Origin of the sequence: Pseudomonas sp. 32_A (genome assembly GCF_017490905.1) — a bacterium.
Lineage (GTDB): Bacteria > Pseudomonadota > Gammaproteobacteria > Pseudomonadales > Pseudomonadaceae > Aquipseudomonas > Aquipseudomonas inefficax.
In genome coordinates, this window is record NZ_JAFGYI010000017.1 from 63,307 (window position 1) to 114,187 (window position 50,881).

Below are 50,881 nucleotides of genomic sequence, written 5' to 3' on the forward strand. Positions count from 1 at the left end.
CAGGACCGGTCAGGGTGATGGTGTAGGTCACCGCCTGGCCTTCCACTGCCGGGTTCGGCGAGATGCTCAGCTCGGCCTTCACAGTGTCGACGGTATCGCTCACGGTGACGGTCGTGGTAGCGCTGGTATTCAGGTTTTCGAAGTTGTGGTTGCCCGCGTTCGTCACGCTGATGGTCTGGGTTTCGCCGTCCTTGAAGACGTCATCGCTCTGCGCCACGAACGGTGCGGTGGTCGCAGTGGTGGCATCCTTGGCGAAGCTCAGGGTCTGGCCGTTGCTCAGGGTGACGGTGAAGGCCTGGCCCGCTGGGTGACTCAGGGTACCGGTGATGGTTGTGGTGTTGCCTTCCAGCACGGCGTTGCCGGTGAGGGTCAGCGTAACTTCGTCACCTCCATTCGGAGTGCCTGGAGCGCCCGGGTTACCAGGGGTGCCCGGCTCGTCGGTGATCTCCAGTATCACCGGATCGCCTTTGACCAGGTTTTCAAAGACCTGTTTGCCTGTGCCTTGCTCGGTGATGCCGGAGATAGCAATGCTCGCAGCACTGCTGCCCACATAGACGTCGTTCGCCAGGTTGGCGGTTTGCGAAGCGCTGATCTGGCCTGCAGGGATGTTGATCACCTCGCCGTTGCTCAGAGTGATGGACAAACCACCGTGCTGACTCAGGTCGGCACCGGCAGGACCGGTCAGGGTGATGGTGTAGGTCACCGCCTGCCCTTCCACTGCCGGGTTCGGCGAAATGCTCAGCTCGGCCTTCACGGTGTTGATGGTATCGGTGACCGTGAGGGCCGTAGTGGCGCTGGTGTTCAGGTTTTCGAAGTTGTGGTTGCCCGCATTCGTCACGCTGATGGCCTGGGTTTCGCCGTCCTTGAAGACGTCATCGCTCTGCGCCACGAACGGTGCGGTGGTCGCAGTGGTGGCGTCCTTGGCGAAGGTCAAGGTCTGACCGTTGCTCAGGGTGACGGTGAAGGCCTGGCCCGCTGGGTGGCTCAGGGTACCGGTAATAGTGGTCTGCCCCCCTTCCTGCACGGCATTGCCGGTCAGGGTCAGCGTCACTGCATCGCCGCCATTCGGTGTGCCCGGGGCGCCAGGATTGCCGGGGGTGCCCGGCTCGTCGGTGATCTGCAGAGTCACCGGGTCGCCTTTGACCAGATTCTCGAAGACCTGTTTGCCCGTGCCTTGCTCGGTGATCCCGTTGATGGCGATGCTCGGGGCACTGCTGCCCACATAGACGTCGTCCGCCAGGTTAGCGGTTTGCGAAGCGCTGACCTGGCCCGCAGGGATGTTGATCACCTCGCCGTTGCTCAGAGTGATGGACAAACCACCGTGCTGACTCAGGTCGGCACCGGCAGGACCGGTCAGGGTGATGGTGTAGGTCACCGCCTGCCCTTCCACTGCCGGGTTCGGCGAAATGCTCAGCTCGGCCTTCACGGTGTTGATGGTATCGGTGACCGTGAGGGCCGTAGTGGCGCTGGTGTTCAGGTTTTCGAAGTTGTGGTTGCCCGCATTCGTCACGCTGATGGTCTGGGTTTCGCCGTCCTTGAACACGTCATCGCTCTGCGCCACGAACGGTGCGGTGGTCGCGGTGGTGGCGTCCTTGGTGAAGCTCAAGGTCTGGCCGTTGCTCAAGGTGACGGTGAAGGCCTGGCCCGCTGGGTGACTCAGGGTACCGGTGATGGTTGTGGTGTTGCCTTCCAGCACGGCGTTGCCGGTGAGGGTCAGCGTAACTTCGTCACCTCCATTCGGAGTGCCTGGAGCGCCCGGGTTACCAGGGGTGCCCGGCTCGTCGGTGATCTCCAGTATCACCGGATCGCCTTTGACCAGGTTTTCAAAGACCTGTTTGCCTGTGCCTTGCTCGGTGATGCCGGAGATAGCAATGCTCGCAGCACTGCTGCCCACATAGACGTCGTTCGCCAGGTTGGCGGTTTGCGAAGCGCTGATCTGGCCTGCAGGGATGTTGATCACCTCGCCGTTGCTCAGCGCGATGGACAGACCACCGTGCTGACTCAGGTCGGCACCGGCAGGACCGGTCAGGGTGATGGTGTAGGTCACCGCCTGGCCTTCCACTGCCGGGTTCGGCGAGATGCTCAGCTCGGCCTTCACAGTGTCGACGGTATCGCTCACGGTGACGGTCGTGGTAGCGCTGGTGTTCAGGTTTTCGAAGTTGTGGTTGCCCGCATTCGTCACGCTGATGGCCTGGGTTTCGCCGTCCTTGAACACGTCATCGCTCTGCGCCACGAACGGTGCGGTGGTCGCGGTGGTAGCGTCCTTAGCGAAGATCAGGGTCTGGCCGTTGCTCAGGGTGACGGTGAAGGCCTGGCCCGCTGGGTGGCTCAGGGTGCCGGTAATAGTGGTCTGCCCCCCTTCCTGCACGGCATTGCCCGTCAGGGTCAGCGTCACTGCATCGCCGCCATTCGATGTGCCCGGGGCGCCAGGATTGCCGGGGGTGCCCGGCTCGTCGGTGATCTGCAGGGTCACCGGGTCGCCTTTGACCAGGTTTTCAAAGACCTGTTTGCCCGTGCCTTGCTCGGTGATCCCGGAGATGGCGATGCTTGGGGCACTGTTGCCGACATAGACGTTGTCCGCCAGAACACCCGACTGCGAGCCACTGATCTGCCCGGCTGCGATGTGGACCACCTTACCGTTGCTCAGCTCGATATCCAGGCCGCCGTGCTGGGTCAGGTCGGCGCCGGCCGGGCCGGTCAGGGTGATGGTGTAAGTCACTGCCTGGCCTTCCATCGCCGGGTTCGGCGAAATGCTCAGCTCGGCCTTCACGGTGTCGACGGTGTCGCTCACGGTAATCGTCGTGGTGGCGCTGGTGTTCAGGTTTTCGAAGTTGTGGCTACCGGCATCGGTCACGATGATGGTCTGGGTTTCGCCGTCCTTGAACACGTCATCGCTCTGCGCCACGAACGGTGCGGTGGTCGCGGTATGCGCGCCCTCCGCAAAGGTCAGGGTCTGGCCGTTGCTCAGGGTTACGGTGAACGCTGGGCCTGCCGGGTGGCTCAGGGTACCGGTGATGGTCGTGGTGTTGCCTTCCTGCACGGTGTTGCCCGTCAGGGTCAGCGTCACTTCATCGCCGCCATTCGGTGTGCCTGGAGTGCCAGGGTTGCCGGGGGTGCCCGGCTCGTCGGTGATCTGCAGGGTCACCGGGTCGCCTTTGATCAGGTTTTCAAAGACCTGCTTGCCCGTGCCTTGCTCGGTGATCCCGGAGATGGCGATGCCTGGGGCACTGTTGCCGACATAGACGTTGTCCGCCAGGACGCCCGACTGCGAGCCACTGACCTGGCCCGCAGGGATGTTGATCACCTCGCCGTTGCTCAGGGTGATGGACAGACCACCGTGCTGACTCAGGTCGGCACCGGCAGGACCGGTCAGGGTGATGGTGTAGGTCACCGCCTGGCCTTCCACTGCCGGGTTCGGCGAAATGCTCAGCTCGGCCTTCACGGTGTTGATGGTATCGGTGACCGTGAGGGCCGTGGTGGCGCTGGTGTTCAGGTTTTCGAAGTTGTGGTTGCCCGCATTTGTCACGCTGACGGTCTGGGTTTCGCCATCCTTGAACACGTCATCGCTCTGCGCCACAAACGGTGCGGTGGTCGCGATGGTGGCGTCCTTGGCAAAGCTCAGGGTCTGGCCGTTGCTCAGGGTGACGGTGAAGGCTTGGCCGGCCGGGTGGCTTAGAGTACCGGTTATGGTGGTCTGCCCCCCTTCCTGCACCGCGTTGCCGGTCAGGGTCAGCGTCACTGCATCGCCACCATTCGGCGTGCCTGGAGTGCCAGGGTTGCCTGGCGTGCCCGGCTCATCGGTGATCTGCAGGGTCACCGGGTCGCCTTTGATCAGGTTTTCAAAGACCTGCTTGCCTGTACCTTGCTCGGTGATGCTGTTGATGGCGATACTCGGAGCACTACTGCCGATATAGACGTCGTTCGCCAGGTTGGCGGTTTGCGAAGCGCTGATCTGGCCCGCAGGGATGTTGATCACCTCGCCGTTGCTCAGGGTGATGGACAGACCACCGTGTTGAGTCAAATCGGCACCGGCAGGACCGGTCAGGGTAATGGTGTAAGTCACCGCCTGCCCTTCCACTGCCGGATTCGGTGAGATACTCAGCTCGGCCCTCACGGTGTCGACAGTATCGGTCACAGTGAGGATAGAAGTTGCACCGGTATTGAGGCTGCCAAAGCCATGATCGCCGGCATTGGTGACGGTGATGTTCTGGATTTCACCGTCCCGGAACACATCATCGCTCTGGGCAGTGAACTCACCGGTCGTTGCGACCGTTTCACCTGCTTTGAACGACAAGGTCTGGCCATTGCTCAGGGTCACCGTGAAATCCTTGCCTGCCGGCTGGCTCAGGGTACCGGTAATACTGGTCAGGCCCCCTTCCTGCACATTGGTGCTGCTCAGGGTCAGCGTGGCCGCAATGGGCTGAGGCTCGGGTTGTACCTCAGGTACCTGCTGTACCGGTGTCGAATTGCCGACGAATTCCCGAGTCGGTTCAACAGCAACGCCAAGTGGCCCGGTGGGGAAACCAATGGTGGGGGCAACCGACCCGCCCACTGCGTCAAGCATCACAAACGAGTGGCCGCCCCCGATGCCACCAGGGTTCGCACCTGCCCCCGTTGGGCCTGCTGCGGTCGCTTCGAGCGCGGTTGTCGGGTCAGCACCGGCGGCGATGGCTTGTTGCAACTCGTCGACGGAGGGTGCGGCCTGCGCACTGGCTGCGCTCAGGTCGGCCACGCTATCTGGAGCATCGGCGCTCCACTGGGTATCGCGCCCCAGATCGAGGATGCGTCCATCGGCCAGTTCCAAGCTCACCGCGCCACCGGGGCCGGTCTGGATCTGTTCACCCGCGAACACTCGATCCCCTTCCACAAGCACACGCTGGGTGCCCTCTGGGGAAATGGCGATTACCTGGCCAACAACACTTTTGACTATGGCGATGCTCAAGGCGGCTCTCCCGGGTAACGTGTGCGATTGGCTTCCATGTTCGGCCATGCTTCGAGTGTTGTCGGCTGGCTACAAGGATGGTTTATTTTTATTGGTGCTTGTTTTTTTGGCGTCAACTATCAGTCTTTTAAATTCAACTTTTATATAACACCGCTATCGATCCCACTTACTCAATAATATGCAACAAAACAAATAATGGCCTAATGACATTTTGGTATTAAAGGCTACATTTTTTGCTTCTACCTGCACTTTCAAGCATGCTGCTCGAAATTCGGGAAATTGATAGTAGCCGCAAAAATGCGAGTGTTACTCGTTTCCTTTATTCCGGTTGGCCTTACCCGTTCCGTGCCTGTGCAAAGCCTGCACTAAGTGTCAGGTTCTGAAACAGGCCCAAACTTGTTCAGGCCAGCCGATGGTCTGGAATCACGAGGTGTTCAGCAGCGACCCGTTGCTTTTCAGAGCCAGTTCGAGGCTGCTCGGCCATCTACGTAAGTTATACAACCATTATGACGCGACAAGATATTGGCTCGTACCGAGTGCAAAATATTGGCGCATGTAAAATTGCACGCCGGTCATGAGAACCCATCAACAATCCGACGGGAACCGACACGTACAGTTATCGTAATGGGGCAACGGTAGATCACCCGGATAGACTCAGTCGTCTACAGACCGGTTACCGGACAATGAATTTATGCGGGTTGGTGTGGAAGCAAATTTGTCGGGCTATTACAGTCAGACGCGAAAGCCTGTAAACGTGAACGAGCGGCAAGCTTATCGCACTGAACCCATTCTGCGATTGGAACGCTGGTCGAGCGCGCAACTCGCTTCAACCTGCTCGTCCATCTACCTCACGAGGGAGGCCAAAGGCTTGCTCCCGGGTGAAGGAGCAGGCCCAAGAAACAAAAAAGCCCTGAATAAATCAGGGCTTTAATGAGGAATGATGGCGGAAGCGTAGAGATTCGAACTCTAGGATAGTTGCCCATCGACGGTTTTCAAGACCGTTGCCTTAAACCACTCGGCCACGCTTCCAGCTCGTTTTGCGGCCGCCATAATACCGTAATGAAACAAGCTGTCAAACTCTCTGTGTCGCGGGTTGCGGCAGCTCTGATAGACTCCTAGCATCTGAACGTCTGAAAACCACAGGTTTACCAAGGAGTGTCGCCATGCGCGAACAGGATTACGCCGTACACCACGGCCAGCAGGTCGAGCAGCAGGAGATCAGCAAGGTCCTGCGCAACACGTACAGCCTGCTGGCGCTCACCCTCGCCTTCAGCGGTGTCATGGCCTTCGTGGCCCAGCAGATGCGCGTCGGCTACCCGAACGTGTTCGTGGTGCTGATCGGCTTCTACGGGCTGTTCTTCCTTACCAACAAGCTTCGTGATTCGGCCTGGGGACTGGTGTCCACCTTTGCCCTCACCGGTTTCATGGGCTTCATCCTCGGCCCTATCCTCAACCGCTACCTGGGCATGGCCGGTGGCGCCGAGGTGGTCAGCTCGGCATTTGCCATGACTGCTCTGGTCTTCGGTGGCCTGTCGGCTTATGTGCTGATCACTCGCAAGGACATGAGCTTCCTCAGCGGCTTCATCACTGCGGGCTTCTTTGTCCTGCTGGGCGCTGTCGTGGCCAGCTTCTTCTTCCAGATCAGCGGCCTGCAACTGGCGATCAGCGCTGGCTTCGTGCTGTTCTCGTCGGTCTGCATCCTGTTCCAGACCAGCGCGATCATTCACGGTGGCGAGCGTAACTACATCATGGCGACCATCAGCCTGTATGTGTCGATCTACAACCTGTTTGTCAGCCTGCTGCAGCTGTTTGGCATCATGGGTCGTGATGACTGATTGAATGCTGCAATAGAAAGCCCGCTTCGGCGGGCTTTTTTTGTGGGAGCGGGTTTACCCGCGAACACCGGCGCAGCCGGTGCCAGGCACCGCATTGGTTTCTTCGCGGGAGAACCCGCTCCCACAGGGTCCGCGCAGGTTTCAGGCTTGAACAAACAGTACCAATAACTGACCATGAAGTCAGATAAACGGGCAAATGGTCGTCGATCATGCCGCCATCGTGCTTTTCTCTACCCCAATTCGCCATCACCCCGTAGAATGCGCTCCTTTTTTCTCCGGGGCAGCTTTTCGCAATGAGCTCACACGAACACAGCCCAGGCGCGGCGGCGCCTACCAATGAACTGGTGCTTGGTCTGGAGGACAAGCCACGGCTGTTGATCGGCCTGCTGGCAGCGCTGCAGCACCTGCTGGCGATCATCGTGCCGATCGTCACCCCTGGCCTGCTGATTTGCCAGGCGCTGGGTGTTTCGGCACGGGATACCAACCTGATCGTCTCCATGTCGCTGGTCATTTCGGGTATTGCCACCTTCGTCCAGTGCAAACGCTTCGGGCCGTTCGGTGCCGGGCTGCTGATCGTCCAGGGCACCAGCTTCAACTTCGTCGGCCCGCTGATTGCCGGCGGGGCGCTGATGGTCAAGCAAGGTACGCCGGTAGAAGGCGTGATGGCGGCCATCTTTGGCGTGGTAATCGCCGGCTCGTTCGTCGAGATGGGCGTGTCGCGCATCCTGCCCTTCGTCAAACGCCTGATTACCCCGCTGGTAACTGGCATCGTGGTGCTGATGATCGGCCTGACCCTTATCAAGGTCGGGCTGATCAGCATGGGCGGTGGTTTCGGCGCCATGGCCAATGGCACCTTCGCCAATGGCGAGAACCTGCTGCTGTCGGGCGTGGTGCTGGCGATCATCGTCATCCTCAACCGTATCCCGGTGGTGTGGATGCGCAGCTGCGCCATCGTTATCGCCCTGGCGGTCGGCTATGCGCTGGCCGGCTACCTGGGCCGCCTGGATTTCACCGGCATGCATGAAGCCGCGCTGTTCCAGGTGCCCACGCCGCTGCACTTCGGCCTGAGCTTTTCCTGGGCACTGTTCATCCCGATGCTGGTGATCTACCTGGTAACTTCGCTGGAAGCCATCGGTGACGTTACCGCCACCAGCAAAGTGTCGCGCCAGCCGGTCGAGGGGCCTGTGTGGATGCAGCGGATCAAGGGCGGTGTGTTGGTCAATGGGGCCAACTCGCTGCTGGCCGGCTTGTTCAACACCTTCCCAAGCTCGATCTTTGCCCAGAACAATGGCGTAATTCAGCTGACCGGGATCGCCAGCCGCCATATCGGAATGTGGATTGCCGTGATGCTGGTGCTGCTGGGGCTGTTCCCGAGCGTTGCCGGGGTGATTCAAGCGGTGCCGGAACCGGTACTGGGTGGTGCGGCCATGGTCATGTTCGGAGCGGTTGCGGCTTCGGGGATCAATATCCTGGCCAGCACTCGCCTGGACCGTCGTGCCCTGCTGATCATCGCTGTGTCCCTGGCCTTGGGCCTGGGCGTGGCGCAGGTGCCGGAGTTCCTGGCGCATATGCCGGCGGCGATTCGCAATGTGCTGGAGTCGGGCGTGGCTACTGGAGGAATCTGTGCCCTGGTGTTGAACTGGTTCCTGCCGGAGAGCAAGGAACAGGCTTGAGCCTGGAGACAGATGCTTTACAGAAAGCCCGCCCCGCCATGCATAAGCGGGCGCGGGCTTTTTTGCTTTATCATGGCACCATTCCTTTTGCATGAGTTACCCATGAAATTCGCTATCGCGGTGTTCTCCCCGGCCCATGCGCCCTCCTCGCGGCGCGCCCTGCGCTACGCCGAGGCGGTACTGGCCGGCGGGCATGAGATTGCCCGGCTGTTCTTCTATCAGGACGGGGTACACAGTGCCTCGGCCAACGTGGTCGCCCCCCAGGATGAGCTGGATGTGGCCGGCCAATGGCGTGCCTTCATCGAGACCAACCAACTGGACGCAGTGGTGTGCATCGCCGCCGCCCTGCGCCGCGGCGTGCTCGACGAGGCCGAGGCCAACCGCCACCAGCGCCCGGCCGTGAACCTGCCCAAGCCTTGGGAACTGTCGGGGCTTGGCCAGTTGCATGAGGCGGCGCAGGTTGCCGATCGCCTTGTCTGCTTTGGAGGCGACTGAAATGACCAAATCCTTGTTGATCATCAGCCGTCAAGCGCCCTGGAACGGCCCATCGGCCCGCGAAGCATTGGACATCGCCCTGGCGGGCGGCGCGTTCGATCTGCCGCTGGGCATGCTGTTCCTCGACGACGGGGTGTTCCAGCTCGCTGCGGACCAGCAGCCCACCGCTGTGCAACAGAAGAACCTGGCCGCCAACTTGCAGGCGCTACCAATGTTCGGCGTCGAGGAACTGTTCGCCTGCAGCCACAGCCTCACTCGCCGCGGCCTGGCAGCCGACAACCTGGCGCTGCCTGTGCAAGTGCTGGACGATGCGGCCCTGGCCGCACTGATCGCCCGTTTCGACCAGGTGGTAACGCTCTGATGACGACCTTGCATGTAATTGCCCACTCCCCATTTGGCGACGAGCGCCTGGCCAGCTGCCTGCGCCTGCTCGGTGCCGACGATGCCCTGCTGCTGTGCGGCGATGCGGTGTATGCCCTGCGCAGCGGCAGCGAACCGCACCGCCAGCTGCAAGCCGCCGGCCTGGCCCAGCGCCTGTTCGCCCTGGAAGAAGACGTGCAGGCCCGCGCCGCCGACAACGAACTGGCCAAGGCCGTGGACTACTCCGGGTTCGTCGAACTGTCGCTGCATTACGACAAGGTCAACAGCTGGCTATGAATACCCTCAACGTTGGCGATCAGGCGATCGCCCTGGACAAGGACGGCTTCCTGGTCGACCTGCAAGACTGGTCGCATGCCGCCGCCGAGGCTTTGGCCGAGCGCGAGGGCATCCCGCTGACGGCGGACCACTGGGAAATCCTCGAACTGCTGCGCCAGTTCTACCAGGAATACCAGCTGTCCCCGGCCACGCGCCCGCTGATCAAGTACACAGCCCTCAAACTGGGGCCTGACAAGGGCAACAGCCCGCACCTCAACCGCCTGTTCAACGGCACTCCCGCCAAACTGGCCGCCAAGCTGGCAGGCCTGCCCAAGCCGACCAACTGCATATGACAGAACCTCTCCCGCTTACCCTGGAAACCCCAGCCGAACACCCATTCGCCGAGTTCGTGCGCATCCTTGGCAAAGGCAAGCGCGGCGCGCGTGGCCTGACCCGTGAAGAAGCCCGTACGGCCATGACCCTGCTGCTGGAAGGCAAAGTCGAAGATGCCCAGCTTGGTGCCTTTCTCATGCTGCTGCGGCACAAGGAAGAAAGCGCCGAAGAACTGGCCGGCTTCACCGAGGCCGTGCGCGCCCACTTGCAGGCGCCTCACATCGCCGTTGACCTGGACTGGCCCACCTATGCCGGCAAGAAGCGCCACCTGCCGTGGTACCTGCTGGCTGCCAAATGCCTGGCCGACAATGGCGTGCGCACCTTGATGCACGGTGGCGGTGCACACACTGCCGGTCGCATGTACACCGAGCAGCTTCTGTCCTTGCTGGAAATTCCGCTGTGCCGTGACTGGGCTGCGGTCAGCCGCGCCCTGGACGAGCAGCGCCTTGCCTTCTTCCCGCTGCAGGACTGGGCGCCGCAGTTGCAGCGCATGATCGACCTGCGCAATACCCTGGGCCTGCGTTCGCCCATCCATTCGCTGGCCCGGGTACTCAACCCGCTGGCTGCGCGCTGTGGCCTGCAAAGCATCTTCCACCCCGGTTACCAGGCAGTGCACCGCGAGGCCAGCCGCCTGCTGGGCGACCATGCCGTGGTAATCAAGGGTGATGGCGGCGAGATCGAGGTCAACCCCGATGTCATCAGCCATCTGTACGGCACCACCACCGGTGAAACCTGGGACGAGGAATGGCCAGCGCTGAGCGAACGCCGCCACGTGAAACCGCCAAGCCTGGAGCCGCAGCAATTGCTGGCGGTCTGGCGCGGCGAGGCCGAGGACAGCTACGGTGAAATGGCTGTGGTCGCGACCATCGCCCTGGCCCTGCGCGGCCTGGGCCAGGACCGCGAGCAGGCTTTCGCCACGGCACGTGGTTACTGGGGTGCACGCAACCAATCGAATAAGTAGATAGCAAGAGCGCAGTCTTTGCGCTAGTTATTCGAACGTTTTTCCCTAGACTGGGCTCCAACGACAAACAACTTTGTTCCGAGGAGCTCACCATGGGCCTTTTGATCGACGGCCGCTGGCATGACCAGTGGTATGAAAACGGCAAGGACGGCACGTTCAAACGCGAGAATGCCCAACGTCGCAATCAGCTGCCTGCTCCCGAAGCTGGCCGTTACCACCTGTACGTCTCGCTGGCCTGCCCATGGGCGCACCGCACCCTGATCTTCCGCGCCCTCAAGGGCCTGGAGCCATTGATCGACGTGTCGGTGGTCAGCTGGCTGATGCAAGACCATGGCTGGACTTTCGACCAGCAGCAAGGCTCTAGCGGCGACCACCTCGACGCGCTGCAGTACCTGCATCAGCGCTATACCCAGGATGACCCTCACTACACCGGCCGTGTAACCGTACCAGTGCTGTGGGACAAGAAAGAGAAACGCATCGTCAACAACGAGTCGTCGGAGATCATCCGCATCTTCAACAGCGCGTTCAACGAACTGACCGGCAACACGCTGGACCTCTACCCAGAGCCGCTGCGCCCGACCATCGAAGCGCTGAACGGGCGCATCTATCCGGCGGTGAACAACGGCGTGTATCGCGCAGGCTTTGCCACTACGCAGGACGCCTACGAGGCTGCGTTTGACGAAGTGTTCAACGAACTGGACTACTTGGAAGACCTGCTGAGCCGCAATCGCTACCTGGCCGGGGAATACCTGACCGAGGCCGATGTGCGCCTGTTCACCACCCTGGTGCGCTTCGATGCGGTGTACCACGGGCACTTCAAGTGCAACCTGCGTCGCCTGAGCGATTATCACAACCTGTCGAACTGGCTGCGTGAGCTATACCAGTGGCCGGGGGTGGCGGGCACAGTGGACATGGAACATATCCAGAAGCACTACTACATGAGCCACAAGACCATCAACCCGAACGGGATCGTGCCTAAAGGGCCTTTGCAGGACTTTGGCCTGGCACATGATCGGGAGCGGTTGACGGGCAAGGGGATCTGGCAGGTTTGAGACTGCAGGGGCTGCTTTGCAGCCCATCGCGACACAAGGCCGCTCCTACAGGGCATCGCTGTTTCCTGTAGGAGCGGCCTTGTGTCGCGATGGGCCGCAACGCGGCCCCAACGATTTCAGCTGATCTGCGAACCTTCGAACCAGGCCAGCTTGTCACGCAACTGCACCACTTCCCCAACAATCACCAGGGTCGGTGCGTGCACTTCATGCTGGGCCACCAGCTCCGGCAAGTCGGCCAGGGTACCGGTAAACACGCGCTGATTACGCGTCGTCCCCTGTTGCACCAACGCAGCCGGGGTGTTGGCCGCGCGGCCATGGCGAATCAGCTCGGCACAGATGGTCGGCAACCCTACCAGGCCCATGTAGAACACCAAGGTCTGTGCCGGTGCCACCAGGTCATTCCAGGGCAGGTTGCTGGTACCATCCTTAAGGTGCCCGGTCACGAAGCGGACCGACTGGGCATAGTCACGGTGCGTCAGCGGAATCCCACCATAGGCGGAACACCCACTGGCCGCGGTAATGCCCGGCACCACCTGGAAAGGGATGCCCTGCTCGGCCAGCTCTTCGATCTCTTCGCCGCCCCGGCCGAAGATGAACGGGTCGCCGCCTTTCAGGCGCAACACACGCTTGCCCTGCCGGGCCAGATCGACCAGCAGGCGGTTGATCTGGTCCTGAGGCACTGCATGGTCGGCGCGACGCTTGCCCACGTAGATGCGCTCGGCATCGCGACGACACATCTCGATGATCGCCGGTGCTACCAGGCGGTCGTACAGCACCACGTCAGCCTGCTGCATCAGGCGCAAGGCACGGAAGGTCAGCAAGTCCGGATCGCCCGGGCCCGCACCCACCAGGTACACCTCACCACCCTGCTGCACCGGTGCACCGTCGACCATGGCCTGCAACAGGCGCTCGGCCTCGGCGCCTTGCCCGGCCAGCTGGCGCTCGGCAATCGGCCCCTGAAACACGGTTTCCCAGAAGCCACGGCGCTGGTTGACGTCCGGGTACAAGCCCTTGACCTTGTCGCGAAAGCGCGCGGCCAGGCCGGCCAGCTCGCCGTAGGCGGACGGGATCCAGGCCTCCAGCTTGGCGCGAATCAAGCGCGCCAGCACCGGTGCATCACCGCCACTGGACACCGCAACCACCAACGGCGAACGGTCGACGATCGCCGGGAAGATCACCGTGCACAGCGCCGGCGCATCCACCACGTTCACCGGCAGGCTAAGGGCCTGCGCATCCGCCGACACCTGGGCATTGAGCCCAGGGTCGTCAGTGGCGGCGATCACCAGACGACAACCGACCAGGTCGGCAGCCTGATAGCCGCGCACCAGCACCTCGCCGCCACCTTCCCGGGCCAGCGCGGCCAACTGGCCGTCGACATCCGGGGCCACCACGCGCAGCGCGGCGCCGGCATCGGCCAGCAGGCGCGCCTTGCGCAAGGCAATCTCACCGCCGCCAACGACCAGCACGCGGCCGCCCTGCAGCTTGTGGAACAGCGGCAGGTAATCCATTTAGCGGATAACCTCGACGCCGCCCATGTAAGGCTTCAGCACTTCCGGCACACGGATCGAACCGTCGGCCTGCTGGTAGTTTTCCAGTACGGCAACCAAGGTACGGCCTACGGCCAGGCCGGAGCCGTTGAGGGTGTGCACCAGCTCTGGCTTGCCGGTTTCCGGGTTGCGCCAGCGGGCCTGCATGCGACGCGCCTGGAAGTCGCCGCAGTTGGAGCACGAGCTGATTTCGCGGTACTTGTCCTGGCTTGGCACCCACACTTCCAGGTCATAGGTCTTCACGGCACCAAAGCCCATGTCGCCGGTGCACAGGGCCAGCACGCGATACGGCAGCTCCAGCAACTGCAGCACGCGTTCGGCGTTGGCAGTCAGGCCCTCCAGGGCTTCCATCGACTTGGACGGCTCGACTACCTGCACCATCTCGACCTTGTCGAACTGGTGCTGGCGGATCATGCCGCGGGTGTCACGGCCGGAAGCACCGGCTTCGCTGCGGAAGCACGGGGTATGGGCAACCAGCTTCAGAGGCAACTGTTTGGCGTCGAGGATTTCACCGGCCACCAGGTTGGTCAGCGACACTTCGGCGGTCGGGATCAGGTAGAAGTCGGCCTCGCCTTCGCGGCTGATCTTGAACAGGTCTTCCTCGAACTTCGGCAACTGGCCGGTGCCCTGCAGAGCCGGGGCCTGCACCAGGTACGGGGTGTAGTGCTCCTCGTAGCCGTGCTCGCCGGTATGCAGGTTGATCATGAACTGCGCCAGGGCGCGGTGCAGGCGGGCGATCGGGCCACGCAGCACGGCAAAGCGGGCGCCAGACAGCTTGGCGGCCGCTTCGAAGTCCAGGCCACCGCTGACTTCGCCGAGGGCGACATGGTCCTTGATTTCGAAGTCGAAGGCCTTCGGTGTGCCCCAACGGCGCACTTCGACGTTGTCCTCTTCGCTGGCGCCGACCGGTACGCTGGCGTCCGGCAGGTTGGGGATGGTCAGCAGGATGCCATCCAGTTCGGCCTGGATGCCGTCCAGTTCGGCCTTGCCAGCAGCCAGTTCGTTGGCCATGCGCTCAACGTCGGCCATCAGCGGCGCAATGTCCTCGCCCTTGGCCTTGGCCTGGCCGATGGACTTGGAACGGGCGTTACGCTCGGCCTGCAGCTGCTCGGTGCGGGTTTGCACCGCCTTGCGGCGCTCTTCCAGTGATTCGATGCGCGCGACATCCAGGCTGAAGCCACGGGAGGCCAGGCGATCCGCCACTTCCTGAAGTTGGCCGCGTAACAGTTTGGAATCGAGCATATCGTTCTCTCGTTATGTGTAGGTGTTGGTTCAGAATCGGGTCAGGCACAGGCCGGCCCAGGTCGCGAGCAGCCCGCCCACCACGCTGATACCGGTGTAGCCCAAAGCCAGAGGCACTTGCCCGCTTTCCAGCAGGCGTACGGTATCCAGCGAAAAGGAGGAAAAGGTCGTCAGGCCACCGAGGAAGCCGACGATCAGCCCGGCGCGCAGTTCGACCGGCACGACCGGCTTGTGCAGGAACAGGCCATAGAGCAGGCCGATCAGCAGGCAGCCGACCAGGTTGACCGCCAGCGTACCGAGATAGAAGTGCCGTGGCCAGTGGGCAGCCACCCAATTGGTGGTAGCGAAGCGCAACAAGGTACCGGCAATACCACCCGTGCTGACGGCGGCAATCAGTGCAATCACGGTTTTCTCCGCTGGCGGGGGCTGTTGCGGTCAAGGTCGGCCAGGTGGCGCAGCTTCTCGCCAATCTTCAGTTCCAGGCCACGGGGCACCGGCTGGTAGTACTGGCGCGGCTCGAGCTGGTCGGGGAAGTAGTCTTCGCCGGCGGCATAGGCGTCGGGCTCGTCATGGGCATAGCGGTACTCGTCGCCATAGCCCAGCTGCTTCATCAGCTTGGTCGGCGCGTTGCGCAGATGCAGCGGCACTTCCAGCGAGCCGTGTTCGGCAGCCTCGCGCAGGGCGGTCTTGAAGCCCATGTACACCGCATTGCTCTTCGGTGCACAGGCGAGGTAGGTAATGGCCTGAGCGACCGCCAGCTCGCCCTCGGGGCTGCCCAGGCGCTCTTGCACATCCCAGGCCGCCAGGCACAGGCTGAGCGCGCGCGGGTCGGCGTTGCCGATGTCTTCGCTGGCCATGCGCACCACGCGGCGGGCGATGTACAGCGGGTCGCAGCCGCCATCCAGCATGCGCGCGAACCAGTACAGGGCGCCATCGGGGTTGGAGCCGCGTACCGACTTGTGCAGCGCGGAAATCTGGTCGTAGAACGCCTCGCCACCCTTGTCGAAGCGGCGGCGGCTGTCACCGAGCAGGCTCTGCAGCATCTCGACGTCGATCTCGCTGCCGTCTTCAGCCAGGTCCGAGGCGTTTTCCAGGAAGTTGAGCATGCGCCGGCCATCGCCGTCGGCGGCGGCCATCAACATCTTGAAGGCGTCATCGCCAACCCGCAGGTTGCGCTTGCCCAGGCCGCGCTCTTCAGTCAGCGCACGGTTTACCAGTTTGCGCAGCGCCGCCTCGTCCAGGCTCTTGAGCACATACACCCGTGCCCGCGACAGCAGTGCATTGTTCAGCTCGAACGACGGGTTTTCGGTGGTGGCGCCAATGAACAGCAAGGTGCCGTCTTCGACATAGGGCAGGAAGGCATCTTGCTGCGACTTGTTGAAGCGATGCACTTCGTCGACGAACAGGATGGTACGCCGGCCATACTGGCCAGCCTGCTGCTTGGCCACCTCGACCGCCTGGCGAATCTCCTTCACACCAGCCAGCACCGCCGACACCGTTTCGAAGTGCGCATCGCAGAACTGCGCCAGCAGCCGCGCGAGGGTGGTCTTGCCCACCCCCGGCGGCCCCCAGAAGATCATCGAGTGCAGCGCCCCCTGCTCCAGCGCCTCGCGCAGCGGTTTGCCGCGCGCCAGCAGGTGCTCCTGGCCGACGTACTCGTCCAGGTTGGACGGGCGCAGGCGGGCGGCCAGGGGCTGGGCGACGGGTTCGCTTCGAAACAGGTCCATGGCGAGCTCTGGTTACTCCTTGATGACGTCCGCGCCTTTGGGGATGTCGAACTTGAACTTGCTGTCCGGCACCGCCTGGTTGGCTTTCACGCCATTGAACAGGATGTTGGTGCGCTGGCCGACGCTGTCGATCAGCTGCATGTCGTTGATCAGGCCCTTGCGGAACGACACGCGCAGCGAGTCGAACAAGGTGTCCTTGGTCTTCGGCTTGAGGGTGAAGTCCATCACTTCGCCCTGCTCCTTCGAGCTGATGTCGAAGCTCTGGCTGATCTTCGACACGTCACCGGACAGCAACAGCGCCGGGGTCTGGTTCAGGCGCTGGTCGAGCTTCTTGATGGTGGCCTGCTCCAGGTCCGGGTCCCACAGGGTGACGTTCTTGCCGTCGGATACCACCACCTGCTCCTGCGGCGCATCGGTGTGCCAGTAGAACAGGCCTGGGCGCTTGACGGTCATCTTGCCGGATGTTTCCTGCAAGCTGGTGCCGCCGGCGTCCAGGGTCAGCTGGGAAAAGTTGGCCTCGATGGTCTGCGACTTTTCCAGCAATTGGGTCAGTCGTTGTACGTCTTGCTCACCGGCCTGAGCCGATAGGGTGGCCGACACAGAAGCCGCGGCCAGGGCAGAAACCAACAGCATGCGAATCGCGCGCATGGGAGTCCTCATCGAGCATTGAAAAGGCCGGGCGCCACCGTTGGCGCCCGGCAGGGTGTTCGTCAGTCGCGCGGGCCGCCCGGGGCAATCACTTCCCGCGAGCCGTTGCTGTTCATGGGGGTGACCACGCCGGCCATTTCCATGGCTTCGATCATGCGGGCGGCGCGGTTGTAGCCGATCTTCAGTTTGCGCTGCACGGCCGAGATGGACGCACGGCGGCTTTCCAGCACGAACTGCACGGCCTCATCATACAGGGCGTCGCTTTCCGAATCTTCGCCATCGCCACCACCGCCGCCGCCTTCGAAGCCGCTGCCGGCCTCCTCGACGCCGTTGAGGATGTCGTCGTTGTAGTCCGGGGCGCCGCGCAGCTTCCACGCTTCCACCACGCGGTGCACCTCGTCGTCGGAGACGAACGCGCCGTGCACACGAATCGGCAGGCTGGTGCCCGGCGGCATGTACAGCATGTCACCGTGGCCCAGCAACTGCTCGGCACCACCCTGGTCGATGATGGTCCGCGAGTCGATCTTGCTCGACACCTGGAACGCCATGCGGGTCGGGATGTTGGCCTTGATCAGGCCGGTAATCACATCCACCGACGGGCGCTGGGTAGCGAGGATCAGGTGGATACCGGCCGCCCGTGCCTTCTGGGCGATACGGGCGATCAGCTCTTCGACCTTCTTGCCGACGATCATCATCATGTCGGCAAATTCGTCGACCACCACCACGATGGTCGGCAGGGTTTTCAGCGCAGGCGGCTCGTCGTCCATGCTCTCGCGGCGATACAGCGGGTCATGGATGATTTCGCCGGCTTCCTGGGCGTCCTTGACCTTGCGATTGAAGCCGGCCAGGTTACGCACGCCCATGGCCGCCATCAGCTTGTAGCGCCGCTCCATCTCGGCCACGCTCCAGCGCAGGGCGTTGGCAGCGTCCTTCATGTCGGTAACCACCGGGCACAGCAGGTGCGGGATGCCTTCGTAGATCGACAGCTCGAGCATTTTCGGGTCGATCATGATCAGCCGCGCGTCTTCAGGGCTGGACTTGAACAGGATCGACAGGATCATCGCGTTCACGCCCACCGACTTACCGGAACCGGTGGTACCGGCCACCAGCAGGTGCGGCATCTTGGCCAGGTCGGTGATCACCGGCTTGCCGCCGATGTCATGGCCCAGGGCCAGGGTGACCGGCGATTTCTGTTCGTCGTACTGCGGTGTGGCCAGCACTTCGGAGAACCGCACCATCTGCCGGTTTTCGTTGGGGATCTCGATACCCACGGTGGTCTTGCCGGGGATGACTTCGACCACACGTACACTGGTCACCGCCAGCGAACGCGCCAGGTCCTTGGCCAGGTTGGCGATGCGGCTGACCTTCACGCCGGCGGCTGGCTGGATTTCGTAACGGGTAATCACCGGGCCTGGATGGATCGAGTCCACCGTCACTTCCACGCCGAACTCCTTGAGCTTGATTTCCAGCAGCTGGCCAACACCGGCCAGGGATTCGGGCGAGTACTCGATCTTCTTCTGTTCGGCCGGATCGAGGATGGAGATCGATGGCAAGGTGCCTTCCACCGCGCTGTCGACGAACAGCGGCGCCTGTTTCTCCTTCATCACCCGCTTGCTCGGCTCCGGCGCCCTGGCGGGTGTCGGCGGCACGATCATCGGGGCCGCGCCAGGTTGCTCGCGGGAGATAATCGGCTCACGTGCTGCCAGCGACTCGCGCGGCACCACAGGCTCGCGTGACAGGGTCGGCTCACGCGGCTCGACCGGCTGGGCAGGTGCCTCTTCACGTTTGAAGATACGCTCGCGCAGCGCCGGCTTGGCCGGCTCGCGCTTGTCGGCAGCCGTCGGTGCGGCCTTGACCACCACCGGCTCGTCCTCGCGCAGTTGCGCCTCCAGGCGCTTGCGCTCGTTGCGTGCTTCCCACCAGCGGTTGGCAGCGCCCTGCACCAGTTCGAACAGGTCGAGGGTGATCTTGCCGGTCAGGTCCATCACCTTGAACCACGACAGGTCGGTGAACACGGTCAGGCCGAACAGGAACAGGGCAATGAACATCAGCGTGCTGCCCTGCACGTTCAGCAGGTTGCGCGCCAGGTCGCCGAGGCTCTCGCCCAGTGCACCACCGGCGGAGAACGGCATGCTCGCAGCCGGGTGGAAATGGATATGCGCCAGCGCCGCACCCGACAGCACCAGGAACACCAGGCCGATCAGCCGCCAGGAGAACAGCCAGCCGCTCCAGTCCCAGGGCTGGTGCCGTTCGCGGAAGATCTGCCAGGTCTTTATCGCCAGCAGCAGCGGGAAGATGTAGGCAAAATACCCCAGCACCATGAACAGGATGTCGGCGAAGTAGGCGCCGGCACGCCCGGCGGCGTTCTGCACCTGGTCGACGTTGCTGGTGTGGCTGAAGCCCGGGTCCGACGTATCGTAGGTCAGCAGCGCCATCCACAGGTACAGGCACAGGGCGCCGACAGCGATCAACGCACCTTCCTTGAGGCGATAATGCAGCTGCTGCCGCCACAGGGGGACAGGCAAGGGAGCTGGAGTTGCGGTGGATTTCTTCAAAACGCGTCTATTCCTGCGCGTGCTGCGCGTCCAATAGTGATCGGCCGACGGTGCGGCCAATGAACCACTACTTTTAACATTACTGCCCGCCCACTGCCATGACGGCACGCCGTAAGGAGCTTGAGTGGGGGCGACTTTCGTATACCTGCAATTTGAGCACGCATTGTCTTCTGTGACAAAGGCTTATGCTGTGTTTTTGCACAGGTGTGACAGCAAATGTAGCGGATGGTGCCTGCGGTTTCATGAATGTGTAGGAAATTGCCTATTTTGATCGCCTGTGCTGGCCTCTTCGCGGGTGAACCCGCTCCCGCAAGTAGCCCACTCAGCCTTCAGCACCTGTGCAATACCTGTGGGAGCGGGTTCACCCGCGAAGAAGCCAAAGAGATTGACCCTGCTTTTCACCCGCGCCATGCTGACCTCTCCCCTCCCCCACCGCACACTAGACCATGCTCACCTGGCTGACCCGCGACTCGCTCACCTTCCCACCCCTGGAAAAGGCCCTGCACGAACCCAACGGCCTGCTCGCCGCCGGCGGCGACCTGAGCCCCGAGCGCCTGGTGCAGGCCTATCGCCATGGCTGCTTCCCGTGGTACCAGGATGGCCAGCCGATCCTCTGGTGGTCACCCGACCCGCGCACGGTGCTGCTTCCGGACCAGCTGCACGTGTCGCGCTCGCTGGCCAAGCTGATGCGCCAGGGCCGCTACCAGGTCAGCTTCGACACCGACTTCCCGGCGGTAATCGCCGCCTGCGCCGCGCCACGCGACTACGCCGACGGCACCTGGATCACCGACACCATGCGCGCCGCCTATTGCGAACTGCACCGACGCGGCATCGCCCATTCAGTGGAAGTGCGCCAGGACGGCGAACTGGTTGGTGGCCTTTATGGCCTGGCCATAGGCCAGCTGTTCTTCGGCGAATCGATGTTCAGCCGCGCCGACAACGCCTCCAAGGTCGGCTTCGTGACCCTGGTCAACCACCTGCGCGAGGCCGGGTTCGTCCTCATCGACTGCCAGATGCCGACCAACCACCTGCACAGCCTGGGTGCCCACGCCATCAGCCGCGCCGAGTTCGCCGGCTACCTGGCACGCCACCTCGACCAGCCCAACAGCGCCACATGGCTTCCCTAGGCGAGTTCCCATAGCTGGCTTACACTTAAAGCAAAGTCTCACCGAGGGGGTTGATCATGACAGAGTTGGCGCGGTTGAAGTTCTATGCCACTCAGCCCCACTCCTGCAGCTACCTGCCCGACGAACAGGCCACCACGCTGTTCCTCGACCCCAGCCAGCCGATGGACGTGCACGTGTACGCCGACTTGTCGGAAATGGGCTTCCGCCGCAGTGGCGACCACCTGTACCGCCCGCATTGCCAGAACTGCAATGCCTGCGTCCCGGCACGCATCCCGGCGGCGCGCTTCATACCCAACCGCCAGCAACGGCGCATCCTCAAGCGCAACGCCGACCTGACCGTGACCGCGGCACGCCCGGCATTCAAGGAAGAGTACTTCGAGCTGTACCGGCGCTATATCGAAACGCGCCACGCCGACGGTGACATGTACCCGCCCAGCCGCGACCAGTTTTCCACGTTTCTGGTACGCGACCTGCCGTTCTGCTGGTTCTACGAGTTCCGCCTGGAAGGCCGCCTGATGGCGGTAGCGGTGTGCGACCTGCTGCCCAACGGCCTGTCGGCCGTGTATACCTTCTACGAGCCGGACGAAGAACGCCGCAGCCTGGGCCGCTTCGCCATCCTCTGGCAGATCACCGAAGCCCTGCGCCAGGACCTGGAGGCGGTTTACCTGGGTTACTGGATCAAGAACTGCAAGAAAATGAACTACAAGACGCAATACCGGCCTATCGAACTGTTGATAAATCAGCGCTGGGTCACCCTCAACTGAAAGGCATTGGCTTGACACACAATTTTCGGGCATAATCCACGCCACTTTTTTGCCCGGTGCGGTTATGCGTCGGGCCAACACTGGATCCGAGGGCTCTACTGCATGTCGAAAGAAGACAGCTTCGAAATGGAAGGTACTGTCGTCGACACCCTGCCCAACACCATGTTCCGCGTGGAGTTGGAAAACGGGCACGTCGTAACCGCGCACATCTCCGGAAAGATGCGCAAGAACTACATCCGTATTCTCACTGGCGACAAGGTCCGCGTCGAACTGACGCCATACGACCTGAGCAAGGGCCGCATCACCTACCGTGCGCGCTAAGCTCATGCCATGAAAAAGCCCGGCCATGTGCCGGGCTTTTTTGTGCCTTCAGGATTGTAGGGGGCTGCTTTGCAGCCCTGTGGGAGCGGGTTTACCCGCGAAAACCCAACGCGGTGGATGGCACCGGCTGCGCCGGTGTTCGCGGCTAAAGCCGCTCCCACAGGTACAGCCCTACCCCTCCGTCACGCAACCTCAGCCGTGGTCTCGAAGTCGAACACCAGTTCGCCATCGCGCAGGTCGACGTGCACCACGCCACCATGCTCGGCCAGTTCGCCAAACAGGATCTCCTCGGCCAGCGGCCGCTTGATCTTGTCCTGGATCAGCCGCGCCATCGGCCGCGCACCCATCTGCACGTCGTAGCCCGAAGCCGCCAGCCAGCCGCGCGCATCATCGCTGACTTCCAGCAGCACACGCTTGTCTTCCAGCTGCGCCTGCAGTTCGATAAGGAACTTGTCGACGATGCTCTTGATCGTCTCGTGGCTCAGGCGGCCGAACTGGATGATGGTGTCCAGACGGTTGCGGAACTCCGGCGTGAAGCTCTTGCGGATGACTTCCATGGCATCGGACGCATGATCCTGATGGGTGAAGCCGATCGAGGCCCGCGCGGCGGTTTCTGCGCCAGCGTTGGTGGTCATGATCAGGATCACGTTGCGGAAGTCGGCCTTGCGCCCGTTGTTGTCGGTCAGGGTGCCGTGGTCCATCACCTGCAGCAGCAGGTTGAAGACTTCCGGGTGGGCCTTCTCGATTTCGTCGAGCAGCAATACGCAGTGCGGTTGCTTGGTGATCGCCTCGGTCAGCAAGCCACCCTGGTCGAAGCCAACATAGCCAGGAGGCGCACCGATCAGGCGAGACACGGTGTGGCGCTCCATGTACTCGGACATGTCGAAGCGCACCAATTCAACGCCCAGCGCCTTGGCCAGCTGCCGCGCCGCTTCGGTCTTGCCGACGCCAGTCGGGCCGGCGAACAGGAACGAACCGACGGGCTTGTCCGGCGACTTGAGGCCGGCGCGGGACAGCTTGATGGCGGTGGCCAGCGAATCGATCGCCTGGTCCTGACCAAATACGGTCAGCTTCAGGTCACGCTCGAGGTTGCGCAGCAGCTCCTTGTCGGAACTGGTGACATGCTTCGGCGGAATCCGCGCGATCTTGGCGACGATGTCTTCGACCTGCGGTACGTCAATGCGCTTGACGCGGTTGGCCTCCGGCTGTAGCCGCTGGTAGGCCCCGGCTTCGTCGATCACGTCAATGGCCTTGTCCGGCATGTGCCGGTCATTGATGTAGCGCGAGGCCAGTTCAGCTGCGGCGCGCAAGGCTTCGTCGCTGTACTCGATGTTGTGGTGGCTTTCGAAGCGCCCTTTCAGGCCACGCAGGATGCCCACGGTGTCTTCGACCGATGGCTCGCTGACATCGACCTTCTGGAAGCGCCGCGCCAGGGCACGGTCCTTCTCGAAGATGCCGCGAAACTCCTGGAAAGTAGTCGAACCGATGCAACGGATCTCACCGGACGACAGCAGTGGCTTGAGCAGGTTGGACGCATCCATCACCCCGCCAGACGCCGCACCGGCACCAATGATGGTGTGGATTTCGTCGATGAACAGGATCGCCTGCGGGCGCTTGCGCAGCTCGCCGAGCAACGCCTTGAAGCGCTTCTCGAAATCGCCACGGTATTTGGTACCAGCCAGCAGTGCGCCGAGGTCGAGGGAATACACCACGCTCTGCGCCAGCAGATCGGGCACCTGGCCATCGACGATGCGCTTGGCCAGGCCTTCGGCAATGGCGGTCTTGCCCACGCCTGCCTCACCCACCAGCAGCGGGTTGTTCTTGCGCCGGCGGGCAAGGATTTGCGCCACGCGCTCCACTTCCTGCTCGCGACCTACCAGCGGGTCGATACGGCCGGCACGGGCCAGTTCGTTCAGGTTGCTGGCATAGGCATCCAGCGGGTTGCTCGAAGAGGCGGTCTCGCCGCCCTCTTCGTCCTGCATTTCCTGGTCGCTTTCGGAATGCGAACCATGGCCCGGCACCTTGGAGATGCCATGGGCGATATAGTTGACCACATCGATGCGCGCCACGCTCTGCTGCTTGAGCAGGAACACGGCCTGGCTTTCCTGTTCGCTGAAGATCGCCACCAGCACGTTGGCGCCAGTGACTTCACGCTTGCCGGAGCTTTGCACGTGGAACACGGCACGCTGCAGTACACGCTGGAAGCCCAGGGTCGGCTGGGTTTCGCGATCTTCGTCGTTGACCGGGATCAGGGGTGTGGTGGAATCGATGAACTCTTGCAGGTCGTGCTTGAGTTTGTCCAGATTGGCGCCACAGGCGCGCAGAACGGTCGCGGCAGCCTCATTGTCAAGGAGTGCCAGCAGCAGATGTTCGACGGTCATGAACTCATGACGCTTCGAACGGGCCTCCTTGAAGGCAAGATTGAGGGTGACTTCGAGCTCGCGGTTTAACATAGCTTCACCTCATACCCAAGTGGTCGGCGATTAACCGTCCTTCTCGATTTCACAGAGTAGCGGATGCTGGCTTTCCCTGGCGTATTGGTTGACCTGCATAGCCTTTGTTTCGGCGATGTCACGGGTAAACAATCCGCACACTGCCCGCCCTTCGGTATGGACGGTCAGCATGATCTTGGTCGCCAGCTCGCGGTTCAGATTGAAGAACGTCTCGAGCACTTCGACGACGAAATCCATCGGCGTGTAGTCATCGTTGAACAAAACCACCTTGTACATCGGTGGCGCCTGCAGGATCGGCTTGGCTTCCTGAACTGCAAGACCTGAGCCGTCGTCCTCATTCGATTGCGGGCGATCCTGATTGAATGTTAGTCGAATCTCACTAGGTGCATGCATGGAAAGAATTTCATCATGAGCGTCAGGTTAAGGTTGTGGGTTGACTGCGAAGGGCACGGCCAGGGCAGGCGCCGGGCGACCTTGACTATCGGCAAAACGGTGTTACAACCAATAAGAACCCACCGTGGTCGATAAAGATCCGCGCAGTCAACCAGATTTTTCGCAAGGTTCGTATGCGGATGAAGTGGATGATACTCCAGTGATGGAGTCCTTTGCAGAGGGACATAGGGATGGCAAGCGGTAAAGTCAAGTGGTTCAACAATGCCAAGGGCTACGGATTCATCAATGAAGAGGGCAAGGACGAAGACTTGTTCGCTCATTATTCAGCCATCCAGATGGACGGTTACAAGACGCTCAAGGCCGGCCAGGCTGTGAGCTTCGAGATCATCCAGGGCCCCAAAGGCCTGCATGCGGTGAATATCAGCAGCGCGAGCGCTGCCACTGCCGTAAGCCCACAGAAGACCAGCAGCACTGCCGACGCCTGATCGGCCGCGTCGCCTGCCGGCAAACGAAAAACCGGCCGCTTCCTTGACAGAAGCGGCCGGTTTTCATTGCCTTACATGTGCTTGATCATTTCATCGCCAAAGCCTGAACTGCTCACCAGCGTGGCGCCGTCCATCAGGCGCTCGAAGTCGTAGGTCACGGTCTTGGCGGCAATCGCGCCGTTGGTGCCCTTGATGATCAGGTCGGCCGCCTCGGTCCAGCCCATGTGGCGCAGCATCATCTCTGCCGACAGGATCACCGAGCCCGGGTTGACCTTGTCCTGCCCTGCATACTTGGGCGCGGTGCCGTGGGTGGCCTCGAACATGGCCACGGTGTCGGACAGGTTGGCACCCGGCGCGATGCCGATACCGCCCACCTCCGCTGCCAGGGCATCGGACAGGTAGTCACCGTTGAGGTTGAGGGTGGCGATCACATCGTACTCGGCCGGGCGCAGCAGGATCTGCTGCAGCATGGCATCAGCGATGGCGTCCTTGACGATGACCTCGCGCCCGCTTTTCGGGTTCTTGAACTTCATCCATGGCCCGCCGTCGAGCAGTTCGGCACCGAATTCGTCACGCGCCACCTCGTAGCCCCAGTCCTTGAAGGCGCCTTCGGTGAACTTCATGATGTTGCCCTTGTGCACCAGGGTCAGCGATTCGCGGTCGTTGTCCACCACATACTGCAGGGCCTTGCGCACCAGGCGCTTGGTGCCCTCGCGGGACACCGGCTTGACGCCAATGCCACAGTCCTGGTCGAAACGGATCTTGGTGACGCCCATTTCCTCCTTGAGGAACTTGATCACCTTGTTCGCCTCGGGCGAGCCGGCCTTCCACTCGATGCCGGCATAGATATCCTCGGAGTTCTCGCGGAAGATCACCATGTCTACATCGCCCGGTTTTTTCACCGGGCTCGGCACGCCCTGGAACCACAGCACCGGGCGCAGGCACACGTACAGGTCCAGCTGCTGGCGCAGGGCCACGTTGAGCGAACGGATGCCACCGCCCACCGGGGTGGTCAGCGGCCCCTTGATCGACACCACGTAATCCCGCACGGCATCCAGGGTTTCCTGGGGCAACCAGGTGTCCTGGTCGTAGACTTGCGTGGCCTTCTCGCCGGCGTACACCTCCATCCAGGCAATCTTGCGTTTGCCGCCGTAAGCTTTCTGCACGGCGGCGTCGACCACCTTGATCATTACCGGCGAGACATCGACGCCAATCCCGTCGCCCTCGATGTAGGGAATGATCGGGTTGTCAGGCACGTTGAGCGAATGGTCGGCATTGACGGTGATCTTGGCGCCGTCGGTCGGAACCTTGATTTTCTGGTATCCCATGCTTGCACTACTCCGCTTTCGGGTGTGATTGGTCATCGTTCGATCCAATGAGACTAAACCACATCTGCCGAGGTGCAAGGCATGCGACAACCGACCACATTGCGGGTACGTCTTTGGTCTTATAAATGGGCCGATATCACTTGGCCTTGCTGATTAGCCCGAATGGTTTGGTATACTCCGCCGCGACCGAAGGGTCATCGGGGCGATCCCTAGGAAAAATGCGGACCGCCCTTGGCCATGAATGGACACATAGCCTGGCCATAAAGCCTGGGTTGTTACCGCAGCTCAGCACTTGACGCTCGACTGATGCATCCACCATCACCGCTCGCAGCCTCTCGACTTTCCGCTCATGGCGTTGCCAGGGCGATGCGCCTACCCTGCGCACCACGAGACTCGAGCACGCTCAGCACACAGAGAGTTAACCCGCATGCCCACCCGTTCCAAGATCATCTATACCTTCACCGACGAAGCCCCCGCCCTTGCCACTTACTCGCTGCTGCCGATCATCGAAGCCTTCACCGCTTCGGCTGACATCGCCGTCGAAACCCGCGACATCTCCCTGGCTGGCCGTATCCTCGCCGCCTTCCCGGAGCAACTGGGCGCAGAGAAGCAAGTAGGCGATCACCTGGCGGAGCTGGGCCAGCTGGCTACCACCCCGGAAGCCAACATCATCAAGCTGCCGAACATCAGCGCCTCGGTACCGCAGCTGAAAGCCGCGATCAAGGAACTGCAGGGCAAGGGCTTCAACATCCCTGACTACGCCGACGAGCCGGCCACTGCGGAAGAAAAAGAATCCCGCGCCCGCTACGACCGCATCAAGGGTTCCGCCGTGAACCCGGTGCTGCGCGAAGGCAACTCCGACCGCCGCGCGCCGCTGTCGGTCAAGAACTACGCCCGCAAGCACCCGCACAAGATGGGCGCCTGGGCTGCCGATTCCAAGTCGCACGTTGCCCACATGACCCAGGGCGACTTCTACGGCAGCGAGAAAGCCGCACTGATCGAAGCTGACGACAGCCTGCGCATCGAGCTGGTCGGCAAAGACGGCAACACCACCGTACTGAAAGAAAAGACTGCGGTAAAAGCTGCCGAAATCATCGACTGCGCCACCATGAGCCGCAAGGCCCTGAAAGCCTTCATCGCCGAGCAGATCGCCGATGCCAAGGCCTCCGGCGTACTGCTGTCGGTACACCTGAAAGCCACCATGATGAAGGTTTCCGACCCGATCATGTTCGGCGTCATCGTCGAAGAGTTCTATAACGACGTGCTGGCCAAGCATGCCTCCGCCCTGGCTGAAGTTGGCTTCAACGCCAACAACGGCATCGGCGACCTGTACGCCCGCATCAAGGACCTGCCAGCCGAGAAGCAGGCCGAGATCGAAGCCGACATCCAGGCCCTGTACGCCCAGCGTCCGGCCCTGGCCATGGTCAACTCCGACAAAGGCATCACCAACCTGCACGTGCCGAGCGACGTCATCGTCGACGCCTCGATGCCAGCCATGATCCGTGACTCGGGCAAGATGTGGAACGCCGCTGGCGAACTGCAGGATGCCAAGGCGATCATCCCGGACCGCTGCTACGCCGGCATCTACCAGGCCACCATCGAAGACTGCAAGGCCAACGGCGCCTTCGACCCGACCACCATGGGCAGCGTACCGAACGTCGGCCTGATGGCACAAAAGGCCGAAGAATACGGCTCCCACGACAAGACCTTCCAGATCAAGGCAGACGGTGTCGTGCGCGTGGTCGACAGCAAAGGCAAGGTCGTTCTCGAGCAGAACGTCGAAGCCGGTGACATCTTCCGCATGTGCCAGGTCAAGGACGCGCCGATCCAGGACTGGGTCAAGCTGGCCGTCAACCGTGCCCGCCTGAGCGACACTCCTGCAGTGTTCTGGCTGGACCCGGCCCGCGCCCACGACGGCGTGATGATCGAGAAGGTGCAGAAATACCTGAAGGATCACGATACCACCGGCCTGGACATCCGCATCCTGGCACCGGTAGACGCCATCAAGTTCTCCCTGGCCCGCATCCGCGAAGGCAAGGACACCATCTCGGTGACCGGCAACGTGCTGCGTGACTACCTGACCGACCTGTTCCCGATCATGGAACTGGGCACCAGCGCCAAGATGCTGTCGATCGTGCCGCTGATGAACGGCGGTGGCCTGTTCGAAACCGGCGCCGGCGGTTCGGCACCGAAGCACGTACAGCAACTGGTGGAAGAGAACTTCCTGCGTTGGGACTCGCTGGGTGAATTCCTGGCCCTGGCCGCTTCCCTGGAGCACCTGGGCAACACCTACGACAACCCGCGCGCCAAAGTCCTGGCCAACACCCTGGACCAGGCCACCGGCAAGTTCCTCGACACCAACAAGTCGCCTTCGCGCAAAGTCGGTGGTATCGACAACCGCGGCAGCCACTTCTACCTGACCCTGTACTGGGCCCAGGCCCTGGCTGCGCAGAACGACGACGCTGCCCTGCAGGCACGCTTCGCGCCACTGGCCAAGACCCTGACCGAGAACGAGGAGACCATCGTCGCCGAGCTCAACGCCGTCCAGGGCAAGCCGGCCGACATCGGTGGCTACTATGCCCCGGATGCCGAGCTGACCGCCAAGGTGATGCGCCCAAGCCAGACCCTGAACAGCGCCATTGCTGCCCTGTAAGGTTCGCTTGAAGTAACAGCACAAACCCCGGCCACGCACCGGGGTTTGTGCTTTCTGGATAAACGATTTCTGGCCGCAGCGCGGACCCTGTGGGAGCGGGTTTACCCGCGAATGCGATGGCGAATCCACTGACGCATTCGCGGGTAAACCCGCTCCCACCAGGGCTGTGCAGGCCTCTAAGGAGCTGTTCATGACCTGGCAACCCCACATCACCGTCGCCACCATCGTCGAACACGAAGGCAAGTTCCTCTTCGTCGAAGAATTCAAGGCCAACCAGCACGTCTTCAACCAGCCCGCCGGCCACCTCGAACCCAACGAGACCCTGCCCCAGGCCGCCCTGCGCGAAACCCTCGAGGAAACCGCCTGGGAGGTCGAGCTCACCGGCGTGGTCGGCATCTACCTGTACACCGCCCCAAGCAACGGCGTGACCTACCAGCGCATCTGCTTCGCCGCCCGCCCCGTGCGCCATCACGCCGACCTGGCACTGGACAGCGACATCGTCCGCGCCGTGTGGCTGACCCGCGACGAACTGCTGGCCGACCCCGCCCGCTGGCGCAGCGAACTGGTGCCACGCTGCCTCGACGACTACCTCAAAGGCCCCTTGCACAGTCTCGACCTGCTGCGCGACTGACGCGCCGCCGCAGGTTTGATAGAATCGGCGTTTTTCCCCCTTGATACACACCGGTAACCATGACCAGCCCAGCACTCAAAGACCCCGCCAAGACCCGCGTCATCGTCGGCATGTCCGGCGGCGTGGACTCTTCCGTCTCCGCCCTTCTGCTCATGGAGCAGGGCTACCAGGTGGAAGGGCTGTTCATGAAGAACTGGGAAGAGGACGACGGCACCGAATACTGCACCGCCCGTGAAGACCTGGCCGACGCCCAGGCCGTGTGCGACCGCATCGGCATCAAGCTGCACACCGCCAACTTCGCCGCCGAATACTGGGACAACGTATTCGAGCACTTCCTCGAGGAGTACAAGGCCGGCCGCACGCCCAACCCGGACATCCTCTGCAACCGTGAAATCAAGTTCAAGGCGTTCCTCGACTACGCCCTGTCGCTGGGTGCCGACCTGATCGCCACCGGCCACTACGTGCGCCGCCGCGACACCGGCGAACTCACCGAACTGCTCAAGGGCCTGGACCCGAACAAGGACCAGAGCTACTTCCTGCACGCCGTCGGCGGCAAGGAAATCGCCCGCACCCTGTTCCCGGTCGGCGAACTGGAAAAGCCCGAGGTACGCGCCATTGCCGAAAAGCACGGCCTGGCCACCGCCAAGAAAAAAGACTCCACCGGCATCTGCTTCATCGGCGAGCGCCGCTTCAGCGACTTCCTCAAGCAGTACCTGCCGGCCCAGCCGGGCAACATCGAAACCACCGACGGTGAAGTGATCGGCCGCCACCACGGCCTGATGTACCACACTATCGGCCAGCGCCAGGGCCTGGGCATTGGCGGCCTGAAGGACGCCGGCGACGAGCCGTGGTACGTGCTGCACAAGGATCTGACCCGCAACGTTTTGGTGGTCGGCCAGGGCAATGAACACCCATGGTTGTTCTCCCGCGCCCTGCTCGCTTCGGAAATTTTCTGGGTCAACCCGGTCGACCTCAGCAGCCCGCGCCAGCTCACCGCCAAGGTGCGTTACCGCCAGAGCGACCAGCAGTGCACCCTGGAACTGACCGAAAGCGGTTACCGCGCGGTGTTCGACGAACCGCAGCGCGCCGTTACCCCAGGCCAGTCGGTGGTGTTCTACGACGGCGAAGTGTGCCTGGGCGGCGGCGTTATCGAAGCTGCCGAGCCGTGGAGCCCGCGCGCATGAGCAACCTGCAGGAGCAGCTGATTGCGTTGGGCGGTGTGTTCCAGGCCGCAGTACTGGTCGACCGCATCGCCCGCACCGGCCAGGCCAGCGAGGCCAACATCGGCTGCATGCTGGGCAGCCTGCTGGTCCGCGACCCCAAGGACACCCTGGAGGTGTTCGGCGGTGACGACCTGAATTTGCGTGACGGCTACCGCGCGCTGGTCGGCGCGCTGGAGCGCGACCCCAGCAGCCTGCAGCGCGAGCCGTTGCGCTACGCCCTGTCGATGCTGGGCCTTGAGCGCCAGCTGAACAAACGCGGCGACCTGCTCGACACCATTGGCAACCGCCTGCCGCAAATCCAGTCCCAGGCCGAGCATTTCGGCCTGGTTCATGAAAACGTCATCGCTTCCAGCGGAGCCTTGTACCAGGACACCCTGAGCACCTTGCGTCAGCGCATCCAGGTGCATGGCGACATGCGCTTCCTGCAGCAGGCGAGCAACGCCTCGAAGATCCGCGCCCTGCTGCTGGCCGGCATCCGCGCCGCACGCCTGTGGCGCCAGCTGGGCGGGCATCGCTGGCAGCTGGTGTTCAGCCGCCGCAAGCTGCTGAACGAACTGTACGACATGATGCGTTCGCCTTCCTGACCCTGTGGGAACGGGTTCACCCGCGAATGCAATGTTGGCTCTACCACTGCATTCGCGGGTAAACCCGCTCCCACAGAAGCCATGACGTGCGTTTTAAGGCCCGACCTTTGGTCAGCCACCCGACTCGGGCGCAATTTTCATGTATGATATGCGCCCTTCCAAAAGCCTGACTGTCCGAGAACACCCCATGCAGCTTTCTTCGCTCACTGCGGTTTCCCCTGTAGACGGCCGTTATGCCGGCAAAACCCAGGCCTTGCGCCCCATTTTCAGCGAATTCGGCCTGATCCGTTTCCGCGCCCTGGTCGAAGTGCGCTGGCTGCAGCGTCTGGCCGCCCACCCGCAGATCGGCGAAGTGCCGGCGTTCTCCGCCGAAGCCAACGCCCTGCTGGACAGCCTGGCCACCGACTTCAAGCTCGAGCACGCCGAACGCGTCAAGGAAATCGAGCGCACCACCAACCACGACGTCAAGGCGATCGAATACCTCCTCAAGGAGCAGGCCGCCAAGCTGCCTGAGCTGGCCAAGGTCAGCGAGTTCATTCACTTCGCCTGCACCAGCGAGGACATCAACAACCTGTCCCACGCCCTGATGCTGCGCGCCGGCCGTGACGAAGTACTGCTGCCGCTGATGCGCCAGATCGCCGACGCCATCCGCGCCCTGGCCCATGCCCACGCCGACGTGCCGATGCTGTCGCGCACCCACGGCCAGCCGGCTTCGCCGACCACCCTGGGCAAGGAACTGGCCAACGTCGTGTACCGCCTGGAGCGCCAGATCGCCCAGGTTGCCGCCGTGCCGCTGCTGGGCAAGATCAACGGCGCCGTGGGCAACTACAACGCCCACCTGTCGGCCTACTCGCAGATCGACTGGGAGCAGAACGCCCGCGCCTTCATCGAAGACGAACTGGGCCTGCAGTTCAACCCGTACACCACCCAGATCGAGCCGCACGACTATATCGCCGAGCTGTTCGACGCCATCGCCCGCTTCAACACCATCCTGATCGACTTCGATCGCGATGTGTGGGGCTACATCTCGCTGGGCTACTTCAAGCAGAAGACCGTTGCCGGCGAAATCGGCTCGTCGACCATGCCGCACAAGGTCAACCCGATCGACTTCGAAAACTCCGAAGGCAACCTGGGTATCGCCAACGCGCTGTTCCAGCACCTGGCCAGCAAGCTGCCGATCTCGCGCTGGCAGCGTGACCTGACCGACTCCACCGTGCTGCGCAACCTGGGCGTGGGCTTTGCCCACAGTGTCATTGCCTACGAAGCCAGCCTGAAAGGCATCGGCAAGCTGGAAGTCAACGAAGCCCGCATCGCCGCCGACCTGGACGCCTGCTGGGAAGTGCTGGCCGAGCCGATCCAGACCGTGATGCGCCGCTTCAACATCGAAAACCCCTACGAGAAGCTCAAAGAGCTGACCCGTGGCAAGGGCATCACCCCGCAAGCGCTGCTGACCTTCATCGACGGCCTGGACATGCCAGCCGAAGCCAAGGCCGAGCTCAAGCAGCTGACCCCTGCTACCTACATCGGCAACGCGGCAGCACAGGCCAAACGCATCTAAGCTGACCGTCGCGTTCAACGCCCGGCCTGGCCGGGCGTTTTTATTCCCGAACGAAAATTACATTTTTTCAATAGGTTGAACATGAATCCTGATACTCCACTGCAGCTGCTTGGCGGCATCTCGGCCCGCGAATTCATGCGCGACTACTGGCAGAAGAAGCCGCTGCTGGTGCGCCAGGCATTCCCCGATTTCATCAGCCCGATCGACCCCGACGAGCTGGCCGGCCTGGCCCTGGAAGAGGAAGTAGAGTCGCGTATCGTGCTGGAACACGGCGCGCACCCATGGGAACTGCGCCGCGGCCCGTTCACCGAAGATACCTTCGCCGAACTGCCGGAAAAGGACTGGACCCTGCTGGTGCAGGCCGTGGATCAGTTCGTCCCGGAGGTAGCCGAACTGCTGGAAAACTTCCGCTTCCTGCCCAGCTGGCGCATCGATGACGTGATGATCAGCTTCGCCGCCCCTGGTGGCAGCGTCGGCCCGCACTTCGACAACTACGACGTGTTCCTGCTGCAGGGCCACGGCCAGCGCAACTGGAAAATCGGCCAGATGTGCAGCAGCGACAGCTCGCTGCTGGAGCACGCCGACCTGCGCATCCTCGCCGACTTCGAGCAGAGCGATGAGTGGACCCTGGAGCCGGGCGACATGCTCTACCTGCCACCACGCCTGGCCCACTACGGCGTGGCCGTGGACGACTGCCTGACCTACTCGGTAGGCTTCCGCGCGCCAAGCGCCGCCGAAGTGCTGACCCACTTCACCGATTTCCTCGGCCAGTTCCTGCCCGACGAAGAACGCTACAGCGACGCCGATGCCCAGCCGGTCAGCGACCCGCACCAGATCCAGCACGACGCCCTCGACCGCCTGAAGGCGCTGCTCGACAAGCACATGGGCGACAAGGACCTGCTGCTGACCTGGTTCGGCCAGTTCATGACCGAGCCGCGCTACCCCGAGCAGATCGTCGGTGAAGAGCTGTCCGAGGAAGAGCTGGTCGATGCCCTGGAACAGGGCGCCATCCTGATCCGCAACCCGAGCGCGCGCCTGGCCTGGTCCGAATTCGAAGAAGACCTGCTGCTGTTCGCCAGCGGCCGCAGCTGCCCGCTGCCAGGCAAACTGCGCGAGCTACTGAAGCTGGTTTGCGCGGCCGACGCCCTGCACATCGACAACCTGGGCGAATGGCTGCAGGATGAAGATGGCCTTATGCTGGTTCAACAGCTGGTCAAGCAAGGAAGCCTGGGATTCGCCAATGAATAAGATTCGTGTGCGCCTCGCCGACTGGCACAAGGACAACGCCGATATCCGCCGCATCCGCGAAGCAGTGTTCATTGCCGAACAGCACGTTCCGCCGGAGCTGGAATGGGACTCGGATGACCCGACCGCCGTGCACTTCCTGGCCCTGGAAGGCGACTACCCGATCGGCACCGCGCGCCTGCTGCCTGACGGCACCATTGGCCGGGTCTCGGTGCTGAAGGACTGGCGCGGGCTGAAGGTGGGTGACGCGCTGATGAACGCAGTGATTGTCGAAGCACAGAACCGCGATCTGAAGCAGCAGATGCTCAGCGCCCAGGTGCACGCCACGCCGTTCTACGAGCGGCTGGGCTTTCGCGTAGTCAGCGAAGAGTTCCTCGAAGCCGGCATCCCGCACGTGGACATGGTGCGCGACTCGCGCGCCTGATCCATGATCTGCCCACAGGGGCCACCACAAATCCTGAATATTGTGGGGGGCCCTCTGTGGGAGCGGGTTCACCCGCGAAGAGGCCGGCACAGCCAAGACACCCCTCCTGACAAAAAACCTGTACATCCATCCAGATAAAACTTGCCTCCGCGCCCCCGCTTGCGCATCCTATCGCCCATCAACCCCGATGAAGCGTCCCCGGCCATGCGCCTGTTCCTCTGCGAAAAACCCTCCCAGGCAAAAGACATCGCCAAAGTGCTCGGCGCCACCCGCAAGGGCGATGGCTGCTGGCAAGGCACCGACGTCTGCGTGACCTGGTGCATCGGCCACCTGCTGGAAACCGCCCCGCCTGACAGCTACGACGAACGCTACAAGCGCTGGAACCTGGCCGACCTGCCGATCATCCCGGAAAAGTGGAAGATGCTGGTCAAACCCAAGACCGCCAGCCAGTTCAAGGCAGTCAAACGCCTGCTCGGCGAAGCGCGCGAACTGGTGATCGCCACCGACGCCGACCGCGAAGGCGAAATGATTGCCCGCGAACTGGTCGAGCATTGCCGCTACCGCGGCCCGGTGCAGCGCCTGTGGCTGTCGGCGCTGGACGACGCCTCCATTCGCAAGGCCTTGGAGCGACTGCTGCCGGGTCACGAAACCTTCAACCTGTACCACTCGGCGCTGGGCCGCTCGCGCGCCGACTGGCTGATCGGCATGAACATGAGCCGACTGTTCACCCTGCTGGGCCGCCAGTCGGGCTATCAGGGCGTGCTGCCGGTGGGCCGGGTGCAAACGCCGACTTTACGCCTGGTGGTCGACCGCGACCGCAGCATCGCCGACTTCGTGCCGGTACCGTTCTGGGCCATCGATGTGCAGCTGGAGCACGCAGGCCAAGGCTTCAATGCCCAATGGCGCGCACCCGAGGACGCCTGCGACGACCAAGGCCGCTGTCTGAATCAGGCCCTGGCACAACAGGCCGCCACGGACATCAACCAGGCCGGCACTGCCCGGGCCATCAAGGTGGCCACCGAGCGCGTACGAGAAGCCGCGCCCCTGCCCTTCGACCTGGGCACCCTGCAGGAACTGTGCTCGAAAAAGTTCGGCCTCGGCGCCCAGGAAACCCTCGACATTGCCCAGGCCCTGTACGAAACCCACAAGCTGATCACCTACCCGCGCAGCGACTGCGGCTACCTGCCGCAAAGCCAGCACGCCGAAGCGCCAGCCATCCTCGCCGCCCTGCAACGGGCCGATGCCAGCCTGGCGCCGCTGCAACCCTACCTGGAGCCGCAGCGCCGTTCACGGGCGTGGAACGACGCCAAGGTCAGCGCCCACCACGGCATCATCCCCACTGCCGCCGCCAGCGACCCGTCGCGCCTGCCCGCCAAGCACAAGGCGGTGTACACCCTGATCCGCGCCCGCTACCTGGCGCAGTTCCTGCCCAACCACGAGTACGACCGCACCCAGGCCGACTTCGACTGCGCCGGCCATGCCCTGCGTGCAGTAGGCAAGCAGATCGTCGAACCAGGCTGGCGCCGTGCGCTACCCGAGGCGCTGACCCCGACCAAGGGCCGCGAGGCAGCACCGGCCCAGGTACTGCCGGCGCTGCACGAAGGCCAGGACTGCACAGTGCAGGGCCTGCAACTGAAGGACCTGTGGACCCAGCCGCCCAAGCCATTTACCGAAGGCGACCTGATCAAGGCAATGAAGAACGTCGCCAAGCTGGTGGACGACCCGCGGTTGAAGCAGAAGCTCAAGGAAACCACCGGTATCGGCACCGAAGCCACCCGTGCCAGCATCATCCAGGGGTTGCTAGACCGCGGCTACCTGGTGAAGAACGGCAAGGCGCTGTCCGCCACCCCTGCGGCCTTCAGCCTGATCGACGCCGTGCCACGCGCCATTGCCGACCCTGGCACCACGGCTATCTGGGAACAGGCGCTGGACATGGTGCAGAGTGGCGAGATGACGCTGGAGGAGTTCGTCGCCCGGCAGTCGGCGTGGATGGGCAAGCTGGTCGAACGGTGCAGCGGCATGCGCATGACCATCAGCGGGCCGGCAGCCGGGGCAGCGCCGCCGTGGAAGAAGAAGCGTCGAGGAAATGGAAAGAATAAAGCGGCTGGAAGCAAGGCTGCCAGCAAGCCGCGGCAGCCTCGGAGAAAGGCGACAACCTGAAGTTTTTGCACTATCAGGTCCGGCCTCTTCGCGGGTAAACCCGCTCCCACAGGTACAGCGCCAACCTCGAGACCTGTTATGACCCTGTGGGAGCGGGTTTACCCGCGAAAGGGCCAGGACAGGTATCACAACAACAACCCCAGCTAAACCATCAACCCCGACCATGCATTGGCACCATGAAATTTACCTGCTAAATTTTCATGAAAATAAACACAATAAATTTCATGGAATCCCTGCATGTTCAAACAGTCCGCCCAGCACATCGCCAGCTACTATGCCCAGACCTACCCCGCCAGCATTCCCCTGCACCCTACCCTGCAAGGCAGCCACGACACCGAAGTCCTGATCATTGGCGCCGGCTTCAGCGGCCTGCACACCGCCTTGCGCCTGACCCAGGCCGGCAAGCGTGTAACGCTGCTGGAAGCCAGCCGCGTGGCCTGGGCCGCGTCCGGCCGCAACGGTGGCCAGGCACTGCTCGGCTGGTCGTGCGACATGCCGCCGCTGGAGAAGGCCTTGGGCGTCGAACGCACCCAACGCCTGTGGGCCAGCATGTGCTGGGCCGCCGATGAAATGCGCGAATTGCCCGAGCGCCATGGCTTCGACATCGACTACCGGCTGGGCAGCCTGTGGACCGCCGTGCTGCCGCGCCGGGTGAAGATGCTGGAAGAAGCCCTGCACGAGGCCGAACACAAATGGGGCTACGACGCCCTGCGCCTGATCGGCCGCGACGAGCTGCCGCAATGGATCGACAGCCCGCGCTACCAGGCTGCGCTATACGACGCCAAAGGCGCCCACCTCAACCCACTGAAGCTGGCCCAGGGCCTGGCCAGTACCATCGAAGCGGCTGGCGGGCGAATCTACGAACAAAGCCAGGTGCTCGACTATCAACAGACCGGCAGCGGCTACATCGCCCGCACCGCGCGTGGCGAAGTGCGCAGCGACGTGCTGGTACTGGCCTGCAACGCCTACATCGACCGCCTCGACCGCAGCCTGTCACGCCGCCTGCTGCCCGTCGGGTCCTACCAGGTGGCCACTGCGCCATTGGACGCCGACTTCGCCCGTTCGCTGCTGCCGCGCAACAGTTGCGTGATCGACAACCAGTTCGTGCCCGATTACTTCCGCCTTACCCCTGACCACCGCCTGCTGTTCGGTGGCGGCTGTACCTACCTGGGTGGCATCCCCAAGGATGTCGCCAGCGCCACCCGCCCGTACCTGGAGCGGGTGTTCCCGCAACTGGCCGGGGTAGCCATCGACTACGCCTGGGGCGGCCATATCGATTGCAGTATCCAGCGTACCCCGGATGTCGGCCGCGAGGGCCAGCGCTACTGGCTGCAGGGTTTCTCCGGCCATGGCGTGCTCCCTACACTGGCGGCGGCGCGTGCGGTCAGCGATGCCATTCTTGGCGACGACGACCTGCTGACGCTGTACCAAGGCATCGACAACGGCCGCTTCCCCGGCGGCGATCTGCTGGCGGCACCGCTGGAAGCCGCTGCCAAGTGCTGGTACCGAATGCGCGACCGCGTCTGAAGGGCAATTTGTATCACCTGTGCGGGCCTCTTCGCGGGTGAACCCGCTCCCACATGTCATGTACGGATATCAAGACCTGTGCAGTACCTGTGGGAGCGGGTTCACCCGCGAAGAGGCCCGCACAGGATCACCACAGGCTGCAAATACTGTGCAGTACCTGTGGCTGGCTTGCCGGCGATGAGGCCGGTACTGCAAATACAAATTCCAGTGCCGGGATAAATTCCTCCTATGCTCAATAGCTCCCTTCGCTCCCTGCACCCAGGAGACACGACATGAGCTATGTAACCACGAAGGACGGCGTACAGATCTTCTACAAGGACTGGGGCCCGCGTGACGCACCGGTCATCCACTTCCACCACGGCTGGCCGCTCAGCGCCGACGACTGGGATGCGCAGATGCTGTTCTTCCTCGCTCAGGGTTACCGCGTGGTCACCCATGATCGCCGTGGCCATGGCCGCTCCAGCCAGGTATGGGACGGCCACGACATGGACCACTACGCCGACGACGTGGCGGCGGTTGTCGCTCACCTGGGCATCCAGGGCGCCGTGCATGTCGGCCACTCGACCGGCGGTGGCGAAGTGGTGCGCTACATGGCCAGACACCCTGAAGACAAGGTGGCCAAGGCCGTGCTGATCGCCGCCGTACCGCCATTGATGGTGCAGACTCCCGGTAATCCTGGTGGGCTGCCCAAATCCGTCTTCGACGGCTTCCAGGCCCAGGTCGCCAGCAACCGTGCGCAGTTCTACCGGGATGTGCCGGCCGGGCCGTTCTACGGCTACAACCGCCCAGGTATCGAAGCCAGCGAAGGCATCATCGGCAACTGGTGGCGCCAGGGCATGATCGGCAGCGCCAAGGCCCATTACGATGGCATCGTGGCGTTTTCCCAGACCGACTTTACTGAAGACCTGAAGGGCATCCAGCAACCGGTACTGGTGATGCACGGCGATGATGACCAGATCGTGCCTTATGAAAACGCCGGGGTGCTGTCGGCTAAGCTGCTGCCCAATGGCTCGCTCAAGATCTACAAAGGCTACCCGCATGGCATGCCGACGACACATGCCGATGTGATCAATGCGGACTTGCTGGCGTTTATCCGTAGCTGATGTGATGGCCTGTACCAGCCTCTTCGCGGGTGGACCCGCTCCCACAAGGACCGCACAAGTCTTCAGATGTGCATATAACCTGTGGGAGCGGGTTCACCCGCGAAAGGGCCGGCACTGGCAACACACCTCCCCCAGGATTACCATGTCACCCTTCTAGTGCGGCCCTTTGCCGCCCCTTGCCTCCCTGCCTGCCAGAACCCCATGCCCTTCGAACTCACCGTAGAACCCCTCACCCTGCTGATCCTGGCCTTGGTCGCCTTCGTCGCCGGTTTCATCGATGCCATCGCCGGCGGTGGCGGCCTGCTAACCACCCCGGCGCTACTCACCGCCGGCATGCCGCCGCACCTGGTACTGGGCACCAACAAGCTCAGCTCTACCTTCGGCTCGGCCACCGCCGGTTTCACCTACTACAGGCGCAAGCTGTTCCACCCGGCGCAATGGCGCCCGGCATTGTTCGCCACCTTGGTCGGTGCTTTGCTCGGTGCAGTGATCGCCCACTACATGCCGGCCGAATGGCTGAACAAGATGTTGCCGGTGATCGTCTTCGCCTGTGGCGTCTACCTGCTGTTCGGCGGCACGCCCAAGGCGCCGCTGGATGCCGATGCACCGATCAGGAAAAAGTGGCAAGTGCCGCAAGGCTTCACCCTGGGCTTCTATGACGGCGTGGCCGGTCCGGGTACCGGGGCGTTCTGGACGGTGAGCACCCTGCTGCTCTACCCCATCGACCTGGTCCGGGCCAGCGGCGTGGCGCGCAGCATGAACTTCGTCAGCAACATCGCAGCGCTGACGGTGTTCATCATTTCCGGGCAGGTGGATTACATCGTCGGCCTGTGCATGGGCCTGTCGGTGATGGTCGGCGCATTCTTCGGCGCACGCACGGCGATCAGTGGCGGCAGCAAGTTCATCCGCCCGGTGTTCATCACCGTGGTGCTGGCATTGACCGTGCGCCTAGCGTGGCAGCACTGGCTCGGCCAAGCCTAGGCGACGCGCAACGTAGAGATCGATCAGGTACCGGGCAATCGACCGCCCGGCCGGCAGCGGCGGCAGGTCGTGGACGCTGAACCACTTGGCGTCCTCGATCTCGTCCGGCTGCATGACGATATCGCCGCCGGCATACTCGGCATGGAAGCCCAGCATCATCGAATGCGGAAACGGCCAGCACTGGCTGCCGATGTACTGGATGTTCTTCACCTCCACCGCCACCTCTTCACGCACTTCGCGCACCAGGCAGTCCTCGGCCGACTCGCCCGGTTCGGCGAAGCCTGCCAGGGTGCTGTACACCCCAGTGACGAAGCGAGGCGAACGCGCCAGCAGAACTTCGTCGCCTCGGGTCACCAGCACGATCATGCTCGGCGAAATGCGCGGGTAGCTGCGCAGGTCGCACGGCTGGCAGTACATCGCCCGCTCCCAGCGAATCTGCGTCATTGCCTGGCCGCAGCTGCCGCAGAAGCGATGCTCGCGGGCCCAGGTGCCAATCTGCGCGGCGTAGCCCAGCACTTTGTAGGTGTCGAAGTCACCCTCGAGCATGAACGCGCGCAGGCCGCGCCAGGCGCAGCCGGGCAGGTCGGTGGCGCTGCGCAGCTCCAGCAGGAACACCGGCTGGCCGTCGAAGTGGCCGATACCGTGCTCGCACAGCACGTCGAGGTCCTGGCGCTTGAGCCAGTCGCGAGGGAACAGCGCGCCGTTGTCGTCCACCAGGAACCCTTCCGGGCTGCGGGCCACGGCCAGCCCCCCGGTGATCTGCGGGTCGAGTACTGCGGTAGTCCAGCGTGCTGACATGTCGGGGGTTCCCTTACTGCGCGTCCCCCGGCCTGATCAGTCGGCGAACGTCGGTTTCTGTTTGCTCATGTGCGCCGCCACCGCCACGCGCAGGTCTTCGGACTGCAGCATCGCGGCGTTCCAGGTGGCGATGTATTCCAGGCCATCGTCGATGCGATGGTCACGCATGTAGCTGAGCATTTCCTTGGTGCCGGCCACGGCGATCGGCGATTTTGCGGCAATCTCGCCGGCAATGGCAAAGACCCCGTCCATCAGCGCGGCCTGATCATCATAGACCCGGTTGACCAGGCCGATGCGCAGCGCCTCTTCGGCCTCGACATTGCGCCCGGTGAAAGCCAGCTCACGCATCATGCCGTCACCGATGATACGAGGCAAACGTTGCAGTGTGCCGACATCGGCGGCCATGCCCATGTCGATTTCCTTGATCGAGAACTGTGCGTCGCTGCTGCAGTAGCGCATGTCGCAGGCCGAGATCAGGTCGATCGCGCCGCCAATGCAGTAACCCTGCACCGCGGCCAGTACCGGCTTGCGGCATTTGTCCACGGCATTGAACGACGCCTGCAGGCGCAGGATGGTGCTGCGCAGGAAGCGTGCATTACGGCCCACATCCTTGCCCATCTGCCCGGCCAGCGAAGCCAGCATCATCAAGTCGATACCAGCGGAAAAATGCTTGCCGGCACCGCTGATCACAACCGCCCGCACCGCGTCGGTGTCGTCGACCCACTGGAAGATGTCGACAATCTCCTCCCAGAAGGCCGCGTTCATCGCATTGACCTTTTCCGGGCGGTTGATCTGAACGTGGGCGATGCTGTCGGTCAGTTCGACCTTGAATGCGCTGTACTCGGTCACGGGCGGCACTCCTGCGGGTGAAGGGTTCATGGCACGGATGGTAACCCAGCCCGATGACCGCACTTGTGCCAAAAACGGGACTTTACGCCTTGCCTAAGACGCGCCGATCCGGCACCGTGCGCCATCGCCGAATCATAAGGATACAAATTCATGTCGCGCTCCCTGACCGGCGCCCTCGCCCACAGCTTTCTGGGCCAGTCGCCGCTTTGGTACAAGGCAGTCATCTGCCTGTTCCTGGTGCTCAACCCGCTGCTGCTGGTGACCGTCGGCCCGGTCGCTGCCGGCTGGGCACTGGTGCTCGAATTCATCTTCACCCTGGGCATGGCACTGAAGTGCTACCCGCTGATGCCTGGCGGCCTGCTGCTGGTCGAAGCCCTGCTGTTGCAGATGACCACTCCGCAAGCCCTTTACGAAGAGCTGCAGCACAACTTCCCTGTGATCCTGCTACTGATGTTCATGGTCGCGGGCATCCACTTCATGAAGGAACTGCTGCTGTTCCTGTTCTCGCGCATTCTGCTGGGTGTGCGTTCGAAGGCGATCCTGGCGTTGCTGTTCTGCGTGCTGTCGGCATTCCTCTCGGCGTTTCTCGATGCGCTGACCGTCACCGCCGTGATCATCAGTGCCGCGGTCGGTTTCTATGCGGTGTACCACCGCGTCGCCTCCGGGGCCAACCCGCGCGAAGACAGTGCGCTGGACAGCGACCAGCAGGTCGCACAGTTGCACCGTGAAGACCTCGACCAGTTCCGCGCCTTCCTGCGCAGCCTACTGATGCATGGCGCGGTGGGTACCGCCCTGGGCGGCGTGTGCACACTGGTGGGCGAGCCGCAGAACCTGCTGATCGGCCATGAGATGGGCTGGCGCTTTGCTGACTTCTTCCTGAAGGTGGCACCGGTGTCGCTGCCGGTACTGGGCGCCGGCCTGCTGACCTGCGTGCTGCTGGAAAAGCTGCGCCTGTTCGGCTATGGCACGCTGATGCCCGAGCCGGTGCGCCAGGTGCTGGCCACTTACGCCGCCGAGGACGATGCTGCGCGCACCACTGCCCAGCGCATCGCGCTGTGGGTGCAAGGGTTGGCCGCACTGATCCTGATCGTCTGCCTGGGGCTGCACGTTGCCGAGGTCGGCCTGATCGGTCTGATGGTGATCGTGCTGATCACGGCGTTCACCGGCATCACCGACGAACACCGCCTGGGCCGTGCCTTCCAGGACGCCATGCCGTTCACCGCATTGCTGGTGGTGTTCTTCGCCGTGGTGGCGGTGATTCACCAGCAGCAACTGTTCAGCCCGTTGATTGCCTGGGTGCTGGCGCTCCCGGCCGAGCAGCAACCGGGCATGTTGTACCTGGCCAACGGCCTGCTGTCGGCGATCAGCGACAACGTGTTCGTTGCCACCATCTACATTACCGAGGTGAAGCAGGCGTTCCTCGATGGCGGCATGAGCCGCGAGCATTTCGAGACGCTGGCGGTGGCGATCAACACCGGCACCAACCTGCCGAGCGTGGCGACGCCGAATGGGCAGGCGGCGTTCCTGTTCCTGCTGACTTCGGCGATTGCGCCGCTGATCCGGCTGTCGTATGGGCGCATGGTGTGGATGGCCTTGCCCTATACCGTAGTGATGGGTGGGCTGGGGTGGTGGGCGGTGACCTACTGGCTGTGAGGTAGCCTGCACCGGCCTCTTCGCGGGTAAACCCGCTCCCACAGGTATTGCGCCAGGCTCAAAGGCTGTGCAGTGCCTGTGGGAGCGGGTTTACCTGCGAAAAGGCCAGCACAGATTTGCGCTTTCGATTCTGCTGCACGCCATTCGACTTTCCAATCCCGTACAACTTTTGCCTCTCGCCCGCATCGAAACACAGGTAAGCCCCGTCCGTGTCAAGGAGGTTCACCATGGCGCTACGCACCACGTTGCTGTTTTCCTGCATGACCCTGGCCCTGCTCGGCTGCGCCGGCAACGATCACCCGGCACCGCCGCGTACCCAGCAGGTCGACCTGCAACGCTACCAGGGCACCTGGTACGAACTCGCGCGGCTGCCGATGTTCTTCCAGCGCAACTGCGTGCAGTCCGAGGCGCACTATGGCCTGCGAGAGGACGGGCGCATCGATGTGACCAACCGCTGCCAGGAAAAAGACGGCCAGTGGAACCAGGCCAAGGGCATCGCCGAAGCCCAGCAACCGGGCAGCACCGACAAGCTCTGGGTGCGCTTCGACAACTGGTTCAGCCGCCTCGCGCCCGGCCTGACCAAGGGCGAGTACTGGGTGCTGTACCACGACAAGGACTACCGCGTAGCCCTGGTCGGCCACCCGAACCGCGAATACCTGTGGCTGCTTTCGCGCACGCCCGCAGTCACCGACCAGCTGCGCGAGCAACTGCTGACGATTGCCCGGGAGCAAGGCTATGACACCAGCAACCTGATCTGGCGGCAGGCCGAGTAGCGGGCCATCGACGGCATGCAGCAATCAGGCTAAGGTGTGCGCCCTGGCGTTGCTAGGCTGAAACAAGGAGCCTGAACATGGACCTGCTGTTCCTCGGCACCTCCGCCGGCGTGCCGACCAAGGCACGCAACGTCAGCGCTACCGCCGTGATCGAAGCCAGCGGCAGCCACTGGTACCTGGTCGACTGTGGCGAAGGCACCCAGCACCGGCTGCTGCACACGCCGCTGTCGATCCGCGACCTGCGCGCCATCTTCATCACCCACGTGCACGGCGACCATTGCTTCGGCCTGCCGGGCCTGCTGGCCAGCGCCGGCATGAGCGGGCGCACCCAGCCGCTGGACCTTGTCCTGCCCGCTGCCCTGCACGACTGGGTGCGGCAGGGGCTGGTGGCTAGCGATACCTTCTTGCCATTCGAACTGCGCCTGCTGCCCGTGGAAGAGCTGGTCGAGTGGCGCAGTGATGCCGTGCAAGTAACCAGCGTGCAACTGTCGCACCGGGTACCGAGCGTCGGCTTCGTTTTCACCGAGCTCAACCCCGAACCACGCCTGGACATTCCGCGCCTGGAAGCCGATGGCATCCCCCGCGGCCCGCTGTGGGGCGACCTGGCCAAGGGCCTGACGGTGCAGCATGGCGGGCGGCGGCTGCATGGCAGCGACTACTTGCGCCCTTCGCGCCCGCCGCGGCGGGTGATCGTGTGCGGCGACAACGACAACCCCGAGCTATTGGCCGACGCAGCCAAGGGCGCGGACGTGCTGGTACACGAAGCCACATTCACCCAGGCGGTGGTCGAACGCACGGGGGTTACCTTCGGCCACAGCACCGCGGCTGCGGTGGCGCGCTTTGCCGAAGCTGCGGGCGTGCGCAACCTGGTGCTGACGCACTTCAGCGCCCGCTACCAGAACGACCCACGGCGCAGCCCGAGCATCGACAACGTGCGCGACGAAGCCCTCGCCCACTACAGCGGGCAGCTGACCCTGGCGCAGGACCTGCAGCGCTATCACATCGGGCGCGATGGCTGTCTCGAGCCGGCGGGATGAATTGTGGAGCTTCGCAGATGCTCGCCACAACATCTTCATCGCCTGTGAAATCGAGCGCCGCCCGCGCGGCGCTTCGCGGCACAAGGCCGCTCCCACATTTGTTGCAACGTGGCCATGCCTGTGAGAGAGGCGTCGCCCGCCTTGGTGCATGATTTGAGGCAAGTGGGGCTTCGGTAGCGCCAGCCAAAAAACCGCGTCAAAGCGACAAGGCTGCCAACCATTGCCTGACAAGTGTGGCACGTTGCAACAAATGTGGGAGCGGCCTTGTGCCGCGAAGCGCCGCGCGGGCGGCGCTCGATTTCACAGGCGATGAAGATGTTGTGGCGAACACATGCGAAGCCCTCCACAACCCACCGCTCCACTATGCCGCCAACCGCCCACTGGCAATCGCCTCCGATGCCGCAAGCATCGCGCGCAGCAACACCGCGCAGCCCGCCGCCAGGTCCTCGGGCGTGGCGTTCTCGATCTCGTTATGGCTGATACCGTTCTCGCACGGCACGAAAATCATCCCCGCCGGCCCGAGCTCGGCCAGGAAGATCGCGTCGTGCCCCGCGCCGCTGACGATGTCCATGTGCGGCAGGCCCAGCGCCTGCGCCGATTCGCGCACGGCATCGACACACCCTTTATCGAAGTACAACGCCGGGAAATCGGCCGTGGGTACCAGTTCGTGGCTCAGGCCATGCCTGGCACAGGTCGCTTCGATCACCGCGCGCACATCGGCAATCATCGCATTCAGCTGCTCACCCTCCAGATGACGAAAATCCAGGGTCATGCGCACTTCGCCCGGGATCACGTTGCGCGAGCCCGGGTAGGCCTGCAGGCAACCCACCGTGCCACAGGCATGGGGCTGGTGGCCGAGGGCGGTGCGGTTGACTGCCTCCACCACCGCCGCCGCGCCGACCAGTGCGTCCTTGCGCAGGTGCATGGGCGTTGGGCCGGCATGGGCCTCGACACCGCGCAGGGTCAGGTCGAACCATTTCTGGCCCAGCGCGCCCAGCACCACGCCAATGGTCTTGCGCTGATCCTCGAGGATCGGGCCCTGCTCGATATGCGCTTCGAAATAGGCCCCCACCGGGTGGCCTGATACAGCGCGCGGGCCGGCGTAGCCGATGGCGTTCAACGCCTCGCCAACGCTGACACCCTGGGCGTCGCGCTTGGCCAGGGTTTCCTCCAGGGTGAACTTGCTGGCGAACACCCCAGACCCCATCATGCACGGCGCAAAGCGCGAGCCTTCCTCGTTGGTCCACACCACCACTTCCAGCGGCGCTTCGGTTTCCACGCCGAGGTCATTGAGGGTGCGGAGCACTTCCAACCCGGCCATCACCCCGAAGCACCCGTCGAACTTGCCACCGGTGGGCTGGGTGTCGATATGGCTGCCGGTCATCACCGGGGGCAGCTTGGGGTTTCGCCCCGGGCGGCGGGCGAAGATGTTACCGACGGCGTCGATACTGACTGTGCAACCGGCGGCCTCGCACCACTGCACGAACAGGTCGCGGGCCTGGCGGTCGAGGTCGGTCAGGGCCAGGCGGCACACGCCGCCCTTGGCGGTGGCACCGAGGCGGGCCAGGTCCATCAGGGACTGCCACAGGCGGGTGCTGTCGATGTGGGGGGCGGTGGTCTTCAGGATGTCTTTGACTGGGGTCACGAGTTTCTCCTTAAGGCTTTTTGTTTTCTGTGCCGGCCTCTTCGCGGGTAAACCCGCTCCCACAGGTACAGTGTTGGCCTCGGGACCTGCGCCGTACCTGTGGGAGCGGGTGAGCCCGCGAAGAAGCCAGCGCGGTCTCACGGCAAGGGCTTGGCCACCCGCGCCGGGCTGCGCGCGACCACGCCGGCGAAGAGGTAATACAGCGCCCCACCCAGCAGCGAACCGGTGAACCAGCCGTAGTCGTAGAACCAGCTGAAACTGTCGTTGCCAATGGCCATTACTGTCAGCGCCACCGGCAACGCAAAGGCGGCAAAGCCGGCCCAGTTCCACGCCGGGTACACGTCGTCACGGTACAGCCCGGCCAGGTCCAGCTTCTGCCGGCGGATCAGGAAGTAGTCCACCACCATGATCCCGGCAATCGGCCCCAGCAGGCTGGAATAGCCCAGCAGCCAGTTGGAGTACACGCTTTCCAGGCTAAGGTCGGAGACGATCCAGCCCAGCTTCTTCAGCAACTCGTGGCCCATCAGCGCCAGGCCGATGAAGCCGGTCAGCCACACCGCGCGGCTGCGCCCGATCAGGCGTGGGGCGATGTTCTGGAAGTCGTTGGTCGGCGACACGATGTTCGCCGCGGTGTTGGTCGACAGCGTGGCGATCACGATCAGCGCCATGGCCAGGGCCACCCAGAACGGGCTGTGGATCTTGCCGATCAGGCTGACCGGGTCGGACACGGTCTCGCCAACCAGCGACGCCGAGGCAGCGGTCAGCACCACGCCCAGCGCGGCGAACAGGAACATGGTCAGCGGCAGGCCGAAGATCTGCCCGAGAATCTGGTCCTTCTGGCTGCGGGCGTAACGGCTGAAGTCGGGGATGTTCAGCGATAACGTGGCCCAGAAACCGACCATGGCGGTAAGCCCGGCGCAGAAGTAGCCGAGCATGTTCGCCCCTTCCGGGCGCTTGGGCGGCTGGGCCAGCAGTTCGGTCATCGACATGTGCGGCAAGGCCCAGAACAGCAGGCCGACGCCGACCGCCACCAACAGCGGTGCAGAAAGCGTTTCGAGCCACTTGATCGACTCGGCGCCGCGCAGCACCACCCACAGGTTCAGGCACCAGAAGACCATGAAGCCGATCACCTCGCCGGTACCGCCCAGGGCCTTCCAGCCGTCGAACACCGAGCCGAGGAACAGGTGGATGGCCAGGCCGCCGAACATGGTCTGGATGCCGAACCAGCCACAGGCGACCACCGCGCGGATCAGGCATGGCACGTTGGAGCCGAGAATGCCGAACGACGAACGCAGCAGCACCGGGAACGGAATGCCGTACTTGGTGCCTGGGAAGGCGTTGAGGGTGAGCGGGATCAGCACGATCAGGTTGGCCAGCAAGATCGCCAGCAAGGCCTCGCCCACGCTGAGGCCGAAGTAGGCGGTGAGCACGCCGCCAAGGGTGTAGGTGGGCACGCAGATGGACATGCCCACCCACAGGGCGGTGATATGCCACTTGTTCCAGGTGCGCTGGTGCACCTTGGTCGGGGCGATGTCGTGGTTGTAGCGCGGGCTGTCGAGGACATCGCTGCCCTCGGACAGCTCGAACAGGCCATCCTGCTCGACCACTTCCGATCTGCTCTGCTGCATGGGGCTTGCTCCAGATGTTCTTGTAGTTGTTTGCCCATCGGGTTGATGCGATGGCCGGAGTACACACGCTTCATGTGCTTGAAAATCTCGACCAGATTTTCATCTTGTCAAGTCAGTCAAAGTTTCAAAAAACCCCGCAATCAGCACTGCAAAACCAATAAATTCTTTAATTTCAATGAGTTAAAAACCACAAAATTAATGGGAAAATTTTCTTGCTGAATGCCGTATCTGCATCTAGCCTCCAATCTTGTCAGGCCTGACAGGATTAACCTCCCTGCCCGCCCTGCGCCAAGACAATTCCAAGAACCGGCCCAGACCGGTCAGCCTGCGAGGAAAACGGCATGTCCCTGTTGATCCGTGGCGCCACCGTGGTCACCCACGAAGAGAGTTACCCCGCCGATGTCCTGTGTGCCGATGGCCTGATTCGCGCCATCGGGCAAAACCTCGAACCACCCAGCGACTGCGAGATCCTCGACGGCAGCGGCCAGTACCTGATGCCCGGCGGCATCGACCCGCATACCCACATGCAGCTGCCGTTCATGGGCACCGTGGCCAGCGAGGACTTCTTCAGCGGCACCGCCGCAGGCCTGGCCGGTGGCACCACCTCGATCATCGACTTCGTCATCCCCAACCCGCAGCAGTCGTTGCTGGAGGCTTTCCACACTTGGCGCGGCTGGGCGCAGAAAAGCGCCAGCGACTACGGCTTCCACGTCGCCATCACCTGGTGGAGCGAGCAGGTGGCCGAAGAGATGGGCGAACTGGTGGCCAACCATGGGGTGAACAGCTTCAAGCACTTCATGGCCTACAAGAATGCGATCATGGCCGCCGACGACACCCTGGTGGCCAGCTTCGAGCGCTGCCTGCAACTGGGGGCGGTGCCCACCGTGCATGCCGAGAACGGCGAACTGGTGTACCACCTGCAGAAAAAACTGCTCGCCCAGGGCCTGACCGGGCCGGAAGCCCACCCGCTGTCACGCCCATCCCAGGTCGAGGGCGAGGCAGCCAGCCGCGCCATTCGTATTGCCGAGACACTGGGCACGCCACTGTACCTGGTGCATGTTTCCAGCCGCGAAGCGCTGGACGAAATCGCCTATGCCCGTGGCAAGGGCCAGCCGGTGTACGGCGAAGTCCTGCCCGGCCATCTGCTGCTGGATGACAGCGTCTACCGTGACCCGGACTGGGCCACCGCCGCAGGCTACGTGATGAGCCCACCGTTCCGCCCGCGCGAACATCAGGAGGCACTGTGGCGCGGGCTGCAGTCGGGCAACCTGCACACCACCGCCACCGACCATTGCTGCTTCTGCGCCGAGCAGAAAGCGATGGGCCGTGACGACTTCAGCCGTATCCCCAACGGCACTGCCGGCATCGAGGACCGCATGGCGGTGCTGTGGGATGCCGGGGTGAACAGCGGGCGCCTGTCGATGCACGAGTTCGTCGCGCTGACCTCCACCAACACTGCGAAGATCTTCAACCTGTTCCCGCGCAAGGGTGCCATTCGTGTTGGCGCCGACGCCGACCTGGTGCTGTGGGACCCGCAAGGCACCCGCACCATCTCGGCCAGGACCCACCACCAGCAGGTGGACTTCAACATCTTCGAAGGCCGTACCGTGCGCGGCATCCCCAGCCACACCATCAGCCAGGGCAAGGTGCTCTGGGCCGATGGCGACCTGCGCGCGGAAAAGGGCGCGGGGCGGTATGTGGAACGGCCGGCGTATCCGTCGGTGTATGAGGTGCTGGGGCGCAGGGCTGAAGTGCAGCGGCCGACGCCCGTGCAGCGTTAAGGCCATTGGGGCTGCTGTGCAGCCCATCGCCGGCAAGCCAGCTCCCACAGG

At 63.1% G+C, this 50,881-nt stretch carries 41 protein-coding genes and 1 tRNA gene; 27 read left to right on the plus strand and 15 right to left on the minus strand.

All coding sequences use genetic code 11. The features are described from left to right. Both J5M58_RS12860 and J5M58_RS12865 read right to left on the minus strand, forming a co-directional pair. A partial coding sequence (locus tag J5M58_RS12860; protein ID WP_207878307.1) for a retention module-containing protein occupies positions 1-4,942 on the minus strand: 4,942 nt, incomplete at its 3' end. A gap of 941 nt (positions 4,943-5,883) precedes the next feature. Continuing rightward, a tRNA-Ser gene (locus J5M58_RS12865) sits at positions 5,884-5,971 on the minus strand. A gap of 134 nt (positions 5,972-6,105) precedes the next feature. Between J5M58_RS12865 and J5M58_RS12870 the strand changes: the two genes are divergently transcribed. The 8 genes from J5M58_RS12870 to J5M58_RS12905 all read left to right on the plus strand — a co-directional run bounded on the left by J5M58_RS12870 (position 6,106) and on the right by J5M58_RS12905 (position 11,987). Continuing rightward, positions 6,106-6,777 (plus strand): Bax inhibitor-1/YccA family protein, encoded by a 672-nt coding sequence (locus tag J5M58_RS12870; protein ID WP_003251184.1) that lies wholly within the window; start codon positions 6,106-6,108, stop codon positions 6,775-6,777. A gap of 293 nt (positions 6,778-7,070) precedes the next feature. Further along, positions 7,071-8,450 carry a nucleobase:cation symporter-2 family protein gene (locus J5M58_RS12875; RefSeq protein ID WP_112252818.1) on the plus strand — a complete coding sequence of 460 codons (1,380 nt, stop codon included), beginning with the start codon at positions 7,071-7,073 and terminating at the stop codon, positions 8,448-8,450. A 102-nt stretch (positions 8,451-8,552) separates the two neighbouring features. Then, positions 8,553-8,945 carry a sulfurtransferase complex subunit TusD gene (tusD, locus tag J5M58_RS12880; protein ID WP_112252819.1) on the plus strand — a complete coding sequence of 131 codons (393 nt, stop codon included), beginning with the start codon at positions 8,553-8,555 and terminating at the stop codon, positions 8,943-8,945. A gap of 1 nt (position 8,946) precedes the next feature. Next, positions 8,947-9,306: a sulfurtransferase complex subunit TusC gene (tusC, locus tag J5M58_RS12885; protein ID WP_112252820.1), complete on the plus strand. Its 360-nt coding sequence runs from the start codon at positions 8,947-8,949 to the stop codon at positions 9,304-9,306. Then, positions 9,306-9,602 carry a sulfurtransferase complex subunit TusB gene (tusB, locus tag J5M58_RS12890; protein ID WP_112252821.1) on the plus strand — a complete coding sequence of 99 codons (297 nt, stop codon included), beginning with the start codon at positions 9,306-9,308 and terminating at the stop codon, positions 9,600-9,602. The genes tusC and tusB overlap by 1 nt, the downstream gene beginning before the upstream one ends. Beyond that, positions 9,599-9,934, plus strand: a complete 336-nt coding sequence (locus J5M58_RS12895) for a TusE/DsrC/DsvC family sulfur relay protein (RefSeq protein WP_112252822.1) — start codon at positions 9,599-9,601, stop codon at positions 9,932-9,934. Before tusB ends, J5M58_RS12895 begins: the two co-directional genes overlap by 4 nt. Next, a complete protein-coding gene (locus J5M58_RS12900) occupies positions 9,931-10,935 on the plus strand; it encodes a glycosyl transferase family protein (protein WP_207878309.1) in 1,005 nt (334 codons plus the stop codon). Before J5M58_RS12895 ends, J5M58_RS12900 begins: the two co-directional genes overlap by 4 nt. Before the next feature lie 92 nt (positions 10,936-11,027). Then, complete coding sequence (locus J5M58_RS12905; protein WP_207878311.1) at positions 11,028-11,987, plus strand: glutathione S-transferase family protein; 960 nt, start codon at positions 11,028-11,030, stop codon at positions 11,985-11,987. 116 nt (positions 11,988-12,103) lie between these two features. Here the strand turns inward: J5M58_RS12905 and cysG are convergent, their stop codons facing one another. The 6 genes from cysG to J5M58_RS12935 all read right to left on the minus strand — a co-directional run bounded on the left by cysG (position 12,104) and on the right by J5M58_RS12935 (position 19,706). Further along, complete coding sequence (gene cysG / locus J5M58_RS12910) at positions 12,104-13,495, minus strand: siroheme synthase CysG (protein ID WP_207878313.1); 1,392 nt, start codon at positions 13,493-13,495, stop codon at positions 12,104-12,106. Next, a complete protein-coding gene (gene serS, locus J5M58_RS12915; protein WP_112252826.1) occupies positions 13,496-14,776 on the minus strand; it encodes a serine--tRNA ligase in 1,281 nt (426 codons plus the stop codon). Between the two features lie 30 nt (positions 14,777-14,806). Next, positions 14,807-15,181: a fluoride efflux transporter CrcB gene (gene crcB, locus J5M58_RS12920; protein ID WP_112252827.1), complete on the minus strand. Its 375-nt coding sequence runs from the start codon at positions 15,179-15,181 to the stop codon at positions 14,807-14,809. Beyond that, a complete protein-coding gene (locus tag J5M58_RS12925) occupies positions 15,178-16,503 on the minus strand; it encodes a replication-associated recombination protein A (protein WP_112252828.1) in 1,326 nt (441 codons plus the stop codon). Before J5M58_RS12925 ends, crcB begins: the two co-directional genes overlap by 4 nt. A gap of 12 nt (positions 16,504-16,515) precedes the next feature. Further along, positions 16,516-17,151, minus strand: a complete 636-nt coding sequence (gene lolA, locus J5M58_RS12930; RefSeq protein ID WP_112252829.1) for an outer membrane lipoprotein chaperone LolA — start codon at positions 17,149-17,151, stop codon at positions 16,516-16,518. Positions 17,152-17,213: 62 nt separating this feature from the next. After that, positions 17,214-19,706, minus strand: a complete 2,493-nt coding sequence (locus J5M58_RS12935) for a DNA translocase FtsK (protein WP_181457358.1) — start codon at positions 19,704-19,706, stop codon at positions 17,214-17,216. Positions 19,707-20,152: 446 nt separating this feature from the next. Between J5M58_RS12935 and aat the strand changes: the two genes are divergently transcribed. From aat to infA, 3 genes are all read left to right on the plus strand, one after another. After that, entirely contained in the window at positions 20,153-20,833 is a 681-nt protein-coding gene (aat, locus tag J5M58_RS12940; protein WP_207878315.1) for a leucyl/phenylalanyl-tRNA--protein transferase, read from the plus strand. A 56-nt stretch (positions 20,834-20,889) separates the two neighbouring features. Further along, entirely contained in the window at positions 20,890-21,597 is a 708-nt protein-coding gene (locus J5M58_RS12945) for an arginyltransferase (protein ID WP_013973288.1), read from the plus strand. A gap of 102 nt (positions 21,598-21,699) precedes the next feature. Next, positions 21,700-21,918: a translation initiation factor IF-1 gene (gene infA / locus J5M58_RS12950; RefSeq protein WP_002553999.1), complete on the plus strand. Its 219-nt coding sequence runs from the start codon at positions 21,700-21,702 to the stop codon at positions 21,916-21,918. Positions 21,919-22,100: 182 nt separating this feature from the next. Here infA and clpA read toward each other — a convergent pair whose 3' ends face one another. Continuing rightward, positions 22,101-24,371 carry an ATP-dependent Clp protease ATP-binding subunit ClpA gene (gene clpA / locus J5M58_RS12955; protein WP_112252832.1) on the minus strand — a complete coding sequence of 757 codons (2,271 nt, stop codon included), beginning with the start codon at positions 24,369-24,371 and terminating at the stop codon, positions 22,101-22,103. A gap of 30 nt (positions 24,372-24,401) precedes the next feature. Further along, positions 24,402-24,764: an ATP-dependent Clp protease adapter ClpS gene (clpS, locus tag J5M58_RS12960; protein ID WP_013973290.1), complete on the minus strand. Its 363-nt coding sequence runs from the start codon at positions 24,762-24,764 to the stop codon at positions 24,402-24,404. 230 nt (positions 24,765-24,994) lie between these two features. Here clpS and cspD point away from each other — a divergent pair, with 230 nt between their 5' ends. Continuing rightward, a complete protein-coding gene (gene cspD / locus J5M58_RS12965) occupies positions 24,995-25,249 on the plus strand; it encodes a cold shock domain-containing protein CspD (protein WP_112252833.1) in 255 nt (84 codons plus the stop codon). A gap of 71 nt (positions 25,250-25,320) precedes the next feature. On the opposite strand, the gene icd is transcribed toward cspD, so the two are convergent. After that, the gene (gene icd / locus J5M58_RS12970; protein WP_015270970.1) at positions 25,321-26,577 is read right to left on the minus strand and encodes an NADP-dependent isocitrate dehydrogenase; all 1,257 of its coding nucleotides are present in this window, start codon (positions 26,575-26,577) and stop codon (positions 25,321-25,323) included. A 427-nt stretch (positions 26,578-27,004) separates the two neighbouring features. Here icd and J5M58_RS12975 point away from each other — a divergent pair, with 427 nt between their 5' ends. The 11 genes from J5M58_RS12975 (at position 27,005) to J5M58_RS13025 (ending at position 40,666) form a co-directional block, all read left to right on the plus strand. Next, entirely contained in the window at positions 27,005-29,230 is a 2,226-nt protein-coding gene (locus tag J5M58_RS12975) for an NADP-dependent isocitrate dehydrogenase (RefSeq protein ID WP_112252834.1), read from the plus strand. A gap of 190 nt (positions 29,231-29,420) precedes the next feature. Then, complete coding sequence (locus J5M58_RS12980) at positions 29,421-29,861, plus strand: NUDIX hydrolase (protein WP_025339778.1); 441 nt, start codon at positions 29,421-29,423, stop codon at positions 29,859-29,861. A 59-nt stretch (positions 29,862-29,920) separates the two neighbouring features. Beyond that, the gene (mnmA, locus tag J5M58_RS12985) at positions 29,921-31,045 is read left to right on the plus strand and encodes a tRNA 2-thiouridine(34) synthase MnmA (RefSeq protein WP_025339779.1); all 1,125 of its coding nucleotides are present in this window, start codon (positions 29,921-29,923) and stop codon (positions 31,043-31,045) included. Beyond that, positions 31,042-31,668: a high frequency lysogenization protein HflD gene (gene hflD, locus J5M58_RS12990; protein ID WP_015270973.1), complete on the plus strand. Its 627-nt coding sequence runs from the start codon at positions 31,042-31,044 to the stop codon at positions 31,666-31,668. The genes mnmA and hflD overlap by 4 nt, the downstream gene beginning before the upstream one ends. A gap of 187 nt (positions 31,669-31,855) precedes the next feature. Beyond that, positions 31,856-33,226: an adenylosuccinate lyase gene (gene purB, locus J5M58_RS12995; protein ID WP_112252835.1), complete on the plus strand. Its 1,371-nt coding sequence runs from the start codon at positions 31,856-31,858 to the stop codon at positions 33,224-33,226. Between the two features lie 81 nt (positions 33,227-33,307). After that, on the plus strand, positions 33,308-34,474 hold the full coding sequence (locus J5M58_RS13000) for a cupin domain-containing protein (RefSeq protein ID WP_112252836.1): 1,167 nt from the start codon (positions 33,308-33,310) through the stop codon (positions 34,472-34,474). Next, complete coding sequence (locus tag J5M58_RS13005; protein WP_112252837.1) at positions 34,467-34,895, plus strand: GNAT family N-acetyltransferase; 429 nt, start codon at positions 34,467-34,469, stop codon at positions 34,893-34,895. The genes J5M58_RS13000 and J5M58_RS13005 overlap by 8 nt, the downstream gene beginning before the upstream one ends. 204 nt (positions 34,896-35,099) lie before the next feature. Beyond that, positions 35,100-37,055, plus strand: coding sequence for a DNA topoisomerase III (locus J5M58_RS13010; RefSeq protein ID WP_207878330.1), 1,956 nt, complete (start codon positions 35,100-35,102; stop codon positions 37,053-37,055). 237 nt (positions 37,056-37,292) lie between these two features. Then, positions 37,293-38,582, plus strand: a complete 1,290-nt coding sequence (locus J5M58_RS13015; protein WP_112252839.1) for an FAD-binding oxidoreductase — start codon at positions 37,293-37,295, stop codon at positions 38,580-38,582. 272 nt (positions 38,583-38,854) lie between these two features. Then, positions 38,855-39,685 carry an alpha/beta fold hydrolase gene (locus J5M58_RS13020; protein ID WP_207878317.1) on the plus strand — a complete coding sequence of 277 codons (831 nt, stop codon included), beginning with the start codon at positions 38,855-38,857 and terminating at the stop codon, positions 39,683-39,685. Between the two features lie 201 nt (positions 39,686-39,886). Next, positions 39,887-40,666 carry a TSUP family transporter gene (locus tag J5M58_RS13025; RefSeq protein WP_112252842.1) on the plus strand — a complete coding sequence of 260 codons (780 nt, stop codon included), beginning with the start codon at positions 39,887-39,889 and terminating at the stop codon, positions 40,664-40,666. Here the strand turns inward: J5M58_RS13025 and nudC are convergent. Beyond that, positions 40,634-41,464, minus strand: coding sequence for an NAD(+) diphosphatase (gene nudC / locus J5M58_RS13030; protein ID WP_112252843.1), 831 nt, complete (start codon positions 41,462-41,464; stop codon positions 40,634-40,636). The genes J5M58_RS13025 and nudC overlap by 33 nt on opposite strands. A gap of 36 nt (positions 41,465-41,500) precedes the next feature. Beyond that, the gene (locus J5M58_RS13035) at positions 41,501-42,313 is read right to left on the minus strand and encodes a crotonase/enoyl-CoA hydratase family protein (RefSeq protein ID WP_207878319.1); all 813 of its coding nucleotides are present in this window, start codon (positions 42,311-42,313) and stop codon (positions 41,501-41,503) included. 150 nt (positions 42,314-42,463) lie between these two features. Here J5M58_RS13035 and nhaB point away from each other — a divergent pair, with 150 nt between their 5' ends. From nhaB to J5M58_RS13050, 3 genes are all read left to right on the plus strand, one after another. Beyond that, positions 42,464-43,966 (plus strand): sodium/proton antiporter NhaB, encoded by a 1,503-nt coding sequence (nhaB, locus tag J5M58_RS13040; RefSeq protein ID WP_112252845.1) that lies wholly within the window; start codon positions 42,464-42,466, stop codon positions 43,964-43,966. Between the two features lie 227 nt (positions 43,967-44,193). After that, positions 44,194-44,739, plus strand: a complete 546-nt coding sequence (locus tag J5M58_RS13045; protein ID WP_207878321.1) for a lipocalin family protein — start codon at positions 44,194-44,196, stop codon at positions 44,737-44,739. Positions 44,740-44,816: 77 nt separating this feature from the next. Next, positions 44,817-45,776, plus strand: a complete 960-nt coding sequence (locus J5M58_RS13050; protein ID WP_112252847.1) for a ribonuclease Z — start codon at positions 44,817-44,819, stop codon at positions 45,774-45,776. A gap of 361 nt (positions 45,777-46,137) precedes the next feature. Here J5M58_RS13050 and J5M58_RS13055 read toward each other — a convergent pair whose 3' ends face one another. Then, on the minus strand, positions 46,138-47,421 hold the full coding sequence (locus tag J5M58_RS13055; protein WP_112252848.1) for a Zn-dependent hydrolase: 1,284 nt from the start codon (positions 47,419-47,421) through the stop codon (positions 46,138-46,140). 137 nt (positions 47,422-47,558) lie between these two features. Beyond that, a complete protein-coding gene (locus J5M58_RS13060; protein WP_112252849.1) occupies positions 47,559-49,049 on the minus strand; it encodes an NCS1 family nucleobase:cation symporter-1 in 1,491 nt (496 codons plus the stop codon). A 341-nt stretch (positions 49,050-49,390) separates the two neighbouring features. Between J5M58_RS13060 and hydA the strand changes: the two genes are divergently transcribed. Continuing rightward, a complete protein-coding gene (gene hydA / locus J5M58_RS13065; protein WP_112252850.1) occupies positions 49,391-50,830 on the plus strand; it encodes a dihydropyrimidinase in 1,440 nt (479 codons plus the stop codon). Positions 50,831-50,881 lie beyond the last annotated feature (51 nt).

Bases quoted from the DNA above. Each gene is read 5' to 3' on its own strand.
- J5M58_RS12870 (WP_003251184.1), top strand. From the start codon at position 6,106: ATGCGCGAACAGGATTACGCCGTACACCACGGCCAGCAGGTCGAGCAG.
- J5M58_RS12875 (WP_112252818.1), top strand. From the start codon at position 7,071: ATGAGCTCACACGAACACAGCCCAGGCGCGGCGGCGCCTACCAATGAA.
- tusD (WP_112252819.1), top strand. From the start codon at position 8,553: ATGAAATTCGCTATCGCGGTGTTCTCCCCGGCCCATGCGCCCTCCTCG.
- tusC (WP_112252820.1), top strand. From the start codon at position 8,947: ATGACCAAATCCTTGTTGATCATCAGCCGTCAAGCGCCCTGGAACGGC.
- tusB (WP_112252821.1), top strand. From the start codon at position 9,306: ATGACGACCTTGCATGTAATTGCCCACTCCCCATTTGGCGACGAGCGC.
- J5M58_RS12895 (WP_112252822.1), top strand. From the start codon at position 9,599: ATGAATACCCTCAACGTTGGCGATCAGGCGATCGCCCTGGACAAGGAC.
- J5M58_RS12900 (WP_207878309.1), top strand. From the start codon at position 9,931: ATGACAGAACCTCTCCCGCTTACCCTGGAAACCCCAGCCGAACACCCA.
- J5M58_RS12905 (WP_207878311.1), top strand. From the start codon at position 11,028: ATGGGCCTTTTGATCGACGGCCGCTGGCATGACCAGTGGTATGAAAAC.
- cysG (WP_207878313.1), bottom strand. From the start codon at position 13,495: ATGGATTACCTGCCGCTGTTCCACAAGCTGCAGGGCGGCCGCGTGCTG.
- serS (WP_112252826.1), bottom strand. From the start codon at position 14,776: ATGCTCGATTCCAAACTGTTACGCGGCCAACTTCAGGAAGTGGCGGAT.
- J5M58_RS12925 (WP_112252828.1), bottom strand. From the start codon at position 16,503: ATGGACCTGTTTCGAAGCGAACCCGTCGCCCAGCCCCTGGCCGCCCGC.
- lolA (WP_112252829.1), bottom strand. From the start codon at position 17,151: ATGCGCGCGATTCGCATGCTGTTGGTTTCTGCCCTGGCCGCGGCTTCT.
- aat (WP_207878315.1), top strand. From the start codon at position 20,153: ATGCTCACCTGGCTGACCCGCGACTCGCTCACCTTCCCACCCCTGGAA.
- J5M58_RS12945 (WP_013973288.1), top strand. From the start codon at position 20,890: ATGACAGAGTTGGCGCGGTTGAAGTTCTATGCCACTCAGCCCCACTCC.
- infA (WP_002553999.1), top strand. From the start codon at position 21,700: ATGTCGAAAGAAGACAGCTTCGAAATGGAAGGTACTGTCGTCGACACC.
- clpA (WP_112252832.1), bottom strand. From the start codon at position 24,371: ATGTTAAACCGCGAGCTCGAAGTCACCCTCAATCTTGCCTTCAAGGAG.
- clpS (WP_013973290.1), bottom strand. From the start codon at position 24,764: ATGCATGCACCTAGTGAGATTCGACTAACATTCAATCAGGATCGCCCG.
- cspD (WP_112252833.1), top strand. From the start codon at position 24,995: ATGGCAAGCGGTAAAGTCAAGTGGTTCAACAATGCCAAGGGCTACGGA.
- icd (WP_015270970.1), bottom strand. From the start codon at position 26,577: ATGGGATACCAGAAAATCAAGGTTCCGACCGACGGCGCCAAGATCACC.
- J5M58_RS12975 (WP_112252834.1), top strand. From the start codon at position 27,005: ATGCCCACCCGTTCCAAGATCATCTATACCTTCACCGACGAAGCCCCC.
- J5M58_RS12980 (WP_025339778.1), top strand. From the start codon at position 29,421: ATGACCTGGCAACCCCACATCACCGTCGCCACCATCGTCGAACACGAA.
- mnmA (WP_025339779.1), top strand. From the start codon at position 29,921: ATGACCAGCCCAGCACTCAAAGACCCCGCCAAGACCCGCGTCATCGTC.
- hflD (WP_015270973.1), top strand. From the start codon at position 31,042: ATGAGCAACCTGCAGGAGCAGCTGATTGCGTTGGGCGGTGTGTTCCAG.
- purB (WP_112252835.1), top strand. From the start codon at position 31,856: ATGCAGCTTTCTTCGCTCACTGCGGTTTCCCCTGTAGACGGCCGTTAT.
- J5M58_RS13000 (WP_112252836.1), top strand. From the start codon at position 33,308: ATGAATCCTGATACTCCACTGCAGCTGCTTGGCGGCATCTCGGCCCGC.
- J5M58_RS13005 (WP_112252837.1), top strand. From the start codon at position 34,467: ATGAATAAGATTCGTGTGCGCCTCGCCGACTGGCACAAGGACAACGCC.
- J5M58_RS13010 (WP_207878330.1), top strand. From the start codon at position 35,100: ATGCGCCTGTTCCTCTGCGAAAAACCCTCCCAGGCAAAAGACATCGCC.
- J5M58_RS13015 (WP_112252839.1), top strand. From the start codon at position 37,293: ATGTTCAAACAGTCCGCCCAGCACATCGCCAGCTACTATGCCCAGACC.
- J5M58_RS13020 (WP_207878317.1), top strand. From the start codon at position 38,855: ATGAGCTATGTAACCACGAAGGACGGCGTACAGATCTTCTACAAGGAC.
- J5M58_RS13025 (WP_112252842.1), top strand. From the start codon at position 39,887: ATGCCCTTCGAACTCACCGTAGAACCCCTCACCCTGCTGATCCTGGCC.
- nudC (WP_112252843.1), bottom strand. From the start codon at position 41,464: ATGTCAGCACGCTGGACTACCGCAGTACTCGACCCGCAGATCACCGGG.
- nhaB (WP_112252845.1), top strand. From the start codon at position 42,464: ATGTCGCGCTCCCTGACCGGCGCCCTCGCCCACAGCTTTCTGGGCCAG.
- J5M58_RS13045 (WP_207878321.1), top strand. From the start codon at position 44,194: ATGGCGCTACGCACCACGTTGCTGTTTTCCTGCATGACCCTGGCCCTG.
- J5M58_RS13050 (WP_112252847.1), top strand. From the start codon at position 44,817: ATGGACCTGCTGTTCCTCGGCACCTCCGCCGGCGTGCCGACCAAGGCA.
- J5M58_RS13060 (WP_112252849.1), bottom strand. From the start codon at position 49,049: ATGCAGCAGAGCAGATCGGAAGTGGTCGAGCAGGATGGCCTGTTCGAG.
- hydA (WP_112252850.1), top strand. From the start codon at position 49,391: ATGTCCCTGTTGATCCGTGGCGCCACCGTGGTCACCCACGAAGAGAGT.